Consider the following 57,476-nt stretch of genomic DNA (forward strand, 5'->3'; position numbering starts at 1 on the left):
TCAAGACTAGATGAACTGGTTAGGTTTAATTTATTCATAAATGATAGTAATAGGGCCAAAGTGATTAACGGAATGGCCAATACTATACAATCTGTTAAATCTAAATAAGTATATTTAAATTGATAAAGGAATATCACATATGCGCTTTTTAGATATTCCTTTTGATTTGTACGGATCAATTATTAAATAATTGTGTATCTATACACGAATAATTACATAGTTTATTAAAGACCTATTTCAGCTTCACCATGGTGAACCGTACCATGAGTTAGATAATAGAATAATTAATATATAGGTAAACACCACTACATCAATATATATCTGCCATCACCATCCAAGCCATGTTGAAGGTGTTGCTAACTTAATACTGAATATAGATAGAAAAGGGTACCCCAGATACTGAGGTACCCTTAATCTTTATTTAAAACACTTTCGTAGTCCAATCCTCACAATTCCAAATATCAGTCGCAATTTCACGATAGAAATCAGGTTCGTGTGATACCATCAAGATACTTCCGCGATATGCCTTTAAAGCACGCTTCAATTCTTCTTTTGCATCCACATCCAAGTGATTGGTAGGTTCGTCTAGAATTAATAAATTCGTTTCTGTGTTTAGAATTTTACACAATCTAACTTTGGCTTTTTCGCCACCAGAAAGGACTTCGACTTTACTTTCAATATGTTTCGTCGTTAGTCCACATTTTGCAAGAGCAGCACGGACTTCAGCCTGATTCATACTTGGGAACTCGCTCCAAATCTCTTCAATACAAGTGTTGTAGTTGGACTGTTTCACTTCCTGCTCGAAGTACCCGATGTGTTGATATTCCCCACGTTCCACTTTACCCGAAATCGGATTAATCAACCCAAGAATACTTTTTAAAAGAGTAGACTTCCCAATACCGTTTGCACCAACGAATGCAATTTTTTGTCCGCGTTCCATTTTTAGATTCAGAGGGCGAGAAAGTGGTTCGTTGTAACCAATAACAAGATCTTCAGTCTCGAAAATCCAACGACTAGCTGTGCGAGCTTCTTTGAAATGAAACTCTGGCTTCGGCTTCTCTTTCCCCAATTCAATAACTTCCATTTTGTCGAGCTTCTTTTGACGGGACATCGCCATATTACGAGTCGCAACACTTGCCTTGTTACGAGCAACGAAATCTTTCAAATCAGCAATTTCTTGTTGTTGACGCTTGTAAGCAGACTCTAGCTGTTGCTTCTTCATTTCATATATTTTTAAGAAGTTATCATAGTCCCCAACATAGCGATTCAACTCTTGGTTTTCCATATGATAGATCAAGTTAACCACATTGTTCAAGAATGGAATATCATGTGAAATCAAGATAAATGCATTCTCATATTCTTGTAAATAGCGCTTCAGCCATTCGATATGCTGTTCATCCAAATAGTTCGTAGGCTCGTCTAGTAATAGGATTTCAGGTTTTTCTAACAAAAGCTTAGCTAGCAAAACTTTCGTACGTTGCCCACCACTAAGATCATTTACATCTCGATCGAGTCCAACATCGTCTAATCCTAGCCCACGAGCAACTTCCTCAACTTTTGAATTAATTTGATAGAAATCATTACTATCTAACGTTTCTTGTAGCTCACCAACTTCTGCAAGTAATGCATCGATATCTGCACCTTCATCACCCATTTTTGCATAAAGTTCATTAATTTCTGCTTCAGCATCAAAAAGATATTGAAAAGCAGTACTCAACGCGTCACGCATCGTAGTACCTTTTTGAAGTACAGCATGCTGATCTAAATAACCAACACGAACTTTTCGTGACCACTCTACTTTCCCCTCATCGGGTTGCAACTTCCCAGTAACAATATTCATAAAAGTAGACTTACCCTCACCATTAGCCCCAACTAGGCCAACATGTTCGCCTTTTAATAGTCGAAAAGACACATCGTTAAAAATTGCACGATCACCGAAACCATGACTTAAATTTTGTACGTTTAATACGCTCATTTTTTTAACCCCTTATCTAATGCACATGTGGATATCTTACTAGATTTAGACTAGATTTTCTATCTTGAGTTTATCTTTTTTGTAAAATGTTTACGAATTTTTGCCTAAATTGAAGTCTGCCCCTTCGTTACTATAAGAGGGTATTGTATTATATTTACTTTTGCGTATATACATTGGCTAAGAGACTATTATACTACCGAGCAAGAAAGAAAGATATGAGTATTCCTATGTGGGAATAAATATAGAAAAAAATAGAAAAAATTGGTTGAATTCTAACTAGAATTTTTTGAAGCAATGTAAACTTATCAACATCCCATCATGTATTCGTTTAACTGACTTTATAAAGGGTATTTTATGTTGGATTATTATCATATGAAAAGTAGTTTAGGTTTAATAATATAAAAAGGAAGGGATCTTATGAAACAGCTCTATATAAAACAGAAAATATTAGTCTAAGTGATAAATTTACAGTTAAGGATGAGCAGGAGAAGGATGTTTATTACGTGGAGGGGAGTTTTATGAAAATACCAAAGACTTTCTCCATTATGAATGCAACAAGAGATGAAGTAGCGCTCATTACGAAGAAGGTATTTAGCATCTTACCAAAATTTTTTGTTGAGGTGAATGGGCGAGAGGTATTAACGATTAAGAAAGAGTTTTCATTCTTTAAGGCACGCTAAAGAATTGATGCTGCAGGTATTGAAGTCGATGGTAATTGGTAGGATATGGAATTTCAGGTATCGCAGAATGGTAATGTCATAGGGAAAGTGAGCAAGGAGTGGTTCACTTGGGGAGATAGCTACAAAGTTCAAATAATCGATGAAAAGATGGAAACCATCATGATTGCTCTTGTTGTGGCAATTGATTGTGTGAAGGCCGATCAAGCAGCTGCATCCTCCGCAGCAACGACATAACCTAGAGGTACACAATATATCAGGTGAAGAATTTTAAAATATTCTTAGCTTGAATTGGGAAGGAAATCTATTCGTCTCATTTTTGGAAGAGGTTGTTTTATTTATTGGTTGCAGCTAAACTTGCGGCTTTTAGTATTAAGGTGAATGTACCAGTAAGTGAGGTTTATTAGAAGTTCCCGTATAGCGATTTAATTCAATCTATCAGTAAAAGGCTTGTCATAAATAGTGTAATGTCATTAGAGTCTTTGGCTTCTGTTGACTTTAAAATCTAATGGAAACAAGTATCCCCCTTATATTTTGTAAGGGGGATTTTAGGCTTTTCTATGATATTTTTTATTTAATTGCTTTGCTCACTTTTAACTTCTTACCTTTGATAGTCGCATTCTCCATGGCTTGTAAAACTAGTGAGCCCTTGCCATTCAAAATATCAACATAGGACATTTGATCATGGATGGTTATAATGCCGATATCCTCTGCTGTGACTCCAGGAATTTTTGCGATCGTTCCAACAAAATCTACAGCACGGATTTTCTTCTTTTTACCACCGTTGAAATGGAGTTTTATAATATCATGGTTGATTCGGGCTGTTTTATTATTTCTTACAACCCGCCTGCCGCTAAGTTTTTCTTCGAAAGCAGCTTTTTCACCAGCCACTTCCAGATGGCTGGGAGCTTCTCTAGTAGGTATCTCAAAGCCGATGTATCTTTCAATGGCTTTAATGAATTTTCCTTCAAAAGGTGTCGAAAACGTAATGGCCTTTCCTTTGTTTCCAGCGCGGCCTGTTCTTCCGGTTCGGTGTACATAGCTCTCTTTTTCCATAGGAACGTCATAGTTGATGACAAGTTTCACATTATCTATATCAATACCTCTAGCAGCTACATCGGTGGCCACCAGATAGCGGAAGTTCCCCAATTTGAAACCTTCCATAACAGCAAACCGGTCTTCTTGTTCTAGTCCCCCATGGAGCCTCTCGCAAGGATATCCGGCTCTATCTAATTCACTATACAAAGTATCAACGTGTTCTTTGGTCCGGCAGAAAATCAGGCAACTGTCTGGATTTTCTACAACCGTGACATCTTTAAGGAGTGAGATCTTTTCTTCTTCTCTTACTTCAATTAAAGAATGTTCAATGGTATCGGCCGTTACCCCAGTTGATTCAATTTCAATCTGAATAGGATCTTTCATATATTTATGGCAAAGATTTTCAACATCTTTAGGCAGAGTTGCAGAAAAAACCATTGTTACTCGGTTTGAAGGCAGCTCTTTGATGATCGCTTCCACTTCATCAATGAATCCTCTATTAAGCATCTCATCAGCTTCATCTATGATAAGATACTTTATTTGATCCAAATATAGGGTTTCTCGTTCAATGTGGTCCATGACCCGTCCAGGCGTACCAACGACTACATGAGTTTTTTGTTTCAATTCCTCTTTTTGTTTCGTAAAAGGTTCTTTTCCATAGACGGCCACTGCTTTAATCCGTTTAAACCTTCCAATATTCGTTATATCTTCGCGGACTTGAACCGCAAGCTCCCTAGTTGGGGTAAGAATTAAGACCTGTGGATTTTTTTCCTCCCATTCAATCATATCGGAAACAGGAATACCAAAGGAGGCAGTCTTCCCACTTCCTGTTTGTGCTTTTACGACAAGATCTTGATTTTCCATTGCTAAGGGTATGACTTCTCTTTGTACTTCTGTTGGAGTTTCGTATTTTAACACAGCTAGTGCTCTTTTTATTTCTTCGCTTACATGATAGTCCGCAAAACTTCTTTTACTCATTTTTAAACCTCGTTTTTTGTTTTTTCGTCATATGTATAGAATTCTCTCCAAGAATTATTATATCCATTATCTGAATATAGTTCATTATACTTAAAAGTCTAGGGCAAAACGGCTTTTATTATTATTTTTTAAAAGTAACAGATAAGGATGCGTTATTGATCTTAGATATCTTGAGTGAAAAAATAGAACAATAACAATTCACTATGCCTGCTTGATGAATTTACTGAAAATTGGGTATTATTAAACTAACACAGGGACGGGAGGCAGGATTATTGGTACAAAAAGTGAATGTTTCTTTGAGGGAGCAGTCTTTCTACATTAATCGTATGCAAGGGGACCAACCTTCGATGACCAATCATCACATCCACCAGGATTATGAAATTTATTACTTACTTGAAGGGGAAAGGATCTATCACATAAATGGAAAAGAATACTACATAAAGAAACACCATTTGGTTTTTATTGATAAGAATCTACTCCATAAGACATTGGTTCACCGCAAGGATAACAATGTATACGACCGTATCGTCATTAATTTTAGGGACAGTTTTTTGGAGGCAAGCGCAGTTCACCTTTTAAAGCAGCTTTTTGAAAATGGCCCTCATATTCTTCACATTCCTCCATGCAAAAGAGAAGGGATCCACAGTAATCTTGCCACTCAACTCAAGGAGTATCAGCTAAGCCAAACCGATAAAGATATATATCTGAAGTCCCTCTTAACACAACTTCTGGTTGAAAGCGTCAGACTGCTGGAATCTCCGAAAACTGACAGAAATTTCAGTAATATCCAAAGTGGGAGTAAAATCGATATAGAAGCCATGATTACGTTTATTAACGGTGAGTATTCAAATGATATGTCCCTTCGTGTTTTGTCGCAGAAGTTTCATTTAAATGAACAGTATATAAGTAAATTATTTAAAAAGTATACGGGTTGCAGCTTTATCGACTATCTGAATGCGATTCGAATCAATGAAGCTAAGAGATTATTAAATGAATCCAATCTCAAAGTGAACCTGATTGCGAAGAAGGTTGGGTACTCCAATAACGTTCATTTTTGGCGTGTTTTTAAAAAGATTACAGGTCTCTCCCCAATTGAATATCGAAGCCACCATCAAGAACAGAAAAACAGCAACAGTTAACCATTTAACCTAAATGAATGATTAAAATGTAAACGTTAACATAGTGGGAATACAAAATGTGTAATCAATAGGTTGCTATAATTGAAATGTAAAGGTTTTCATAGGGTGATCTTTTAAAATAGGAGAGTGAAAACGTGAAAAAGAAACCAAAAAAGATACGTTTAACTGCAAGTATGTTCATGGCAGGTTCATTTTTCCTGTCTTCTGCTGTACCCACTGTACAGGTGCTGGCAGCTGCCGAAAGTGTACCTGATTATGGACAAATCTATGAAGCAGAGCATGCAAGCGGACAAGGTGTGATTAGTGATAATAAGCATGAAGGGTTTACGGGGAATGGATTTATTGATTACAAACCGAATGAGCCGGGGGGATATATCGAATGGACAGTAAATGTCGAAGATGCTGCTGAATATGTTCTGGCCATCCGCTATGCCAATGGAAATTCGGATAATCGCCATGCGAAGCTCACTGTTGATGGAAAAGTAATCGAGGAGCAGCTTGATTTTCATCAATCCGGAGATTTTGATGACTACATATATGTCACCAGCCAGGCAGAGCTTGCCCCTGGTGAGCATAAAATTAGGCTGACGGCAACGGCACCAAACGGCGGGGCAAACATCGATCATTTGTCTGTTTACCGGCTTGTCGATCTTACCGCAGAAGCAGAAGAGGCCGTTAGCGAGGGAATCGTTCTTGATAACAAGCATCATGGTTTTACTGGTTCTGGTTTTGCAGATTTTAATCCAAACGTCCCTGGAGGATATTTAGAGTGGAAAGTGAATGTTCCGGAGGCTGGCGAATATAATCTAGACTTCCGTTATGCACATGGCGGTGGAAGCGAGAGGCCAGGGAAGGTAACCGTTAACGGGAAGGACGTTGAAGAGCTGCGGTTCCCGCCTACAGACTGGACGAAGTGGACTAGCGAGAGCATGCATGCTGTACTTCAAAAGGGTGAAAATATCATCCGCCTGACAGCAACAGGATCAGAGGGCGGCGGAAATATTGACCATTTGCGAGTTCACAATCTGTTAAAAGCAGAAAACAGCCTGGTTCCAGTTGAAACAGAAGAAGTGGAGCTGTCTGAGCTTGTTGATGGATTGACGATGAAAAAGCTAAAACAGCTAGGTGTAATTGGTGAGGTAGAAGAGTTGCCAAACAAAGAAGTAACGTTTCTTGAGTTCCTTGGCTTGATTAATAACCATTTTGGGTTTGACAATGACGAGGTATTTAAAAATCTCGAATCGAAACAAGTTTACGGAAAGATCCCGGCTGAATCATGGGGGAACTATATTGCCGAAGTCGCAACAGACCATCACTATGTTCCCGATTTTCTCTGGGAGGAACTGAAGCCAGACCAGGTTCTTAAAAAAGAGCAAATCGCTTTAATAGTGGGTGACCTGTTGGATATGATTGCCGATGACAAAGAGGGATCCAACATGCTGGGTACTCTTGCCAGACAAGGAATCATGAACCCGAACAGTGATAAAAACTATGGAATCAAAGACAATATGACCTGGATGGAAGCCAAGAAACTGGTGGAAAGACTGATAGAGGTTAGCGATAAAGAAGCAGATCAAGTTCATATCGCTCGCGTTGATGCTTTGAGAAGCAATTTGATTGCTGTGACGTTCAATGGGACATTTGAAGATTTTAATTATAAGGACCTTGCCCTATCGGTTCCGCGGGGAATCTGGAACAGCCTGACACCTCAGTTGGATAGAGATTTGCGCATCTCCAAAGCAGCAACAGGTACTGACGCTTTCGGCAATACGGTTGTGCTTTTAGAAAGCATGGACAAACTGAGCGGAGATTCCTTTATTCTCGAAGAAGAAACTCAGGAATTTAAGGGGAATGTTGAGGAGGCCATCCAGCAGGCAAATCACATGTTGTCATGGCAAATGGATCATGGAGGCTGGTCAAAAGGGATGGATTACGAGAAAGCCTGGGACGGAAAAGCGCCAAAATCCCCATGGGTGAATAAGGACGGCGTGGAGCTGGGCACGATTGACAACGATGGAACAGTGAAAGAAATTAGCTACCTGGCAGAAGTCTACTCCGTCACGAAGGATGAACGCTATAAAGAAAGCATTAAAGAGGGTATGGAATTTTTGATGAACCTCCAATATGATACTGGCGGGTTTGCCCAGGTATATCCGAGACGTGGGAATTATTCCGATATGGTGACTTTTAATGATAATGCGATGATTCGTGTTCTGAATATGTTTGATGACATTCTTAACAAGAAATATCCATTCCATTCAGGTGTCATTGATGAAAGCGAATATGAAATGATTGAAAAGTCGATGGAGAAGGCGATCGACTATATCCTAAAAGCACAAGTAGAAACGGACGGAGTGCTGAAAGCCTGGTGCGCCCAGCATGACCAAAGCTCCTATGAACCTGTTGGGGCCCGTTCCTATGAGCATCCTTCCATATCTGGAAGTGAATCAGTTGGGATTGTAAAATTTTTAATGTCGAGGCCTAATCAGACACCTGAAATCAAGAAGGCTGTTCAATCAGCACTACAATGGTTTGAGGACAGCAAGTTGGAAGGAATCCGGTATGTTAGCGGAGGAACAGCAGACGGGGAATACTTCGTCCAGGATCCTAATGCAGTCACCTGGTACAGATTTTATGATCCGGTTACCAATGAACCGATTTTTTCCGGCCGTGATGGGGTAATTAAACGGAATATTAAAGAGATTGAGGCCGAAAGAAGAAATGGCTATTCGTGGGGCGGTTCCTATGCCAGACAGCTTCTTGATACAGCTAAAACAACCGGTTTCTTTGAAGGAAAGGTCTATGCCCGCGTTCTGGATAATCAATCTCGGGATATGCTGGGCAGAACCCTGGTAAAAGGACAGGTGGAGAAGCTGGAGGATTATTCCCAGGAACTGGAGAAGATCCCAAGTGAACTTACCGTGGCAAAGGACGGAAGCGGTGATTACGGTAACGTACAGGATGCCATTGATGCGATCCCTTCTCATAACAGCCATCCTGTAGAGATCCGCATCAAAAATGGAATGTATAAGGAAGTCATCTCTATTCCTGCGGATAAACCATATGTTTCGATTATTGGCGAAAGTGCTGAAGGAACGGTTATCGATTTTAATAACTACGCAGGTAAAGACAATGGTCTTGGTGGAACACTTGGCTTTGAAAGTGCCACAGCCATTTTAAAAGCCAGTGATTTTACAGCGGAGAACCTAACCTTTAAAAATTCCTTTGACGAAGCCTCAGTGGAATCTAATGGTGAGCAGGCTCTTGCCGCATATGTCCGCGGAGAGCGAATGGCTTTCAAAAATGTTCGTTTCCTAGGCAACCAGGATACCCTGCTGGCCCATTCCGGGAAACAGTACTACTATAATTGCTATATTGAAGGGGATGTTGATTTTATCTACGGCGGAGCACGGGCCGTTTTTGAAGAAAGCACCATCCATTCCCTGAGCCGCGGTTCCGATACCAACAACGGCTATATTACAGCGGCGAGCACTCCCGTGGATCAGCCGTTCGGGTTCCTGTTCATAAACAGCAAATTGACGAGCAATGCACCGGCAGACACCGTCTATCTGGGCCGTCCTTGGAGGGACCACGGCAATGTCGTCTTTAAAAACAGCTACCTTGGTGAGCATATCAAGACGGTTGGATGGACCGAGATGGGAGGCCGCCAGCCGGAGGATGCCAGATTGTTTGAATATAAAAATGAAGGCCCTGGTGCTGTTATTAATGAAGATCGCCGCCAGCTCAGCGATGACGAAGCTGCCAAATACACCGTCGAAAATGTACTAGATGGCTGGGTGCCAAAATTTAAGAAATAAGGAGGTAAAAGGGAGGGATGAGGTCTTATTGGCTTCATTCTTCTTTTTTTATGGATTCCTGAAACTGATCAAATAGATAATTGCGTAAAGATCGTAAACGAAACGGCAAAATTCGCACCAGGGTTTTCGCAGGTAGACAGAACTTGGAGTAAAAAGAATAGAGAATTAAAAGAGGTAAAGGAAAATATTCAAGAATTAGAGCGGAATATTGCTCATTTAAGAACTCTTCTAAAAAGGCAGCAGAAAAAGTAATGAATCTCTTAGTGTTTCTCTAGTATACTTTTGATAATAAGCATTATTTTAAATAACCTGTTTACGCTAAAGGAGAATATGTTCCTGCATCACCGAAAAGAGTGAAATTTTATACAGGTATTCCCGAAAAGGATAATTGGGTGACAGTTCCAGAGGGGACAGAAGAAATAACAATTAATATCGAAGCTCTGACACAGAAACAGTATTGTTTTGGTTAATCGAAACAGGAACTAAAACGTGGTATGAAAGACAAAATATGTAAAGCGCTTTCATTGGTATCTATCAAATTTCACATTTAAGGAATATAATATTCTGTATAAAAATAATTGTGGAGAGGGGAGCAAATGAAAAAAGGATTATTATTTGGATTCATTTTGGCTGTTCTTTTGTTACTAGTTTTTACTCTATTGAACTCAAACGAATCGTTCCAAATGGTTGGTAAAGAGGCGGGGAAGAGTGTAGTAGAAAAGGAACAGAATCTGAAGGAAAAAAAGGTTCAAAAAGTTACAACACCAAAAGTCGAAACAAGGGTTCAAAATTCTACGACTATAAATGGCGAAACTGAATCAAATGAGGAAAAAAAACTTGTTGAAGAATCTAAGGCTGAGTTTAATAGAATCACACAGGAGGCAGAAGAAAACGTAACTGCTTTACTAGGGACAGCCAAGAAGGAAGTAAAAGTGAAAAAAGAAGATAATATGGATCTATCTATTATTCCCATAAAATATGAGGCGATTCTAAAAGAAAAAGAGAAAGAAGCAGACAGCCAATTTAAAGTCTTTTTAGAAAGACTGGAGTTAGACATGCATGAAAATAACCTCCCTGCTTCAATGGATGAAGAGTATAAGCGAGAGTATAAACAAAAGAAGTTAGATCGTTTATTAAGATTAAAAGAAGAAATTAATAAGCTTGTGATGTAAAGAGATAGAACTTAATAAATTGGGAGTGGAGATTTTGAAAAACAAGTCACTAGTATTCTTGTTAATCTTTTTGTTAAGCACTAATCCACTAATGACGATGGCTGAGTCATTAGTTACAAGTAATCAAACAACAGAGTCTGATTATACGGGACCTACCCTTACTAACGTTCAACTATCTAAGACAGAGGTGAATGTAGGGGAGGAGATTGTTTTTACAGCCTCAGTGTCGGATGACATTTCTGGAGTATCAGGTGTATCTGCCATGATGTATTTAGCAGATAAATCTAAGCCGAATGGTGCCCGGTACATTGAGTTTGTCTACGAACCTGAATCATCTAATTGGATCGGGACCTATACTGTAGGAGTGAATGATGTACCTGGAGAATGGATTTTAGAGGAAATTCACATGGTTGACAACATGTATAATTCAAACTGGGCTTATATTTCGAAGTCCTTTACTATACATAATGCTGATGGAGACTTTACAGCTCCAACAGTGGATAACGTTGTCATTAATCCGGTTACAGCTAATGTTGGGGATGTTGTTAATATTTCAATGAAGGTTACCGATGATAAGTCTGATATTTCTTATGTGAATGCGTATTTGCAATCTGTTAATGGAACGAATCGTTATGTCTATTTAGAATATGACCAAGAAAAAGAGGAGTGGGTTGGTTCATATACTGTACAAAAAAACGACAGTCACGGCTTAAGTACCTTAATGGTGGATTCACAAGATACAGCAGGTAATTATGGAACAATCGATACGTCTAAAACACTTTATATCAATAATGATGATGGAGATTATACGGCACCGGTTATTGGAAATATCGAGGCTTCTACTTCTGCTATTCAAGTAGGAGAAACTGTTACGATAACCGCTGATGTAAGCGATGATAAATCAGGAGTTCGCGAAGTATCTGCTAATCTTCATTCATCTAACTACGAGCAATATGTAACAGTAAAGATGAATTACAATCAAGAACAAAACAAATGGGTAGGTACCTTCACTGCAAAGGAAACTACATTTGATGGTGATTGGTATTTCTATGTAAGCGCAACGGACAATTTTGACAATAATAGCTCAAATTACAATTCATCATCTTTTACTGTCATCAATCCTGATGGGGATTATTCAGCTCCTACAATCTCAAATTTAGAAGTTAATCCGACAAATGTAACTGTTGGTGAACAAGTCACATTGTCCGTAACGGTGGAAGATGACAAATCAGGTGTAGCCTATGTTCAAGCTACTCTGGACTACTTAGGTAATGTACCATTCAAGTATGATCCTGAAAGTGGAAAGTGGACGGCAGCAGTCACGATACCTGAATCTATGGAAGATGGAAAAGAGATCTTTATTCATAATGTAGAAGCAATCGACTTCAAGGGAAATAAAAAGTCAGAATGGTTATCACAATCATTTTATGTATCCAACCCAACCCCGCTAACATTAGAAAGCGTTGAATTTTCTTCCAATCCTGTTATGGTAGGCGATAATCTTCAAATTCAGGCGAAATTTGCTAATGATCAAAATGTAGTTAACAGTGTGACAGCAAGAATTACGGATGAATTAAATCTCAACAGATATGTAGAACTTACTTATGATTCAGGAAATGGAACATGGGTTGGAAACTATCCTGTTACTCTAAATGACAAACCTGGAGAATGGTATGTATACTTTAATGTAAAAGATGTAAAAGGAAATCGTTATTACTTTTCTGCAGAGAAGACGTTCACCATAGAAAATCCAAATGCTGATACGGAATTGCCAGTAATCCAAAACGTGACGATTACACCTGATGTAGCAACTTTTGGTGATGAGGTAACAATTGAAGTAGAAGCATCCGATATCGGGTCCGGTATTAGCTATGTCAATGCATTTTTGAATATGGATGACATTAGTAATCGATATATTTCACTTACCCTTGATCAAACAACAAAGAAATGGATAGGGAAATTCAAAGTGGAACAAAGGGATGCATCCGGTGTATGGAATGTTGAAATCATGGCAAGTGACTTTGCCGGTAATGTTCAGTCTAATTCCAGCTATCAAATGGAAATCAATAATCCAAATCAAGATACAAATGCTCCTACTGTTGAATCCTTTAGCTTTGATAGAACGATAGCACAACCTGGTGATATTGTTCAGTTTGAAGCGAAGATTAGCGAAAATCAATCAGGAATTAATAGTGTCTACGTTCAAATCAGTCAAAATAACAATTCAGAATCTAGATGGAAGAATGTAACACTTTCCTATGATGAGACTCGTGACCTATGGGTAGGATCCTATGCCATTCCAGCATATTCCTCTACTGGATTACATTCTATATCTTTATATGCTGTAGACCAAGCGGGCAATTGGGGATATGGACACTGGATGAACGAAGAGTTATTAATTTTGAATGATACACCGGATTATGACAAACCAGTTTTTGAAGAATTAAGCTTTACACCTGGAACCGTTCAATTAGGTGACTCAATTTCTATCAGAGTAAAAGCGACAGATGCAGGATCAGGTGTTGAAAGTGTCAGTGTTACATTTATGGAAGGCCAGTTATGGAATGCAAGTGAATTTGGAGGGAACTTTGAATATATCGATTTAGAATATAACCCAAGCGAAAACGTCTGGATTGGAAGTAAAACCATTACTTCAGTTGATTACACAGGAAAATGGAGATTGGAGGTATCGGCAAAAGATGGAGCGGGAAATATGGTAAATGACACATTCCCACAACCACTATATGTCGATCAAACCGAAAGTGAAACAGTGACTTCAGTAAATCTTGAGGTTAATCAGACAAGTCCGCAAATGGTAGGTACACCTATTTCTGTTAAGGCAACTTCAGAAGGAAGTAGTAACCCAGAGTATCGTTTCTATGTCCGCGATGATAAAGGAGACCTTACGACTATTCAAGAGTATAGTAGTCAAGATACCATAACATGGACACCGACTGTGCCAGGTACCTATACAATTATAGTAGAGGCAAAGGATAAATACAAAACTGGGTCCGCTAGTTTGTTTGAAGCCCGAAATGAAATAAACTATACGATAAATGTTGGTAAAGTTTCAAGCGTACAGGTTGAAGCTGATCAAGCATCCACTAATATTGTTGGAACCCCTATTACGTTTACGGCAACATCTGAAGGAAGCAATGAGCCTGTGTACCTTTTCTATGTTAAAGATGCCAAGGGGAATCTAACCACTCTTCAGGAGTATAGTGATGACAACACCTTTACATGGACACCAACTAGTAAAGGCCACTACACCGTAATTGTTCATAGTAAGGACAAGGGGTCGAAGGATATCCTTGAGGCTCAAACTGAATTGAGTTATAAGATTAAAGCTGGAAAAGAAGCAAGTGTTCAAGTTAAAGCAGACCAGCCTTCGTCAACAATTGTTGGAACACCGATTACGTTAACAGCAACATCTGAAGGAATCAATAAACCTGAGTACCGGTTCTTGGTCAAGGATGACAAGGGAGTACTTACCACTCTTCAGGAGTTTAGCAGCAATGATACAGTAACTTGGACACCAACGAGTGCAGGCAGTTACACGATTATTGTTTTTCTTGGTAAAGAAAAGGGTAAATCTGGTTCAAGTGAATCCTTTGAAGCACGTACAGAAATACTATTTAATGTACAATAATGATTTCGATATGATTTACCGTATTTTTCAAGCTATTTAGAAGCCCTATCCAATAACCAGTTGGTTAGGGCTTTTTATCATTTTTTGATAATCGTATAAGAAACAGAAGTGAGTCCAGAATAACATGGAATTTATTATCTTTCCCCTTTAAATCCCCTTAAACTGTTAGGGTGAAACGTACCATAAGTGAATTGTTAATTAATATATTAGGTAAACACACACTACACCATCTTTCTGCCATCACCTTTTAAGCCATTCGTGACTGTTATTGTATGGAGTCTTTTAAAATCCACTCCGCCGATAGGGGCTGATGGAATTAAGTTGGCTCAATCTGAGGCGATTATTCCTTTTTCTCTCTATGAATTGGTTCCTGGCTTTTTCTTTTCAATGCTAGCTATCTTTCTTTTCTCTAAAATCGGACCTTCTCCAAGTAAGGAAATGATAGAAGAGTTTGACTTAGTAAAGGCGAGTAATATTTAGATATGAAGCTTAAACTTAGTTTATGGAGGAACTTTCTATGTGCATTATCACTGCCTATTTGAACAAAGATATTACGATGTTTGAGTATGACACGGAGGAAGAGGCAAGAGAAGCTTATGAGAAAATTAAAGGCTATAAAATCATCTTAAAGATCATCGTATATTAGAGTTCATTTATTCTGTATGGTTAACATAAGACTATACTAAAATACGAATAAATAAAGATGCCTAAAATAAATACCGAGGTAAATACTTATTTTATCAATACTTACTTACCTCGGTTTTGAGCTCCTTTAGTTATTATTACCTTCTAAAAAACTAGCACTAACTCCTCTGTACACTCTCCATCTGCTCTGCAATCGCCTTCCCCATTCGTTTCGACTGCGCGGTTGCTTCTTTAATACACTCCACAAACGCTTCTTGAACCCCGTGAGCGGCAAGAATCTTTAATCCTGCTTCTGTTGTTCCCCCAGGACTTGTCACCGCATGGCGAAGATCCTGTGGTGTTTTGGTTGTGTTCGCTACCATTTGTGCGGCCCCTATTAAGGTTTGAACAATTAATTGTTGGGCCATGTCTCGCTCTAATCCTATTTCAACAGCACTTTTCTCCATTGCCTCAATCAAATAATAGATATAGGCTGGACCGCTTCCCGATAAGCCTGTCACAGCGTCTAACTGGTGTTCTTCGACAAAGGCTGTCATCCCCACTGTGTCAAAGAGCTTTTCTACATTGCTCTTTTGCTGGTCACTTACCTTGTCATTCACAGCAATGGCTGTCGCTGATTGTCCCACCGCTGCTGAAGTGTTTGGCATCGCACGAACAATGGCCAACTGCTTTTGTGCTAATAATTCTATCGAGTCCATGGACACCCCTGCTAAAACAGAAACAATAAGCATGTTGGACTGCAACAAATGCCGTACTTGTTCAATGGATGTAGCAGCATCTTTTGGCTTCATTGCTAGTAAAACGATGTCTGCTCCTTCCAAAAGCTCACGATGGTCATACGTGGTGCTGACGCCGTACTGCTTGTGAAGTGTTGCCAGTCTCTCGGCATTACTTCGATTGGTCACCCATATTTGTTCAGGGTTGATTAATTGATTTTCTACAATCCCTGCTATTAATGCCTCTGACATTGATCCTGCTCCGATAACTGCTATTTTCTCCACGTTATTTCCTCCTCGAATCCCATATTAAAAATAAAAAGACCCTTCATCCTAAAAAGGACGAAAGGTCTAAGCTTCCGTGGTACCACCTTCATTTACACTTTTCTAAAAAAAAGAAACGTGCAACTCGAATCCGTTAACGCCGGAGAACACGGTTAGGTTTGGCCTAACAGCTCATAAGGTAGGTTCGGTGGGTAAGGGACGGTAAAGCCTTTCAGCCGGTGAGCTTTACTCTCTTTTGTCTTTTGCCACGTACTGGCCTTATTCATTGCCACTTTAACGCTCTAAATGATTTACTAGTGATTATGCAAGATAACCAACCTTTCTGTCAAGAGGGGAAATCGTCTAATTTTCATACTTTTCAAAAAATGGTATATAAAAATAATGACATTCTTTAAAACGAAGGGTAAACTAAACGTATGTATTATTTTTATATAACAATAACATTTCAAGGAGTTCCTTTATGACAGAATGGCGTGATGGGATTGCAAAGATAGTGTTACCTACACCCTTTCCAGTGGGTGATGTGAATGTATACGTAGTTAAGGGAGAGCGGTTGACGTTAATTGATGTGGGTCCAAATACAGATGAAGCTTTGCAAGTGCTTCAAGAGCAGCTTTCTGCACTTGGCATTAAGCTATCAGATATCGAGCAAGTAATTCTAACACACGATCATCCGGATCATGCTGGTTTGCTTGATCAAATTTCGCCCGAATTAGATGTTTATGGGCATGCACACAATGAACGCTGGTTAAACCGAACCGAAACCTTTTACCATGAATACGAATCCTTTTATAAAGAGATGTTTTCTGAATGTGGGGTTCCAGACAAGTATTATGGTCCTTTTATCGCTGTAATGAAGAACATGCTTTTGTTTTCCTGTCATCGTTCTCTGACAGGTTTACTTTCAGAGGGACAGGTTCCGCTAGGCTTATCTGAGTGGACGGTCATTGAAACTCCAGGCCATGCTCAGAGTCAAATCGGCCTTTTTCGAAAAAAGGATGGCGTATTCATTGGTGGAGACCTCTTATTGGCGCATATTTCTGCTAATCCTTTGCTTGAGCCTCCGCTTCCTGGAGAGACGGACCGTCCCAAGCCTCAGCTTCAAGTCAATGACTCTTTACGGAAGCTTTTAACCTTCCCGATTCGTCTTTTGTATGCCGGTCACGGGGAAGAGGTAACAGACGTTGCAGGACTTGTGGAAAAAAGACTCACTCACCAAGTCGAGAGAGCCGAGCAAGTATATCAATGGCTGATTTATGAATCAATGACTCTTTTTGATATTTGCCAACGCTTATTTCCAACCGTCTATAAAAGGCAATTAGGATTAACACTTTCTGAATCCATTGCACAAATAGACTATTTACTAGACGTTAAAAAAATTCAAGCGACCAAGGTCGACGGGACGTATGTGTACAGGGCGATTACATAACAAACTGAGGCCCCATGCTTTAAGCACGGAGCCTTTATTTATCCTTTTTGCGAGATTATTTTTTTCGCTACTAGAGAGTGGAGAGTAGAATAGTTTACTAAAATCGTCCCTATTAGAATGGTTAAGGTGCCTAACGCGGTGTACCAAGTTAATGCTTCATGATAAAAGGTAATCCCTACTCCAACGGCAATGAGTGGTGAAATGTACAGCCATGTGGAAGGAAAGACAGGATCCGTTTTTGTCACCAGCCAGTAGTATAAACTATGTCCCACCATGGAGCCAATAACGATTAAATAAAGCAGGGAACCGATGGAAGCCGACTGCATGAGTAAGGATGGATCCACCTTTTCAGTGACGAAGGATAAAAGGAACAACAGCCATCCGCCATGCATCATTTGAACGGCATTTAACACGAGTGGTGAAGCGGTTATTTTGCCATTCACCTGCCTCGTATAAAGTGTTCCAGACGCGTAAAACACTTCCCCTAGGATGATGGCTAAACACCCTATGATCCATAAGGAGTTCATTTTTAGAGAAAGGCTCGGTAAAATTAACAAAATGACTCCGAACATCCCAATTAGGCATCCAATCATGGAAGAATACGTCGTTTTCTGCTTTAGGAATAGCGTAGATAGGATTAAGATCATCATTGGTCCTGTTGCTGATAAAATGGCGGCTACTCCTGAAGAAACATACTGTTCTGCCCAATAAAGGGTCGCAAATGTGCCAAAGGTTAATCCAATTCCCGTAAAAAAGAGCTCTTTCTTAAAAAGGATTTTTAAAGATACCTTTTCCTTCCACATCATAAATAAAAATAATAGAAACCCTGCACTAAAGAAGCGAAGTCCGGCCCCGAAAAATGGCGGGATCCCTGCATCAACCCCTATTTTAATCGCTAAAAACGTGGTGCCAAAAATAAAACACATGAGTACATAAAACAAAATAATCATTTCCATTCCTCCTTGCCCCTAATCTTACAACCTGAGGAATAGAACAGTTGCTGAACAATAGAACAGTTACAGGGAAATCATGGTACAATCAACGTCATAGAGGGAGGTTAGAGAATGAATAAGCAGGGTCAACGAAAATACCTTTTTGAAGAAATTTACGAGTCTATCTTACAACGTATAGAGCGATCGGACTGGAAGGCTGGGGAAAAGCTCCCATCGATTCGGGAATTATCCTTGGAGCTGAATGTTCATCGGCTGACAGTATTTAAAGCGTACCAATTGCTTAAGCAACAAGGGAAGGTATTGGTAAAAGACAAGTCAGGCTACTATGTGAAGGGTAACTCCGACTCCACCGATACGGATATGTCTTTCCAGGCGAATAAAAAAAGGTATAACCTCTCAGATATCCATCAGCAAAGTGTTGAGTATCAGTTTTCGAAAGCCTTGATTGACCCGAACTTACTGCCCAATCATTTTCTATCAGATTACGTAAAAAAGGTATTTGATTTATATCCTAAGGTGTTGTCCACATACTCTACCGTACAAGGTGATATAGAATTACGTGAGGTATTAGCTGATTATTTTACAAAGCGTTATAAAACGTACTTATCCCATGAGGATATCCTTATTACTTCGGGTTCTCAACAAGCGATTCATTTAATATCACAACTATTTCTTAGTCCTAGAGATACCGTACTAATTGAGAGGCCCACCTATAGTGCGGCCATCGATATTTTTAAAAGTCAACAGGCACAGATGCTTACTGTTGATATCCACCCAGATGGATACGATTTAGAGCAAGTTGAAATGTTGATGAAAACATACAAACCAAGACTTTTTTATGTGAATCCCACTTTTCATAATCCAACCGGCTACACGGTTCCCACAGCCCAACGAAAGAAATTAGTTGAATTGGCCGAACAATATCACTGTTTCATTGTCGAGGATGATGCCTACCACGATATCTATTTCGAACAGGTTCCACCACCACCGTTGTATACATTTGATACAGCAGGTGTGGTTCTCTATGTTCGGAGCTTTTGCAAGTATGTATCACCTGGGTTACGAGTAGCGGCTGTCGTTTTCCCGCCTAATCTTAAGGAAGGGTTGTTTACAGCGAAAGCGCTCGCCGATAATGGCTCGCCACTTCTCAATCAAAAGATCTTTCTTCATTATTTTTCTTCACCAAGACTACAACAGCATTTGGAAAAGCTTCGAATCGCCCTTCAAATTCGCAAGGAAATTATGGAGGAGGAGCTTAAGCAGACAAATTGGAGCTGGGTGAGCCCGAATGGGGGACTTAATTTATGGATCCAGCTTCCGACTGATCTACCGACAGATCAGCTTTTACCAAAAGCAATAGAACACTCGGTTTCGTTTGTTCCTGGATTGATTTTTGACCCGTTACAAGAACAATTTTCCTCCTCACTTCGTCTAAGCTATTCCTATGCGAATGAAGTGCAACTGAGAGCGGGGATAAGAAGGTTAATAGACTTGGTAAATACGTATACATGACTTTTAGTGTTTCACCAGGGTTTATGGTACATTAGTAGTAGTAAGTTACATAGATAAGTTGGTGATCGTTTTTGGATAAATTAAAAGGGAAAAATATTATTATCACTGGAGCATCTTCTGGGATTGGAGAAAAGGTGGCTCTTATGGCGGCTGAGCGTGGTGCACGGCCGATTCTTCTAGCTCGTTCGATTGACAAGCTACAAACAATCAGTGAGGAGATTAATCAAAAAACTGGTGCAAACTCCTTGTATTTTCAGTTGGATGTAGGGGATATCGACCAGGTTAAACAGGTGTTTTCACAACTAAAGCAAGAGGTTGGTCATATTGATATTCTCGTAAACAATGCGGGGTTTGGTGTATTTGACTCGTTTCACGAGGCGGATTTTACTGATATTGAAAAAATGTTTCAAGTCAACGTACTTGGTTTAATGGCTTGTACGAAAGAGGTTCTTCCTCTTATGATCGCTCAAAACTCAGGTCATATTATTAATATTGCCTCGCAAGCAGGAAAGCTTGCTACACCAAAGTCTAGTGGATATTCGGCTACAAAGCATGCGGTGTTAGGATTCACGAATAGCTTACGATTAGAGGTTGCGAAATCAAATATTCGTGTCTCAGCCGTAAACCCTGGCCCGATTGAAACCAATTTCTTTTCCATTGCTGATAAATCAGGGAACTATGTGAAAAGTGTGAATCGCTTCATGTTAAAATCGGATTATGTGGCCGAAAAAATCATCCAGTTGATGCTCACGCCTAAGCGTGAGTTAAACCTTCCAGGCTGGATGAATATGGGCAGTACCATCTATAATCTCATCCCAGGACTAGCCGAACGCTTCGTTGGCGGCTTGTTTGATAAAAAATAAAAATCACCTTCATGGGTGATTTTTTTTAATTGGTTAGGTATTCGTATACGACGTCATTAATCAGTTCATATAAAGCAACTTGAGCTTCTTTGGCTTCTTCAACCACCTGTTTGTACAATTTCTCATAGTCCTCTTCACTTGCCTCGTGGTCGTATTGCTGAAAGCATTGTCTTAACATTTTATAGATTAGTTTCTTTTCCATTTGATACACCTCTCCGAGAGCATTATACCTCATTCTCATTTGTAACAGGTAATACAGAGTAAAATTACCATTGAAACCGAACGTATATTCGCTTAAGATAGAAATATACTAAAAAAGGGAACGAATGTTCCTATTTGATGTCTGGGAGAGAGAACACGATGATTAATTACAGTGAGTTGCCCCATCAAACCATTTTATGTGTCGACATGAAAAGTTTTTATGCAAGCTGTTCAGCTGTCATAGAAGGACTGGATCCACTAGAGTGTTATTTGGCCGTAATTGGAGATAAAGAACGAGAGGGAAGTATTGTGTTAGCAGCATCCCCAAAATTAAAGAAAGAGTTTGGCATTAAAACCGGATCGAGGAAGTTTGAAATTCCAAATGATCCGAAAATTCAAGTGGTTGAGCCGAAAATGGCTACGTATTTACGAATTTCAACGGAAATCACAAAGGTGTTCCATCGATATGTGCCAAAAGAGGCGATTCATACGTATAGCGTTGATGAGAGCTTTTTAAAAATTGATGGTGCCGTTAATCTATGGGGAGATGCGTGGACCGTTGCACAAAAAATTCGAGACGATATTGAGCGAGAGTTCCAACTCCCCTGTGCGATTGGGATTGGACCCAATATGCTACTAGCGAAGCTTTGTCTTGATTTAGAAGCGAAAAAGCAAGGAATTGCTGAATGGACATATGAGGACGTCAAAACGAAGCTTTGGAAGGTTTCTCCATTACGTGACATGTGGGGAATTGGAAGAAGGGTAGAAAAAACATTAAACGGAATGGGGATTTTTACGGTTGGTCAGCTGGCTCGCTTTGATTTGAAAAAGCTTGAGAAAAAATTTGGAATTATGGGTAATCAGCTGTACCACCATGCGTGGGGAGTGGATTTATCCGAAATTGGAGCACCGATTATGGAGGGGCAAATTAGCTTTGGAAAAAGTCAAATTTTGCTTCGTGATTACAAAGAGGAAGTAGAAATCAAACGTGTCATTTTAGAAATGTGTGAAGAGGTCGCGAGAAGAGCACGAACCCATAAGAAGGCAGGTCGAACGATCAGTTTTGGTGTTGGTTACAGTCAGGATGAGTTTGGTGGAGGCTTTTACCGCTCAAGGTCGATTGAGGTACCGACAAACGTGACGATGGAGCTGTATGACGTTTGTCTACGTCTATTTGCTGAGCATTACGAAGGGAAAACGGTAAGAAAAATTTCTATTGCCCTCAGTAATATTAGTGACGATACAGACTATCAGTTGAATATTTTTGAACCCAATGCCTGGAAGGAAAGAGAGCTTGGCTATGTCGTGGACCGTATCCGCAATCGGTATGGACACGGAGCTCTTTTACGTGCGGTATCGTATACAGCAGCGGGAACAGCCAAGCATCGTGCCAAGCTAGTTGGCGGCCATAAGAGGTAAGGAGGAAGAAGAATGATTCGAGATAGAGGAAGAATCAAGTGGACATCCATGATGCTTCCTGAGCATGTTAAATTATTGCGCGATTGGGCGACGGAGGATTCTTACGAGAAAGAAAAGGAGATGGATGAACAAAAGCTTGAGGAAATGAACCACTTGTTATTAGCGGCGATGGAGGAGCATCAAGCGGTAATGGTTACGCATTATCGTTACAAGAAGCATGAATTGATTATCGGACAAATCCATTATTGGGATGAGCTTCAGCAAAGGCTTCATATCGTTGATCATTTTGGAGATGTTCACCGAATCCCCCTTACAAGCATTGTGGATGTTCAAATGAAAGAGTAGAGCGGTCTTCCAAAGGGAAAACCGCTGCTTTTAGTTACTCGGGAGTTCTTACTGCACGATCACGAGCCTGGAATTTTCCTTTATGCGCTCCATCGCAAAAGGGACGTTTGGACGATAAACCACAACGGCATAGAGAGAATGTTGGTTTTGTTTCAAATACATTGCCGTCCATATCAATCAATTCAACTTCACCAGTGACACGAAAAGAACCGTTGTCCATCACTTTAATCTGAACCTTTGACAAAAATGATCACTCCTACCAAAATGTAATAATATCAAAAAAAGCAAATTATGGGGCAATAAAAAAGGGCTATGATACAATGATTATATGAAGTGGCACAGGAAACATGATGAAAAGCTGGAGGAACAAACGATGAATATTACGATAACAGAAATAGCTGCACAAAAGATTCAGGAAAAGATAAATGGAAAGCCAGGCTTTTTGAAGCTGAAGTATGATATAGAAGGCTGTGGGTGTGTAGTAAGTGGGGTACCAACTCTTTGGTTAGTGAATGAGCTAGATGAGGATGATGATACAGCCATTGAAACGAATGAGCAGACGGTTTATATCGAAAAATCAAAAGCAGTATTTCTTGATGAAGAACTAAAAATTGATTTCTCTCAGGCTGCAAATACATTCCAATTAAAAAGCGTAGGACAATACTTAAACCCAAGAATGGCCTTTGTTGATAAAACAAAATAGAACTCATTCAACAGCAGATCTACATAAAAAAGTGGATCTGTTTTTCTTTTTATAGAAAATTAGCATTTTTTGGATACTTTTTACATTGACTGATAGTGGGGGGATAATATGCGAAGTTGGCGAGGACTATTGCTAATGGGCATTGCGATTCTACTCACATCATGTCGGGCAGCAACAATAGAAGTGGCAGTGCCTTTTGAAGTAAAAGAAACCATTGTAGAAGAAGAGCTTACGGATGGTGCAATCATCATGTATACAACCACACAAGAGCATGGGGGAGAAGAATTTGATGCGTTAAGCATTGCGTACTTGGAGGGAGATGACAGAAAAGGCTGGACGAATGAAGGAAGCAATCATTGGGAGTACAAGAAAGAAACACCACTACATCTCTATTACCGAGATATATATGATTATAGTAATCAGGGAAAAATATTAAGTAGGTTTCAGGTTACATACGGACAAGTAGAAAGTACGGATATCGTGTCTATTGAAGGATCAGAGAACGGCAATCAATACACGAACCTACCTATTATTGAAAAAGAAGGGGAAAGGTATTTTTTTGAGATGAAAAAATATCCTTATATCCGAGCGCTTGATAAAGAGAAGAACGTAATTATAGAAAAAAAGCCGAGACGATAGAAAGTGTCTCGGCTTGTTTCATTCTTTGTTTAGAAGGGGAGAGAACACAAAATCATGGAGAAATTCATCAATGACTTGTTCATAGTCCTCTTTGTTTTCGTTTAACGATTGGGCATGCACCCCTTTTTCCGCAAGAAATAATTTTTTAGGTCCTTGCTTTTTTTCAAACAGGGCTTGCGTCATGGTTGGAAGAATAAAATCATCCTTTTTACTGTGAACGAAAAGGATCGGTTTTTTAATCGCATCGATAACGGTAATAGGTGCAATGCTTTGCAAGGAGTAACGGTCCCGTACGCGGAGGAACAAATCAGCGACAGGAAGAAACATCTTTCCAGGTAATCTTAATTCACGCTTTAGGCGATACGCAAGCTGCTCCTTAAAGTCGGAAAAAGGACAATCAGCAATGTAAAAATCAGCACCATCCTCAAGCATTCCTGCATACAAAAGCATGGTTGCTGCCCCCATTGATTCCCCATGAATACCAAAAAGGAGATGTGGACCTTGGTCAGCTTTTAACCAGTCAACAACCGCTTTTAAATCAAATTTTTCATAATGACCATAACTAGTTGTTTTTCCTCCCGACTCCCCGTGGCGTCGATGATCATAAATGACGGCGTTAAACCCTCTTTCAATAAACAAGTTCATATATTTAATCGAATTAACTTTGTTTTCGGTTACTCCATGACAAATAATTACGTACTTCTTTGTATGATGGGGTTCTAACACGATTGCTTTTAAGTTGTAACCAAATGGAGAGGTGATAAGTACTTCTCGTTTTGGAATACGTTCAAAATCCTCTGGATTGTATCGACCTGCCGTCTGTTCACGGTCAACGACGAAGAGAGAATCCTTCGTTCTCATGTACATTAGTCGATTCGAAAAATAAAGGCCAAAGGTTATCAAAAATAGAAAGAATGCAAAAAGGAAACGGAGTGCTTTTCTCAGGCGAACATCCCTCCGGTAATCATGTTTTACTTAATTTTACCATTCTTGAGGAATTTAAAACAAAAAAAGCTTAGAAGAAATCTAAGCTTTTTGCAGAAGAGTATAATAGGAGCTTGTAATTGGTTTTGGGAGATGAGGAACGATTCCCTCAATGGCCTGAAAAAGAAGAGGCAATTGTATTCCCGTTTGAATGCCCATTCTCTCAAGCATGTAAACAACATCCTCAGTTGCTACATTACCAGATGCACCGGGAGCAAATGGACAACCACCAATCCCTCCTGCAGATGTATCAAATCGTGAAACTCCAGCTTGAAGAGCAGCAAAAATATTGGCCAGAGCCATTCCTCGGGTGTCATGAAAATGGGCTGTAATGAGTGTTTCTGAAAAGAGGCTAGTGAGTTTTGAAAACAATGAGTACGATTCATGTGGAGCAGCCATACCAATCGTATCGGCAACGCTTAGTTCATCAGCACCAGCTTGAACAAATTGTTGGCAAAGTTGTATGGTATCTTCTTCATTAATATGTCCTTCAAAGGGACAATAAAAAGCAGTAGATATACAGGTTCGAACGAAACACCCTAGCTCTTTAAGCTCTTTTACAATCGGAAGAAGCTCTTCTCTCGCCTGAGTAGTTGTTCGGTTTATATTCTTTTGATTAAAGCTATTACTCACTCCAATGAATATAGCAATATCTTTACAATTTGATCCTAGAGCACGCTCTATACCTGCACGGTTTGGGGCCAGGACAATGGTCCGAACTTGATTATCAAGGGAGTGTAAGGCAACCTCCTCTGCATCCCGCATTTGAGGAATCCATTTTGGTGAAACGAAAGAAGACACCTCCATTTCTTTCACCCCAGCTATCTTTAAATCAGTAATAAATTGATTTTTCGCATCAGTCGGAATAAAAACGCTTACATTTTGAAGGCCGTCACGAGGACCTACTTCAATGATTGTCACTGTCTTAGGTAAATCAATCGTCATGTTTTTTTCACCCCTTCATACGTTAATTGTAGAGTGGTTGATTTTAAATATGCAAGAATAATAGAAATTTTCATAAAATAAAAGGGGTTTTTCTTTTTACAGTAGAAATATAAAAGTGTCACTAATTTGGTAGCGCTTACACAAAAGAAGGGGTGAATGATGTGAAACCAATATATACGTCTTATTTAGAGGCGGTAAAGGACATTCATGATGGTGCAACACTTATGGTGGGAGGGTTCGGACTTTGCGGCATTCCGGAAAATTTGATTTTAGCTCTCGTTGAAAAGCAGGTCACAAACCTGACTGTCATTTCTAATAACTGTGGAGTAGATGAATGGGGGCTAGGGCTCCTACTAAAGAATAAGCAGATTAAAAAGATGATTGGATCATACGTGGGAGAAAATAAAGAGTTTGAAAGGCAAGTGTTGTCAGGAGAGCTCGAGGTAGAGTTGACACCCCAAGGGACACTAGCCGAAAAAATTCGAGCAGGTGGAGCAGGTATTCCGGCATTTTACACCCCTGCTGGAGTAGGCACTCCTATTGCTGATGGGAAAGAGACAAGAGAGTTTAATGGAAAAGAATATTTGCTAGAAGAGGCCCTGCAAGCCGACTTTAGTTTAGTTCGAGCTTGGAAGGGAGATAAAATGGGGAATCTCATTTATCATAAAACGGCTCGAAACTTTAACCCAATGATTGCTGCTGCAGGGAAAGTAACCATTGCAGAGGTAGAGCATTTATACGAAACAGGCGAGTTGAATCCGAATGAAATCCATACGCCAAGCATTTATGTGCAGGGACTAATTGTAGGGAAACAAGAAAAAAGGATTGAAAGACTAACCGTTCAAGGCTAGAAAGGGAGTGTGGACATGACAAATATTCGTGAGAGAATTGCAAAGAGAGCAGAAAAGGAAATTGAAAGTGGGTATTATGTTAATTTGGGGATAGGAATGCCAACCCTTGTGGCGAATTTTATAACAAAGGATAAAGAGGTGGTTCTACAATCTGAAAATGGCTTGCTCGGAATCGGACCTTTTCCAAAAGAAGAGCAAGTAGATGCGGATTTAATTAATGCGGGTAAAGAAACCGTTACCGCTATACCAGGAGCAGCTTATTTTGATAGTGCGGAGTCATTTGCGATGATTCGAGGCGGGCATGTCGATATTGCCATTTTAGGAGGAATGGAAGTATCTGAAAATGGCGATTTAGCTAACTGGATGATTCCAGGGAAAATGATTAAAGGTATGGGTGGAGCAATGGACCTTGTTCATGGGGCGAGAAAAATCATCGTCATCATGGAGCATACAAATAAAAAAGGGGATGCAAAAATCTTAAAAAAGTGCAGCTTACCTTTAACCGGTCAGGGAGTAGTCGATCGAATTATTACAGATAGAGCGGTGATTGATGTGACATCTGATGGGTTAAAGCTAGTGGAAGTCGCAAAGGGGTACACAGTTGAGGATATCATTGCGTCTACTGAGCCTGAATTACACATTGATGAATCAGTCAAATTAGAAGCATTTGATTGATAGATAGTACGATGAACGAACATTTGGTATAATATTCGTCATCAACATGTTGTGAGGGATTTTGTATGAAAAAGAAAAAGCAAGCTCGACCGTCTCCAAAGCGAGTCGAAGAAAAACCAGTCACTCTCGGTGACCTATTGAATGTAGACCTGGTCAAGCAATTAAAGAATACGAAAAATGTGCTAGAGGAAGAAGCTCAAGCGAAAAAGGAAGCGGAAGAAGAAAGAAAAAGAGAAGAACGTCGCCTAAAGGAAAAAAACAAGACGTTTGAAGAGCTTCTAAATGAAAGCGAGTTTGATTGGAAGAAGTTTAAGTAATTGCATGAGTAGGTCCTTCATCATGAATGAAGGACCTTATTCATTAGTGTGAAAAAAGGTCTATGAAAATCAAAAGCGGTTGAAGTGAGAGAAGAAATGAAGTTCATCAGGCTTATGAAGATCAAAAGCAGTTAAAGGAAGAAAGGAAATGAAGTTCATCGGGCTTATGAAGATCAAAACCTGTTGAAATAAGAAGAGAATGAAGTTCATTGGAACTAAGAAGATCAAAAGTGCTTAAAATGAGAAGAGAAATGACCTTCATCAGGTCTATGAAGGTCAAAACAGGTAGGAAATATAGGAGAAACGGTCTTCATCAGCCCATAACCACCACACACTGGGGATGCTCCTCTTCTAATTTATTAAATCTTACCGATGCTGCCCATACACATTCGCTTTTGATACTTCTTTAATAAAAGAAACCTCCATTTCCGTCAATGGACGAGAGCGAACGGCTTTTGCGTTGTTTTTCACTTGTTCCACCGAGCTTGCACCAGCAACGACACTCGCAACGGTAGGGTGATGAAGGACATAGCGTAAGGCAACCTCGGTTAAAGATCGATCTCCAAAATGGTTTCGCAGCTCTGATAAGAGCAATCGTAGCTCTTCCTCCGAATAATCCATATATCCCTTTTCAGTAATCTTCTGAACACCCACATCACTTAATAAACCCTTTGCGACAGGACCTCTTGCGACTACTGAAATGCCATTTTCACGAAGAACGCTAAGAGCTTCCTCTTCCGGACGGCGATCTAGAGCGCTGTATTGCATCATTACGGATGAGATATTCGACTTATTAGCGTATTCACGAATCACATTTGGCCTAATCGAGGATATACCATAGTATTTAATAAACCCCTCGCTGACAAGTTCTTCAAATGCCTCAATTGTTTCATCAATTGGATCATCCAATGTTCCACCATGTAACTGGTACAGATCAATATAATCTGTTCCAAGCCTTGCTATGCTTTGTTTTACCGCTTCTTTAATATAATTTTTGCTCGGGTCCCAGCTCCAACCGTCTTTCGTATCGCTCCAACGGTTTCCTACCTTTGTTGCAATAACAACCTGCTCTCGAACAGGCTTCAAGGCTTGTCCGACAATCGTTTCGTTTTCTCCGAAATCATATAAATCAGCCGTATCAAAATAATTGACTCCTTCTTCAAGAGCTGCATTAATGATTCGTTCTGCTGTAAGTGCATCTGTGCCCAGCGTCATACATCCAAGTCCTAGCTCTGTGACAAACAAATCCGACTTACCGAGACGTCTCTTTTCCATGGAATTAAGCACCTTCTTCTTTAAATTTGACTACTTACTCAAGCCTTTACATTTATTTTACAGAATTTTTCCCCTTGACGCGAAGAACAAGCATTACTTTTTCTTCCTTTCGTTTTCCACCCAGTCCTTTACGAGAGTGTAGTCTTTAGAATACTGAAGAAGTTTATGCCGAATCTCCCAGGCTTTCCCGACAAGAACGATTCCTTTTCCATGTAAGTATATTTTCATTACTTTCCTCCAAATTAAGGTATGATAAAATGTATGAAGAAACTAACTGAATATAGAACAGGAGTGGAGACAATTGAGTTCATCCTTTGAAGAAAAAACAATAAAGTCAGAAAAGATTTTCTCAGGGAAAATCATCTCATTACAGGTAGACGATGTGGAGCTTCCAAATGGGAAGCACTCAAAGCGCGAACTTATTAAACATCCAGGTGCAGTGGCTGTTATTGCCATTACAAATGAAGGAAAAATTGTCATGGTAGAGCAATACAGAAAGGCCTTAGAAAGGGATATTGTGGAAATCCCTGCAGGAAAACTTGAAAAGGGAGAAGAACCAGCCCTTTGTGCTAAGCGTGAGCTTGAAGAAGAAACCGGTTATGTGTGCCAAAGCCTAGATTTGCTGATTTCCTTTTACACATCACCAGGCTTCGCAGATGAAATTGTTCATTTATATGTGGCACGTGGATTAGAGAAAAAAGAAGATGCGGCACCGCCAGACGAGGATGAATTTGTTACATTAGTAGAGCTAACGCTCGAAGAAGCACTTCAGTACATAGAAGAGAGAAAAATATATGATGCAAAAACAGCCTATGCCGTTCAATACTTACAACTTCAAGAGGCACTAACGAAATGAACTCGTACTTCGCCGACCTTCACATCCATATTGGGAGAACATGGAATGGGAAGGCAGTGAAAATAACGGGGGCCAAATCATTAACGTTTACAAATATTATTCAACATGCGAGAACGATAAAAGGGCTGGATATTATAGGAATCATTGATTGCCATTCACCTGAGGTGATTCAAGAGATGGAATCATTGATCCGTGAAGGGGAATTAATAGAGGCCCCAAGAGGCGGGTTGTTATACGGGGACATGCTTATTCTGATGGGTTCTGAACTTGAAATCTATGACGATAACTGCAAGGGCCCCATTCATATACTAGCCTTTTTGCCTGATATGACTCGGTTAAAGGAATTTTCCCAGTGGCTTTCTAATCATTTGAAAAATATCAACCTCAGCTCACAGCGAGTGTATGTAACGGGCCTGGAGTTGCAGAAAAAGGTGAAGGAGCTAGGGGGATTATTTATTCCAGCTCATGTATTTACACCTTTTAAAAGCTTGTTTGGAAAGGGAGTAGAACAGTCACTCACCGAAGTATTTGACCCAGATTTAATAGACGGAATTGAGCTTGGATTAAGCGCGAATACGCAAATGGCAGACCAAATAAGTGAGCTTCATCGGTATTCGTATGTTACGAATTCGGATGCCCACTCATTAGGGAAAATTGCGAGAGAATATCAGCAGATAAAAATGAAGGAATTGTCTTTTACTAGCTTTCAGGAGGCTTTATACAACCAAGAGGGTCAGTATGTAGAGGCCAATTATGGGCTTGATCCCTTGCTTGGAAAGTATCACGAAACCGTATGCGCGAACTGCAATGAAAAAGTGCTTGTATCCAATCATTCATGTGAAGCTTGCGGACATACAAAATTCATTAAAGGCGTCGCAACAAGAATACGTGAACTTCAGACTGCTAAAGAGGGAAAAAGGGGGCGTCCTCCTTATATTCATCAAGTTCCGTTAGATTTTATTCCAGGACTTGGACCAAAGCTTTTTCAAAAATTGCTTGATCATTTTGGAACGGAAATGGCTATTCTCCACCATGTGCCGGAAGAGGCTATACAAGAGGTTGTACCAAAACGTGTGGCAGATTTAATTATTTCAGCTAGAAAAGGAGAACTTCACTTTCATGCTGGCGGTGGAGGAAAATATGGGAAAATTATTGAATAGAAGAGACAGGAGCTACTGTCTCTTCTTTTTATTTGAGCTTTGAAAAAATACATGTATCCCTGAGCGTTTTTCCATCAGCACTTTGACTATTTTTTTTCAAGGTGGCTTCTAGAGTGAATCCGAGTTTTTCAGGAATAGACCGGCTAGCGGTGTTATCGGGGTCACAGCGAATTTCCACACGAGTTGCTTTCAAATCTTGAAAGACAAAATCCATTAAAGCAGTGGTTGCTTCCGTGATATAACCGTTTCTGGTAAAGCGGGTATCACACCAATATCCAATCTCAAAGCAGCCTGCATTCCAGTTCATTCGATGTAGACCTGTTGATCCGATAAACTGATGATCCTCTTTTCTAAAAATATGAAGACGAATATCCTCTTTTAATATAAATTGTGCATAGGATTTTCTAACCCCTTCTTCAACTTCCTCGAGCGTTTGATTACTGTGAGCGAATGGGAGCCATTGCTGTAATTCTTCTAAGGATGCTTGAATGGCTTCATAAACAAGGTGACCGTCTCCAGGCATGCAAGGTCGGATATAAAGACGCTCTGATTCTATTTTTTCAGGAAAATCTATTAAGATAGGTTTCATTATCTTTCCCTCCAAAAAATGAGATTTCGAGTATTATAACTGGAAAGTAATGGTTAAGACAAGAGATTTTTAGAATCTATCTAGTCATACCTTTACTAGAGTTGGCATACATTTTATTAACTGAGTTGTAAGGGGAGGAAAAGCAATTGAAGAATAGAAAATACCAGAACGTCGTAGCAATGCATTTCCGCGAGCACTCCTCGATTTATTTATTTGTCGTGGTGTTATTTCTAATGGGAGTCATCTTTGGAGCGATAATCGTCAATAGTTTAAGCTTTACCCAGAAGGAAGACCTATTTTATTATTTAACACAATTTTTCGGACAAGTATCAGACGGAAAAGTAGCGGCATCAAAAGATTTGTTTTACCAAAGCTTCTTTCATAATAGTAAGTTTGTGGGCCTCATGTGGGTACTGGGTGTGTCAATCATCGGCTTGCCAATCACACTCATACTTTTGTTTATGAAAGGAATGGTTGTGGGATTTACGGTCGGGTTTTTAGTAAATCAAATGGGATGGGAAGGGTTTGTTCTATCATTTGTGTCCGTACTTCCTCAAAATCTATTAATTATCCCAGTTTTTATTATAGGTGCGACGCTGTCAGTAGCATTCTCACTAAAGATGATTCGAAGACAGTTTATGAAAAAACAAGGTCAACCAATCATGCCACTACTAGGTGGATACGTTGCAGCCTTTTTAGTAGCTCTTGTATTTATTGCCATTGCTGCTGCAATTGAAGCGTATATTTCACCATTATTAATGGAATCAATTGTTGAGTCAATCCACTCTTAATTATAATTATTTTTATATAGTAATAGTTATTTTGCCTTATTTGTAATTATTTTATTTTGAAAGTCTATTCCCATCTGTTATAATGGGTATTGACAGTGGCGAGGGAGGACTTTCGTGATGGAAAATCGAATTGATAGAATAAAAAAACAGTTACATTCGTCCAGTTACAAGTTAACACCTCAGCGCGAAGCAACCGTTCGAGTGTTATTAGAGCATGAAGAGGATCATTTAAGTGCGGAAGATGTATACCTCCTTGTAAAAGAAAAATCGCCTGAGATTGGATTGGCAACTGTTTATCGAACATTGGAATTACTAACTGAATTAAAAATTGTTGATAAAATAAACTTTGGAGATGGAGTCTCAAGATACGACTTAAGACAAGAAGGTGCTGCACACTTCCATCATCATTTGGTATGTATTGAATGTGGCGCGGTTGATGAAATACAAGAAGATCTACTTGAAGAAGTCGAAGAGCAGGTCGAGCGTCGTTGGAACTTTAAAATCAAAGACCATCGCTTAACCTTTCATGGAATTTGTCATCGCTGCCATGACAAAGTAGAGGAAGAATAACAAAACCAGCAAAACCTTTTCAAATAGGAAAGGTTTTTTATTTTTGCTTTTTTTGATGATATGATCTCAATTCAGTCCGAATGGAAGTCTGATTTGGACAGGAGCAGCCTTCTCTACAAAAACCGCCTGTATTTTAAGAAGAAACACGGAACCAAGGTATAATTCTTGTCCAAACTGGCATACCCTTTATTAGTGGGCTCTTTAAGAATAAGAGCCAAAACTTTATTATTGGACTTGGGGGACATCAAAAATGAAAACGTGGTTCCAGCTCGTTTTTCAAACCTTAAAGGTATTTATCCTTTTTACCGGATGCACAATCCTCTTTTATTATGGTATTATGTGGGTAAATGAAGAGTATCAAGATTATCATCGATATGATGAACCAAACGGGACAGCGGTAAAAGTATCTGCGAGTGTAGGTGACCAAAAGTCTACATGGTTTGATCGCATCGTTCTTTTTTACTTAAATGGGGAGTAATGTTGGATGGAAGATGAGTTAAAGGATTTTATGCATTTTCTAATCGTCGAAAAGGCATTAGCTAAAAATACGATTGTTTCATACGAAAGAGATTTAAAATCATATCTAAAATTTTTAAAGACAGTAGAAAATATTCAGTCGATTAATGATATTGCGCGAATCCAAATAGTACACTTTTTAGGTCATTTAAAAGAACATGGAAAATCGTCAAGAACGATTGCTAGAAATATAGCCTCGATTCGAGCTTTTCATCAGTTCTTATTACGTGAAAAAGTAGCAGAGCAAGATCCTTCTGTACATATTGAGACACCTCAGCTTGAACGAACGCTTCCAAAGGTGTTGAATCTACAAGAGGTGGAAAGGCTATTAGAGGCACCAAAATTAACAAACCACTACGGATTACGCGACAAAGCGATGCTTGAACTTTTATATGCTACGGGAATACGTGTGAGTGAATTAATAGGATTAAATCTTGATGATGCCCATTTAACGATGGGATTTGTTCGTTGTATCGGAAAGGGAAATAAGGAGCGAATTATTCCGTTAGGACGAGCAGCAGCAACAGCCATCCAAGAGTATTTAGACAAGGGGCGCCCGCAATTCATGAAAAATCAACGGGAAGAATCTTTGTTTGTTAACCATCACGGTAGAAGATTAACTAGACAGGGGTTCTGGAAAATCTTAAAGGGATTAACTAATACAGCTCGTATTGAAAAGGAACTAACTCCTCATACACTTAGACATTCCTTTGCCACACATCTTCTTGAAAACGGAGCAGATTTAAGGGCCGTTCAAGAAATGCTTGGACATTCGGATATATCTACTACGCAAATATACACCCATGTTACGAAAACGCGTTTAAAGGACGTGTATAGTCAATTCCACCCAAGAGCCTAATAGATTCAGAGAGAGAAAAAATGTTCAAAAAGCTGCCATGGAAGAGAGCAGCTTTTCGTTGTGTTTTATATGAAACTTCTTGTACAATAGAGATGTCAGACTTCTGACGTTTTAGTTATTGAAGTGACAGATTAATATTTGGGAAAAGCTATTGATGAAGTTGTAAACGGTTAATTTTAAGGAGGAGAATAAATGCCTTATCAATATAAACGGATTTTTTTAGTTGTGATGGATTCTGTAGGGATCGGTGAAGCGAAGGATGCTGAAATGTTCGGAGATAAAGGTTCGAATACATTAGGTCATATTGCAGAAAAAATGAATGGGTTACATATGCCGAATATGGCAAAGCTTGGCCTTAGTAATATTGAGCCAGTAGGAGGAGTTGAAAAAGCAGATTCCCCTCTTGCTTTTTATACAAAGATGCAGGAAGCGTCAAATGGTAAAGATACAATGACAGGTCATTGGGAGATCATGGGGCTTCATATAAAGACTCCATTTAAAGTATTTCCGGATGGGTTCCCAGATGAGCTGTTAGCTGAACTAGAAGAAAAGACAGGAAGAAAAATTATCGGAAATAAGCCTGCAAGTGGAACGGAAATTCTCGATGAATTGGGCGAAGAACATATGAAGACGGGGGCATTAATCGTCTATACGTCAGCTGATTCCGTTTTGCAAATTGCCGCACATGAAGACATTGTTCCGATTGAAGAGCAATATAAAATTTGTAAAATAGCTAGAGAGCTTACCCTAGATGAAAAATACATGGTCGGTCGAATTATTGCCAGACCATTTGTAGGAGAACCAGGGAATTTTAAGAGAACAGCGAACCGTCATGATTATGCACTAAAACCATTTGATAGAACCGTGATGAATGAATTAAAGGATAGCAAGTATGATGTAATTGCCATTGGGAAAATATCAGATATTTACGATGGCGAAGGGGTAACAGAATCATTACGAACGGTGTCTAATATGGATGGAATGGATAAGCTTGTACAAACGCTTGATATGGATTTTACAGGCTTAAGCTTTTTAAATCTAGTTGATTTTGATGCGTTATTTGGACATCGAAGAGATCCAATTGGCTATGGAAAAGCACTAGAAGAGTTCGATGCACGCTTACCAGAAGTATTTGAAAAATTAAAAGATGACGATTTGTTAATTATTACGGCTGATCATGGAAACGACCCGGTTCACCCTGGAACCGACCATACACGTGAATACGTTCCTTTATTAGTGTATTCACCTGTCATGAAAGGCGGAAAAGAACTGCCTATTCGTGAGACATTTGCGGATATTGGTGCTACGGTGGCTGATAACTTCGAAGTGAATCTACCAAAGTACGGAAAAAGCTTTTTAAACGAATTAAATTAAAAGGAGTTTTGTAAGATGGACATATTAAACATAAATAATTCAGCATCTTTTTTAAAGGGGAAATATGAAAAAACGCCAAAAATTGGTCTTATCCTTGGTTCAGGGTTAGGTGTACTTGCTGATGAAATCATGGAACCTACAAAAATTCCATATGATGAGATTCCAGATTTCCCTGTTTCAACGGTAGAAGGACATGCGGGACAGCTTGTATTCGGGAAACTAGAGGGAGTCGAAGTTGTTGCAATGCAAGGAAGATTCCATTATTACGAAGGCTATAGCTTTGATAAAGTAACATTTCCTATTCGTGTAATGAAAGAACTAGGGGTAGAAATGCTAATTGTTACGAATGCTGCCGGCGGTGTTAATGAATCGTTTAAGCCGGGCGACTTAATGTTAATCACCGATCATATTAATAATATGGGTTCGAATCCGTTAATTGGACCAAATGATTCAAGATTAGGTGTACGCTTTCCTGATATGTCTGAGGCCTATGCAAAGGATTTACGTGGAAAAGCTAAACAGGTGGCAAATGGATTAGGTCTTACTCTTCAAGAGGGGGTTTACGTTGGAAACACTGGACCTACTTATGAGACACCAGCAGAAGTTCGTATGTTACGTGTGATGGGTGGGGACGCTGTTGGAATGTCTACTGTTCCAGAAGTTATCGTAGCAAGACATGCGAATCTTAAAGTACTAGGCATCTCATGTATTTCAAATATGGCAGCAGGAATTTTAGACCAACCGTTAAATCATGAGGAAGTAATCGAAACAACAGAAAAAGTAAAACATGACTTTTTAAGATTAGTTAAAGCAGTGGTTAAGGAAATCGGAGCATAAAAAAATATTCCTTATAAAGCGGTGAGATAAATGAGAATGGTAGATATTATTGAGAAAAAACGTGATGGCAAGGAACTAACAACGGAAGAAATTCAATTTTGTATAAAAGGGTACACAGATGGAAGCATTCCAGATTATCAAATGAGTGCCCTTACGATGGCAATTGTGTTTCAAGGGATGTCTGAGGCTGAAAGAGCTACTTTGACAATGTCTATGGTTGAGTCAGGTGACCAAATTGATCTATCTGATATCCATGGAATCAAGGTGGATAAACACTCGACAGGAGGAGTGGGAGATACAACCACTCTTGTTTTAGGGCCATTGGTAGCATCTGTAGGTGTACCAGTTGCCAAAATGTCCGGTCGAGGTCTTGGGCATACGGGTGGTACCATTGATAAGCTTGAATCAGTGGAAGGTTTTCATGTTGAATTAGAAAATGAAGAGTTTGTCCGATTAGTGAACCAAAATAAACTAGCTGTAATTGGTCAAAGCGGAAACTTAACACCAGCTGATAAAAAGCTTTACGCATTAAGAGACGTGACAGGTACAGTAGAGAGCATTCCATTAATCGCTAGCTCCATCATGAGTAAGAAAATTGCAGCTGGTGCAGATGCTATTGTGCTAGATGTGAAAACAGGCGCTGGGGCTTTCATGAAAACCCTTGACGATTCGCGTGAACTAGCAAAAGCTATGGTGCGTATTGGAAACAATGTTGGACGGAGAACAATGGCTGTTATCTCTGATATGAGCCAGCCCCTTGGATTTGCCATTGGAAATGCATTAGAGGTCAAAGAAGCCATTGACACGTTAAAAGGGGAAGGCCCAGAGGATTTAACAGAACTTTGTTTAACCCTTGGTAGTTATATGGTACTTTTAGCTGAAAAGGCTACTAGTGTTGAAGAAGCCCGCGAGATGCTTGCGAAAGCAATAAAGGATGGCTCAGCACTTGAAACACTGAAAGTATTTCTTCGTTCCCAAGGAGGAGATGAATCTGTTGTTGACGATCCATCAAGACTCCCTCAAGCTAGCTTTAAGATTGAAGTAGAAGCGAAGGAAGAAGGATATATCGCGGAAATTATTGCGGATGAAATTGGAACAGCTGCCATGCATTTAGGAGCTGGTAGAGCAACGAAGGAATCAGAAATCGATTTAGCTGTTGGACTTGTATTAAAAAAGAAAATTGGAGATCAAGTTCAAGTAGGAGATTCAATCGTTACGATTTATAGTAATTATGAGAATGTAGATGAGGTAAAAGAAAAGATTTATAGCAGTATCACCATAACGAAAGAAAAAGTTTCTGCGCCAATACTAATCCATGAAGTAATAACTGAATAGATCATTAAAACCTTCCTAAAATTAGGAAGGTTTTTTATTTTTTCCTTTGATTGGTTCTTTTTGTATATTTTCGCTTTTCTTGGTGAAAAATGGATGTATAAAGAATGGAGGGCTATGTGCTATGAGGAAGATTCTATCATTATTAATCGTTTTTACTTTTTTAACATCTATTGCAACCCCAACTTTCGCTGAAGAGAAAACAACGGGTGTTGAGCTTGTTGATAATGCAAAGTCAGCCGTATTAACTGAAAGAGATACAGGAACAGTTCTTTATAACAAAAACAGTGATGAAATGCTTCCGCCTGCAAGTATGACAAAAATCATGACGATGCTATTAATTATGGAGGCTATTGACTTAGGGAAGATAAAGTGGGATGAAAAAATCCGAACAAGTGAATATGCTGCTTCTATGGGAGGTTCACAAATCTTCCTAGAGCCTGGGGAAGAAATGACAACAGAAGAGATGCTTAAAGGAATTGCAATCGGATCTGCAAATGATGCTTCCGTTGCTATGGCGGAAAGGATCGCAGGTTCCGAAGAAGCTTTTGTCGAGATGATGAATACAAAGGTTAATGACCTAGGCTTAAAAAATACTGTATTTAAAAATGTTACCGGTTTACCGGAGGACGGACATTTTAGTACAGCTCATGACATGGCTGTCATGGCAAAAGAGCTATTAAAATATGAAGGAATAACAAAATTCACGGGTACATACGAAGCGTACTTACGAGAACAAAGTGATAAGAAGTTTTGGCTTGTTAATACCAATCGTCTCGTTCGTTTTTACCCTGGAGTCGATGGATTGAAGACTGGTTTTACAAATGAGGCCAAATACTGCCTAACAGCAACTGCAGAGAAAAATGGAATGCGTGTAATTGCCGTCGTCTTTGGTGCTCCAACCTCAAAAGATCGAAATGCTCAAGTGTCAAAAATGCTTGACTACGCATTTGCACAATATGAAACACATCCAATGTACGAGAGAAGCTTTTCTGTTGGTGAAGTAAAGGTTAGCAAAGGAAGTGAGAATAAGGTTGAAGCACTTACGAGCGAACCGATTTCCTTGTTAACAAAAAAAGGTGAAAAGGTCGATGATGTAAAGAAGGAAATCACATATAAAAAAGATTTGAAAGCTCCAATAGAAAAAGGGCAGACCATTGGAACATTAAAGCTTGTGAAAAATGGGAAGACATTGGTTTCTAGTCCGCTTGTAGCAAAAACATCTGTAAAGGAAGCAAATTGGTGGACGCTTTATAAAAAAACGTTTGGTATGTTTACTAAAACTAGTAAATAATTCTGTCGAATGTTTCTGTATTCATACTTTTTTTAGCGAATGAACACTAGTTTTGTCTATAAGAAGGAAATCCTCATGTAAATATCGAAAAAGACTCTCTATACCACATAAGGAGGCTATGGATAGTGAGTCTACACATTGATATGGAAACAAAGAACGATGTCTTATTGTTACGACTTAGCGGCGAATTGGACCACCATTCTGCAGATGTACTTCGTGCAGAAGCAACCAAAGCCATTGAAACACATGATATACGTCATATTATTCTTAACCTAGAGCAGTTGGAATTTATGGATAGTTCGGGTTTAGGTGTGATTCTTGGTAGATATAAGCAAATTAAACAGCATCATGGTGAAATGGTTGTTTGTGCAATTTCACCTCCTATTCAAAGACTTTTTGATATGTCAGGCTTATTTAAAATTATCCGTTTGGAGCCGACAGAAGAATTTGCTCTTCGAGTATTGGGGGTAGCGTAAACAATGAAAAATGAAATGCAGCTTCAATTTACAGCTTTAAGTCAAAATGAATCTTTTGCACGTGTCACGGTAGCGGCCTTTGTGGCGCAGCTAGATCCTACTATGGATGAATTAACAGAAATTAAAACCGTTGTTTCGGAGGCAGTGACAAATGCCATTATTCACGGATACAACAATGATCCTTCAGGTATAGTTTTTATCTCAGTAAAGATTGAAGAAAGTTTTATTGAGTTGGAGATTAAAGATGAGGGCTCTGGAATTCTTGACATAGAAGAAGCAAGACAACCATTGTATACAACGAAACCAGAGTTAGAGAGATCAGGAATGGGCTTTACGATAATGGAGAATTTCATGGATGAAATCGATGTCCATTCAGAGCTAGGAATAGGTACCACAATTCGATTAAGAAAGCATTTAGCAAAGAGCCAAATGCTATGCAATTAAGGGAGTATTGCTTATGGATGTGGAGGTAAAGACTGATAGCAAACAAACGTATTTAAAGGATCATGAAGTGAAGGATCTAATCAAGAGAAGTCAAGATGGAGATCAAGAAGCTCGGGATACAATTGTTCAAAAAAATATGCGTCTTGTTTGGTCAGTTGTTCAACGCTTTCTCAATCGGGGCTATGAACCAGATGATTTATTCCAGATTGGATGCATAGGGCTACTGAAATCCGTCGACAAATTTGACTTGTCTTACGATGTGAAATTTTCAACCTACGCAGTACCGATGATCATTGGAGAAATCCAACGTTTCATACGTGATGATGGATCTGTCAAAGTAAGTCGTTCCTTAAAAGAAATGGGCAATAAAATAAGAAGAGCTAAGGATGAATTATCCAAAACCTTAGGCAGAATACCGACTGTAAATGAAATAGCTGAACATTTAGAGCTATCTCCAGAGGATATCATTCTAGCTCAGGAGGCAAGTCGTCAACCTTCATCTATCCACGAAACCGTTTATGAAAATGATGGAGATCCCATTACTCTCCTCGATCAAATCGATGATGGAAACGAAGGGAAATGGTTTGATAAAATTGCGCTAAAGGAAGCCATTCGTGAATTAGATGAACGAGAAAGATTGATCGTTTATTTGCGGTACTATAAGGACCAAACACAGTCAGAGGTGGCAGAACGACTGGGAATATCGCAGGTCCAAGTATCAAGATTAGAAAAGAAAATATTGCAGCAGATGAAAGATCGAATGGATTTATAATCCTTCGATCTTTTTTTGTATTTATTTCCTTTACCTCCACTTATTGGTGAACATGAACCGAGGTGGTCCAAAGCATACTATTTATACGAGGAAATCACTGTGTGGGAGTGAACGAAGTGGAAAATACGATTTACATTCGAATGCGACATCGTCTCCAAGTTCGACCTCACGATTCCATAAAGCTTCAGGATGTTGCACAACTTATCGCTGAAGATTCACTGTTAGAAAAGGTGAAAAATTCTATTGTTTATAAGGTGTCAGAGAAAGATCAAAATATTATCATCTTGGATGTTATGAAGGTAATCCCTATCTTAACAAATGGTGTTGGTCAAATAAATATTGAAATTATAGGTCCAACACAAACGATTATTGAGGTAGTGTATAAAAAAATAGGGGTATCTATCCCACTTTTTATACTCATTTGGCTTCTATTGTTTTTCGGTGCGGCACTTGCCATCATGAACTTCCATGAGGATGTTAGTATGCAAGCTGTTCATCAACGGATATTTAAAATTATTACAGGCAAACAAAGTGTAAAACCACTCATTCTGCAAATCCCTTACTCATTAGGCTTAGGATTAGGTATGATCTTGTTTTTTAACCATGTGTTTAAAAAACGCTTAAATGAAGAACCTAGTCCGTTAGAGGTAGAGATGTTCAATTATCAGCAAGACCTAGATCGCTATGTGATCATTAATGAAAACGAAGAAAGTATGAAGCGTCTTCATGATCATTAATATCGTTTTTACCATATTTATAGGGCTTGCAGGAGGGATTGCAGTTGGTTCAGGATTTGTCGCTTTTCTCACCGTTTTAGGAATTATCCCAAGACTTACTCAATTAACAAAAACAATGAAAATGATTCACTGGTACGAATGGTCAGTTGTTTTCGGTGCAGTTGCAGGAACAATTGCCTCCTTAAGAGACCCTATTCTTTATTTACCTTCCTTATTACTTATCCCGTTAGGTCTAGCGGCAGGAGTATTTGTAGGTTTACTTGCAGCTGCGTTAACAGAAGTATTAAACGTTTTTCCCATCCTGGCAAAAAGGGTGAGGATAGAGGACAAAATCATGATATTGATGATGGCCTTTGTATTTGGTAAAATTTTTGGTTCTTTGTTTCATTGGATGTACTTCGTAAATGAGTAAATAAGTTATGAAAGGAACTTTCCTATGGATAGACGGCGCCGCGTGATTCTTGTTACAGATGGAGATGAATACGCAAGAAAAGCAGTCGAGCATGTTGCAAAGGAAATTGGTGGAAGATGTATTTCGATGTCTTATGGAAACCCCACAACGATCACGGGGGAAGAAATGGTGAGGCTCATTAAAAAGACACCAAAGGATCCAGTTCTTGTTATGTTCGATGATAGCGGATACGTAGGAGAGGGAGCCGGAGAGCAAGCAATGAAGTACGTAGCAACACATGAGGATATTAAAGTTCTTGGTGTATTAGCAGTAGCATCAAAAACAAGAAAAGCGGAGTGGACAAAGATTGATGTCTGTGTGGATCGCTACGGAGAGTTAACCCCTTATGGAGTAGATAAATTTGGAGAAGCGGATTTAGAGCTAGGACGAATGAATGGAGACACCGTCTATTGTGTCGATGAACTTCACGCCCCTATTGTGGTTGGTATAGGCGATATTGGAAAAATGGCTAGAAAAGATGATGTTAAGATTGGATCTCCTATTACTCGTAAAGCAATTGAAATCATCCTAGAAAGGAGTGGATTTTATGACTAAGAAATCAGCTAATCCTGTTCCTATTCCTTCCTCCCTTGAAGAGCTAGAGAACTATATGAAAACACATGTTGGTTTAGAAGAGACCTTTGATTTAGGAGTAAGGAAGTTTAAAATCCTTAAAAAAGAAGTTCATGTTTACTATTTAAACGGGTTGGTAGATACAGGATTTCTAATGGAAAATACGGAACAGCTTATTCGAATGAATGACCAAGAAAAACCAAGCTCAAGTACCGATTATTTTTCATTAATAGAAAATCATCTAGTACATCAGTCTGTATCAAAGCTAACCATTCTCGGAGAACTAATTGATCGATTATTATCCGGTACGGTTATTATCGTTGTCGAAGGGTATGCCCAAGCTATCGCACTTGACGCACGAACCTATCCAGGTAGAACACCACAAGAACCGGATACCGAAAAAGTCATACGAGGTTCACGAGACGGGTTTGTTGAAAACTTTATCGTAAATACGGCCTTAACAAGAAGAAGAATAAGGGATGAGCGATTACGATTCGAAAAGTTAACCGTTGGTGAGCGATCCAAGACAGATGTTGCCATTGCTTACCTGAAAGATGTTGCCAATCCCGACCTTATTAATGTAATTAAAAAGGAAATTGAAGCAATTGAGATTGATGGACTAACCATGTCAGATAAAGCAATTGAAGAATTTCTTGTCAAACAAGGGTATAATCCATATCCATTAGTCCGATATACAGAGAGAGCAGATATTGCAGCTACGCATATACTAGAGGGACATGTATTAATTTATGTGGACACGTCACCAAGTGTCATTATTACCCCAACTACATATTTTCAACATTTACATCATGCAGAAGAATATCGAGAATCTCCGATGGTTGGGACATTTATTAGATGGGCACGTTTATTAGGTGTTTTGGCTTCCTTATTTCTGTTGCCATTATGGTTTTTATTTGTTTTAGATCCAGGTTTTCTTCCGGAAGCGATTGAATTTATCGGTCCAAATAAGAAGACGAATATTCCAACCGTAGTCCAAATATATCTAGCAGACCTTGGAATTCTGTTATTAAGATTGGCAGCTATTCATACACCAACACCACTAGCCACCTCGATGGGATTAATAGCCGCCGTATTAATTGGGCAAATTGCTATTGATGTTGGATTGTTCGTACCGGAAGTTATTTTATATGTAGCAGTTGCAGCGGTTGGAACATTTACGACCCCGAGTTATGAGCTTGGAATTGCTAACACAATTGCTAAACTCTTTCTATTGACTGCGGTTGCGATATTTAAACTGCCTGGTTTAGTTATAGGGATAACGGTTTATATTTTATTCTTGGCGAGTATTCGTTCATTAAATAGTCCATATTTATGGCCGTTCCTTCCGTTTCATCCAAAAGCATTTTTAGAGATACTATTCCGTCGAGCTGTTCCGGGTACGAAGTTAAGACCAAGCATTGTTCAGCCAAGAGACCGTTACAGACAAAGAACAAATTAAAGGTAAATGGTAGGGAATATTGCGAATTTAATGTATCTATGGTAAAGTAATGTTTAATTTAAAACTGGTTTAATTAACACATAGGCAGCCTAGCTGTCTATTTGTGTATCCATAGAAGTGAGGGGAAGAAATGTTTTTTCATGGTTCATCAAAAATAAATGAAAGAGGCCATTTAGAGATAGGCGGCGTCGATACGACAGACCTCGTAAAAGAGTTCGGAACACCTGTATATGTTTATGATGTGTCATTGATTCGCGAGCGAGCAAGAGGGTTCAAACAAACCTTCGATCAACTAGGTATAAAAGCTCAAGTTGCTTATGCGAGCAAAGCATTCTCCACGATTGCCATGATCCAACTAGCAGAAGAAGAAGGACTTTCGTTGGACGTTGTTTCTGGGGGAGAGCTTTATACGGCAATTGCGGCGGAATTCCCAGTAGATCGAATTCATTTCCATGGAAACAACAAGAGTCGTGAAGAACTTGAAATGGCATTAAACTATCAAATTGGGTGTATTGTTGTTGATAATTTTTACGAATTAGAGCTATTAGATACAATCTGTTCGGAGAGGAAGCAATCTGTTTCTATCTTACTTCGTGTGACACCAGGGATTGAAGCTCATACTCATGATTATATTCTAACTGGCCAGGAAGACTCGAAATTTGGCTTTGATTTACAAAATGGACAAGCGGCAGAGGCACTACAAAAGGCTATGAACTCAGAGTACTTAGACCTTCTTGGAGTACATTGTCACATCGGTTCACAAATATTCGAAACAACAGGATTTCTGTTAGCTGCGAGAAAAATATTTTCAAAGCTTCATGAGTGGAAAGAAGCGTATTCATTTGAATCTAAGGTATTAAATTTAGGTGGTGGCTTCGGAATTCGTTATACGAGTGAAGATGAGCCTATTCCTGCTTCACAATATGTAAAAGAAATCATAGAAGAAGTGAAGCAGCAGGCCAAAGAGTTCTCCATGTCTATGCCAGAAATATGGATTGAGCCAGGTCGTTCACTAGTGGGTGATGCTGGTACAACGCTTTATAAAGTTGGTTCAAAAAAGGATGTTCCCAATGTACGAAAATATTTAGCGGTAGATGGTGGGATGAGTGATAATATACGTCCTGCATTATATGAGGCTAAATATGAAGCAATCATAGCGAATAAACCTCTTCAGCCAGTTGAAGAAACGGTTTCTATCGCGGGAAAATGCTGTGAATCTGGAGATATGCTTATTTGGGATCTACCGTTACCAAAGACGGATAGTGACGATATCCTTGCTGTATTTTGCACGGGGGCCTATGGTTATTCTATGGCTAACAACTATAATCGTATCCCAAGACCACCAGTTGTCTTCGTTGAGAATGGGAAAGCGGTATTAGTTGTTCGTAGAGAGACGTTTGAAGATATTGTTAAGCAAGATTTACCATTTGTTCAGCGAGTTAAGAGCTAACATACAGAGCTGTCGCAGTTGTGACAGCTTTTTACATTCCTTAGATCTTTGGGAGGTAGTCGTGAAAAGAAATAATGCGCTTTTATTTATTTTTATTTTACTTATTTCGCTTATTTGGGGCGCGTACTATTGTTTTCTATCACCGGGCTTATAAAGAAAAAAGACTCATTTTATGAGACAAAAGTTGTTGAAATTGAAAATACATTGAAGAAATGTAGAGAATCTTGTATGATAATATCGTATTGAGGAATATACAGTGAAACAAATAGAAATAATTGACATATAATACAAACGTATTTAAAGGAAATTTATCTCCTTAAAAGCTCAGGATATGATGAGGGATCACTTATGTTAATTCGCTACAAAAAAGCTTTTGAAAAAATTGCGATGGGCTTACTGTCATTTATGCCTAATGAAAAAGACCTAAAAAAGCTACAACAAACCATGAAACAGTATGACCAATCTGATGAATGGCAATTGTTTCTTTGGAAAGAAGAAGATATTATCGGTTTAATTGGGGTAACGACAGTGTCAGAGGACCTGCTAGAAATTCAACATATTTCAGTGAATCCTTCGCATCGGCACCAAGGAATTGGAAAAACGATGATAAAGGCATTAAAAGAGTTTTTCCCTGGAAAAGAGATACGAGCCAATGAAGAAACATCAGCTTTCTTCGAAAAATGCGATTCTCTTTTATAATAGAAAAAGGAAACAGCGACATTAGTCACTGCTTCCTTTTTTTTGTTTTAATGACTGTAATCTACTCTCAATAACATCTGAACGATCTCGCATGGAATGTCGATGAACAATTTCCTTGTTCTTTAGATTGCTTTCCAATCCCCAAATAAGTCCAGCTTTTTCAGCTTGATGCTGGCACTTCCTTAATAAGGACTCATCAGTTATAGGAAGATTCATGCTTTTATAAGGAAGTTTCTGCTCGATTTCACCCTTCTTCATGGTAATGGCTTCTAGTAGCATATCCTCATCAACACCGTATTTTTTTATGGATTCTTTATGTTTTGATAAAATCGATAAAGCCTTTTGGATCGTACGCAAAGCTCCAACAAAATTTTCTCGACGGTGATGGTATTGGCTGACAGCAAGCTGAATCCACCCAACTAAAATAGATTCCTTATTCCGCGCATCTACATCCTTCCAGTGTTCTTCTAGAATCTCATGACACTCAAAATAATCTCTGTCACTATGAAAATGTACTAAATAATTGATGAATTCTGTTGTAAACATAGATACGCTCCTTTTCTTTTCTTAATTTTACCATCTTTTCTACATTTACGCTTTTTGCGTAACTAAAGTACATGAGAAAAGGACAAAGTTTAAGAAAGAATCTTGGATTAACACAATCTTTCCTCTATACTAGGTATAGTTATTTTAAGAAATTAGGAAAGAAGCTTTGGTGGGATTATGCACTATAATGTAAAGATCGATGCGTTTGAGGGACCGCTGGACTTATTATTACACCTCATTAATCGACTAGAAATTGATATTTATGATATTCCGGTATCGCAAATTACGGAACAGTATTTACTATATATACACACGATGAAGGAGCTACAGCTAGATGTAGCCAGTGAGTATTTGGTAATGGCAGCTACATTGCTAGCCATAAAAAGTAAGATGCTACTTCCAAAACATGAGGAAGAGCTTGAAGATGATATGGAATTTGGCTATGAGGAAGACCCGAGAGAAGAATTAATTGAAAAACTAATGGAATACAAGAAATATAAAGAAGCAGCGGGTGATTTAAAGGCTTTGGAGCAGGAAAGAGGATTAATGTTCACAAAGCCCCCTAGCGACCTTTCGGATTATTCGAAAGAGGAGGAAATAGATAGACGACATTTGGATGTGTCCTTGTACGATATGCTAGGGGCATTTCAAAAGCTCCTGCGAAGAAAAAGGCTTCAAAAACCGTTAGCTACTAAAATTACTAGACAAGAAATTCCTATTGAAAAACGAATGGAAGAAATCATGGGTAAGCTACGGGAAGTGAAGGGGAGAATGAGTTTTTATGATTTGTTCCCCATTCAAGAGAAGGATCATATTGTCGTAACTTTTCTCTCTATTTTAGAGCTAATGAAAAGGAAAGAAGTATTTGTAGAGCAAGAAAGCAATTTTTCAGAGATTTTTGTCATAGCGAAGGGTGTTTAAAATTGTCATTGGATATAGTTAATTGGACTGGAATAGTAGAAAGTCTCTTATTCGCTGCAGGTGATGAGGGCTTAACAAATAAGCAAATTGCTACTGTGCTTGAAATAGAGGAGGTCGAGGCAGAACGAATTGTCAGAGACCTAATGGACGAGCTTTCTAGCAACATCAACCGCGGAATAACTGTCGTTCAGCTAGCAGGTACTTACCAGCTGGCAACAAAGAAGGAAAACTCCATCTACTTAAAAAGATTGGTTGAATCACCAAGCACTTCAACTCTTTCTCAGGCTGCGTTAGAAACACTGGCTATCATCGCTTATAAACAGCCAATCACTCGTGCGGAAATAGAGGAAATACGGGGAGTAAAGACGGAACGACCATTACATACATTGGTCGGAAAAGTACTAGTAAAAGAGGTTGGGCGAGCAGAAGGAACGGGAAGGGCTATCCTTTATGGAACAACAAAAGAATTCCTGGACTACTTTGGCCTAAGAAGTATAGAGGAGTTGCCACCATTACCAGAAAAAGTGGATGATGAGTTTGTCCAAGAGGAAGCGGACTTGTTTTTTGAAAAGTTTCAAGAAAATCTGGAATGATAAGTTTACTAACGCATATATTCCTTATTTGTGATAAAATATAATTAATTTTCAGGAAAATGCTTCTAGTTAGAGGCATTTTTAACACAATTGCACCTGCCTCATAAAATGGGGTAAGAAAGGGATGTATGAACGTGTTAATTAAAAGCTGTGTAGGGTACGAGCTGGAAAAAGAAAAATCAAATACTTCGGAGGATTTTTTTAACCGGAGTGAAGTGACTTTTATGGAAGATAATTCAGAGAAAACGTTAGCTATTCTCTATGTTCGTTTTTTTGAGGAGAAGTTACAGGAATTCACTCCATTTACAGCGAATCCTATCCATCAAGAGAATGGACTTGAAATTAATTTAAGGGATATTGTTGCTCTCGTATTATTAATAAAAAATCCAGGTTTTAGACACCGTAAAAGAGTGTATATCAATAATGAGAAAGAATTTGCATCTTACTTTCAAGACATTGATTTTGAAAAGATCATTGACACTGTAAAGAAGGTGAAAAATAATCAAGCTTGCCAGCTTCCTTCTCTCTTGGAATTTTTGCAAGCATAATATTAGTTATCCAATAAAGCCAAACATTCAGAGTTTATTACAAAGGGCAGGGGTGTAGACAGTGGGTAATTCAATGGTGAAAGTTCAAGTGATGGACGTGAAGTCTTTTTTAACAAATACAGTAACAGGTTTAGAGTCTTTCCTAAACAGTACGACAATTGATGGACTGTTGTTAGAAAAACAAGGCGATAAAGAATACTATAAACGTATTGTAGGTAATTTAAGAAAACTGCTTGTATATTGTGAAGAGGGACTAGATGCTTGTGCTGTGATTTTACAGTCTGAGTCTTTTCCAAAAGGAGCAGCTGAAAAGACGCTTTATAGTATTTACCATAAATGTATTGAAGAATTTTTCTCACCAAAGAATGATGTATGGTATGAAGATAGCCGTTCAGCATATACGGGAAAAAACTCAATCAAATTCCAAGGGGATGTTCCTGATAGCATTCTTCAGTTGCTAAAAGGCTTTGAAGGAGAATTCCAGAAGATTCGTGAAGAGCTAGAGTACTATGAAACAGATTATCGAACAAAAATGACTCAATCCAAATAACGACCAATAAGGTCGTTATTTTTTTATACTTTTTTCTTTTGGTGTCAACCAGGCTATTGCTTCATATGCTTTAAGGTAAAACCAATTGGTCCCGAGGTGATAAAATGAATCAGTTCGAAAAGTATGTGAAGGACGTCATCAATTACAACGAAGAGCTTAAAAGATTCCTAGAGCAAGAGCATGTCCCTGAAGAGGATGGATTATGGAGTAAACTGGATCATTTTAGTGAGATTATGGAATATATTTCAAGGAACGGAGATTTATCTCAGGAAGAATTTACGACTGTTCAGGAAAAGGTAGAGGAATTGCATGATGAAATGGAAGCTTATTTTACGAAAAGGCAACAGGTAGGCTCTATTTATTTACATGAACCTTCGGTCAAAGCTGGAGAGCATGTTTTACCAAAACTACCTTACAGTTATGATGCGCTGGAACCATATATTTCAGAAAAAATTATGGAGTTACACCACAGTAAGCATCACCAATCCTATGTAGACGGGTTGAATAAAGCAGAGATAAAGCTTAAGGAAGCACGAGAAAAGAATGATTTTTCTTTAGTGAAACATTGGTCTAGAGAGCTAGCCTTTCACGGATCTGGCCATTACTTACACAGCCTCTTTTGGGAAACAATGAAGCCGAATGGTGGAGGGCAACCGACAGGGAAACTTCTTCAAGAAATGAATGAATATTTTGGGAGTTTTAATGCCTTTAAAAAGCATTTTACAGAAGCAGCAAAAGCTGTAGAAGGAAGTGGTTGGGCGATCTTAGTATGGTCATTAAGGTCACGTCATTTAGAAATCCTTCAATCTGAAAAACATATGAATCTGACCCAATGGGACACGATTCCGCTGTTACCATTAGATGTGTGGGAACACGCATACTATTTGCAATATAACAATAATCGAGCAGATTACGTCTCCAATTGGTGGAATGTAGTCAATTGGAGAAAAGTTGAAGAAAGACTATCACAAGCCTCACAAATTAAATGGAAGCTTTTATAGATACAAGAGTCCACCACTTTTATGCGGGTGGACTCTTTTTGTCATATTCATTTTTATCAAGCATAAACTTGTACAAACATAACTAGGAGACGAGGGTTGAGAATGGCTAGAAATAAAAAGGTATTCATGCTTATTATAATCACCTTTTTGATTCTTTTTCATATTCCAGTGAGTGCTAACACCAATATAAAGGTAAGTTCACAATATGCTGTACTGATTGAACAAAGCTCAGGGAGAGTATTATTTGAAAAGGGTGCACATGAAAAAAGAAGAATTGCCAGTATCACCAAGATCATGACAGCGATACTGGCCATTGAGTCAGGAAAGCTTAATGAGACAGTAAAAGTGAGCAAAAATGCCACAAGGGCCGAAGGTTCATCCTTATATTTGAAGGAGAACGAAGAAGTTAAGCTAGAAGATTTAGTCTACGGCTTAATGCTTCGCTCAGGAAATGATGCTGCAGTGGCGATCGCTGAGTATATTGGGGGGAGTGTGGAGGGGTTTGCATTCTTAATGAATCAGAAAGCAGATGAGATTGGCATGTTACATTCTCATTTTACCAATCCGCATGGTTTAGATGATTCGAATGATCATTACTCAACAGCGTATGACATGGCTATTTTAACAAGATATGCAATGATGAATGAAACTTATAAAGTTATTGCTGGAACGGAAGTACACAGGGCTCCTAATCCCACTGAAAGCTGGGATCGGGTATGGCGCAATAAGAATCGATTGCTGACAGAGCTATACGAATATTGTACGGGTGGTAAGACAGGGTTTACAAAGTTAGCCAAACGTACACTAGTATCAACTGCTACAAAGGATGGAATGGACCTAATTGCTGTTACATTAAACGGTCCAGACGATTGGAATGATCATATTAATATGTTTGAAACAGCTTTTAAGACGTTTGAAATGGTACAAGTTGTTGAAAAGGGAATGATTACTGGAATTCAATCAGATCAGTATAAAAATAAGGCGATTGTAAAACACGACTTTCAGTACCCTGTATTAGAGACAGAAAAAGATGAATTTGAGCTTGAGTATAAATTAAAACAACTAAAGGGTGAAAGAAATATTCCTGAAGTAATTGGGGAAGTAATCATTACCTTTAATGACAAACTGATTAAAACAATGCCAATCTATTATTCCACTGAAAAAGAAGAAACAACCTTTTTTGAATCGTTTAAGAAAGTATTTACTACGATGATAGGCGTGAACGCTAATGGTTAATATTATTTGGGTGTGCTTAACCGTTATTGGAATATTATTTGCGATGGTTAACGGGACGATGTCTGAAGTAAATGAGGCAATTTTTAGTGGAGCCAAAGAAGCGGTTACTTTATGTATTGGTCTAATAAGTATACTTGTTTTCTGGCTCGGAATGATGAAGATAGCGGAAGAAGCTGGATTACTAAATAAATTATCAAATTTATTTAAGCCAATTATAACAAGATTATTTCCGGAAATACCCCACAATCATCCAGCAATGGGGTATATCCTATCGAATATGATGGCCAATATGTTCGGACTTGGTAACGCGGCCACTCCTCTTGGCATTAAGGCCATGGAAGAAATGAAAAAAATTAATGGAGGTAAGAGTGAAGCAAGTCGCTCCATGATAACATTTCTGGCCATTAATACTTCAAGTATTACGCTCATTCCAACCACAGTTATCGCAATAAGGATGAATTATAATTCAGCCTCTCCTACGGATATTGTCGGTCCAACCCTGATTGCAACCATATGTTCCTCCATAGGTGCAATCCTCATTGATCGTTTTTTCTACTACCGAAGAAGCCGTAAAGGATGATGTATAAATGGGTATCGTTACAGCTATTTCATTATGGTTTATTCCTGTATTGATCGCTGTTATTCTACTATACGGAACGTATAAACAGGTTCCTACATATGAAAGCTTTGTTGAAGGTGGGAAAGAGGGAATTAAGATTGCCGTCTCTATCATTCCTTTTTTAGTTGGAATGCTCGTAGCCATTTCCGTTTTTCGTGCATCGGGTGCTTTGGAGTATTTTATGGGGTTTTTAAAACCCACACTAGAAGCAGTCGGTGTACCGCCTGAAATTGCTCCGCTAGCCATAATTCGTCCCATCTCCGGAACGGCTGCATTAGGGATGACGAGTGATTTGATGGCACAGCATGGACCTGACTCGTATATCGGAAGATTAGCAGCCACCTTACAAGGGAGTACGGATACTACCTTCTATGTGTTAACCGTATATTTTGGTGCCGTTGGAATCAAAAAGATGGGAGATGCATTGAAAGTGGGGCTTCTTGCTGATTTAGTAGGAATAATCGCTGCCATTGTTGTAGTTACAATCGTATTTGGGTATTAAAATAAAAGAAGGTACTCTCCAGTTATATGGGGAGTATCTTTTTTTACTATTCTTATTTTGTACAGGTTACTTTGAAATAACGAAAATATATGTCATAATGCTAGAGGAGTAAACCGTTACAGGAAACACATACAATGAGGTGACATAGATGGAAAGATTACAGAAGGTAATTGCACACGCAGGGATTGCGTCAAGAAGAAAAGCAGAACAATTAATTGAAGAAGGACATGTTCGAGTGAATGGGAAAGTTGTAAAGGAGCTAGGAATAAAGGTTTCTTCATCAGATAAAGTGGAAGTCGATGGGATTCCTCTTGAAAGAGAAGAGCCAGTTTACTTTATGCTTTATAAACCTAGAGGGGTCATTTCAAGTGTTAATGATGATAAAGGTAGAAAAGTGGTTACAGACTTCTTCCCAATGATTGAACAGCGAATCTATCCAGTTGGAAGGTTAGATTATGATACGTCTGGTCTTTTGATATTAACTAACGATGGAGAATTTGCCAATACACTTATGCACCCTAGTAATCAAATTGATAAAGTGTATGTCGCCAAGGTTAAGGGGATTCCTACAAGAGAAGCTTTGAAGACTCTTGAAAGAGGGGTGCGCTTAGAGGATGGAAAAACAGCCCCAGCTAGGGTGAAGATGCAAACGGTCGACAAGAAAAAGCAAACGGCCATTGTTGAAATTACTATCCATGAAGGAAGAAATAGACAGGTTAGAAGGATGTTTGAAGCAGTAGGGAATCCTGTCTTAAAATTAAAACGGGAGCGTTATGGCTTTCTTACTCTTCAAGGATTAAAAGTGGGCGATGCGAGAGAGCTTTCTCCGCATGAGGTAAAACAATTACGTACACTTGCACTTAAAAAATAGAAAAAAGTTCATAGAAGTGTCACAGTCTTTTGAGAGCGATAACAATATGAGTATGTTGAAAAATGATATAATAAAGCAAATTGTGCAATTTTGACTGACTGTGAATGGGGGAGGAACCAAATGAAAAAGCAGAGGCTTATCATTAGAACGGTCATATTACTGCTTCTTGGCGCTGCGGTTGCCTATACACTTTACGCCAATTTTACAAAGGACGAGGTACAAAAGGTCGAGGTCGGAAAAAAAGCACCTGACTTTGTGCTTACTGACCTTAATGGGGAAAAACATCAGCTTTCTGACTATGAAGGAGAAGGTGTTCTGTTAAATTTCTGGGCAACTTGGTGCAAGCCGTGTGAGAAAGAAATGCCATTCCTAAATAGCCAGTATCAAGCATATAAAGATCAAGGGGTACATGTAATTGCAGTGAATGTTGGGGAATCACAAGTTGCGGTATCCGACTTTTCCAAACGATATGATTTACAATTTCCAATTGTTCTAGACAAAGACACCCAAGTGATGACTGCATATGGAGTAGATCCACTTCCAATCACGTTTTTAATTGATAAACAAGGGAATGTGGTAGAAATACATAAGGGGCAGATCATTGCTGAGGCTGACGTTACAGAGATGATGGAGAAGATAAAACCATAGGGTATGAGGAGATTTTGCAATGAATCAAGTTAAATGCGAGTGTGGTCATGTTAATCCACATGGCACCATCCTCTGTGAGGCATGTGGGAAAATCATTGAGGATGGGACTCAAATCACAGCAGAAGCGGTAATAGACATGCGCTATGAAGGAAGTGCAAGAAGGTCACAAACATATAATAAGTCAATGATTGATAAGATTTGGAACTTTTTCTCATCGGTAAAAGTAGGGGTTTGGCTAATTATCGTGACACTTATTGCTTCTTCCTTAGGAACTATTCTACCGCAAGAAATGTATATTCCTAATATTATGCCTGTTGCAGAATACTATGAGGATCAATATGGCTGGTTTGGTAGATTGTATTATGATCTTGGCTTTCATAATTTATATAGTTCATGGTGGTACTTGCTATTAGTTGCATCAATCGGAGTGTCGCTCGTTATCTGCAGTCTGGACCGTGTGATTCCATTGTATAGGGCACTGAACAAACAACGAGTCATACGACATGAAAGCTTTTTACAAAGACAGAGAATGTTTGGAACTACAAGCGGTTCTGTAAATGAAAAATCTTATGAATTAGCGATACAACAATTAAAGAAGAAACGCTATCACATACGAGAAGACAATGGGAATATTTTAGCTGAAAAAGGCCGTTTTTCTAGGTGGGGCCCTTATGTTAATCACGTTGGCTTAATTATTTTTCTCATTGGTAGTATGCTCAGATTTGTCCCAGGAATGTACATTGATGAAGTACTTTGGGTACGAGAAGGGGAAACAAAAGTGATTCCGGAGACGGATGGGCAATATTATTTGAAGAATGTTGACTTCAAGCTTGAGGTATATGATAAGGAAAAAGACAATGAGGCGTTTGGGGATGCACTAGATAAAACAGGAATGGTTGCTAAGAACTATCAATCTGATGTGATTCTTTATAAAACAAAGGGGAATACAGTTGCAGGTGAGGAACCAGAGTTAGAGGAAGTAGATTCGAGTAGTATTCGAGTGAATGAACCGTTAAAGTTTGAAAAATTTGCTCTTTATCAGGTGAATTATAAACTTGATGAATTGTCTAAAATGTCTTTCTTACTAACAAATAAGAGCACTAGTGAAACATTTGGTGATATTACAGTTAACCTTTACGATCCTGAAAAAGTATATGAGCTTGGTAACGGTTATTCTGTGCAGCTGATGAGTTATTTTCCTGACTTTGAATTTGGTGATGATGGGAATCCAACTACGAAGTCCAAAGTTCCAAACAATCCAGCTTTCGTATTTAAAATGTTTTCACCAGAGAAACCTGAAGGGGAAGTTAGTTTTGTTGCTATTCAGCAAACGATTGAACCTTTAGGTGATAATGAATATAAGATGGCTTTTAATGGAATTGAAACAAAAGATGTTACCGGACTCACCGTTCGTAAAGATTTAACTCTTTGGATCATTGGATTGGGTGGGTTGATCTTCATGATTGGTGTTGTTCAGGGCGCTTATTGGAACCATCGTCGCATATGGATTCAGCGTAAAGGAGATGAGGTTTGGGTAGCTGCACATACGAATAAGAACTGGTTTGGTCTAAAAAAAGAAATACAATTGGTCTTGGCGGGTACAGAGATAAATGAACCATCCGATCAATTGAAGGATAACCAGGTGGACGAGGGGGAAACGGATTGATCACTTTAAGTGAAAATCTATTATATATTGCGTTTGTACTTTATTTGCTTTCTATTCCGTTTTTTGGAGGAGCAATTAAGCAAAAGAAAAATTTAGGACATCAGCAAAATAGTAGTAAGTCGGCGAACATTGGAATTGTCATTTCCATCCTAGGATTTGCTGCACAGCTCGGTTTCTTTTTTACAAGATGGTCAATTGCCGGACATGCTCCGGTAAGTAATCTATTTGAATTTACAACCTTTTTTGGAATGTGTTTAGTTGGTGCTTTTATCATCATTTATTTTATTTACAAGACGCCTTTATTAGGATTATTTACAATGCCAATTGCGTTATTAGTGATTGCTTTTGCAAGCATGTTCCCAACGGATATCTCCCCACTAATTCCAGCTTTACAAAGTGATTGGCTTCATATTCATGTAACAACTGTAGCATTAGGTGAAGCGATTCTAGCTGTTAGCTTTGGAGCGGCATTAATTTATTTGGTAAAAGTGATTGATCAAACAAAAAATAGTAAAAGTACAACTTGGTTAGAAGTAGTGATGTATGGTTTAATCGCTACATTGGGATTTGTCATCGTTGTATCAGCATTTTCGTTTGCTGATTATAAGGCAGAATTTAATTGGATTGATAAAAATGACAATGAAGCAAAGGTTGAGTATCATTTGCCTGCTATAGTTGGTCCAAATCAAGGAGAGCTTTTAACAGCAGAAAGAATGGAACCACTTGTATCAGTACCAGGAATTATCAATGCGAAAAAGCTTAATACGGTCATTTGGTCCTTTGGTGCTGGCCTCATTTTATATGCTATCTTACGCTTGATTTTGCGGAAAAGAATTGGGGCAGCATTGAAACCACTTACAAAAAATATTAATCTAGACCTAGTAGATGAAATCAGTTACCGTTCGGTTTTAATCGGTTTTCCAGTGTTTACATTAGGAGGACTTGTTTTTGCCATGATCTGGGCACAAATTGCTTGGACGCGTTTTTGGGGCTGGGATCCTAAAGAGGTTTGGGCACTTATTACCTGGTTATTTTATGCAGCATTTTTACATCTACGCTTATCTAAAGGGTGGCATGGAGAAAAGTCCGCGTGGCTAGCTGTTATTGGGTTCATCATTATTATGTTTAATTTAGTTGCTGTTAATCTTGTTATTGCAGGACTTCATTCTTACGCAGGATCCTAAATGAAGATTTCCATAGCCCTTCACTTTTTGTGGGGGCTGTTTTCTAAACACACTTTCGTAAATAAATGCTAGGGGGATTGTCCAATGGAAAAAGAAGTTAAGATACTAATTGTAGATGACGAAGAAAGAATTCGCCGATTATTAAAAAT

Annotated in this window: 61 protein-coding genes and 1 pseudogene (2 of these 62 running past the window's edge); 50 read left to right on the forward strand and 12 right to left on the reverse strand. The window is 38.9% G+C overall.

The features are described from left to right. On the forward strand, positions 1-108 hold the end of the coding sequence (locus tag BKO01S_RS00540; RefSeq protein WP_066047311.1) for a hypothetical protein. It extends 1,119 nt beyond the left edge of the window; only the last 108 of its 1,227 coding nucleotides appear in the window; its start codon lies beyond the left edge, outside the window; its stop codon occupies positions 106-108. A gap of 313 nt (positions 109-421) precedes the next feature. Here the strand turns inward: BKO01S_RS00540 and BKO01S_RS00545 are convergent, their stop codons facing one another. Further along, positions 422-1,975, reverse strand: a complete 1,554-nt coding sequence (locus BKO01S_RS00545) for an ABC-F family ATP-binding cassette domain-containing protein (RefSeq protein ID WP_066047314.1) — start codon at positions 1,973-1,975, stop codon at positions 422-424. Positions 1,976-2,392: 417 nt separating this feature from the next. Between BKO01S_RS00545 and BKO01S_RS24750 the strand changes: the two are divergent. Continuing rightward, a pseudogene (locus BKO01S_RS24750) lies at positions 2,393-2,889 on the forward strand (LURP-one-related/scramblase family protein). Positions 2,890-3,222: 333 nt separating this feature from the next. Here BKO01S_RS24750 and BKO01S_RS00555 read toward each other — a convergent pair. Further along, positions 3,223-4,668, reverse strand: a complete 1,446-nt coding sequence (locus tag BKO01S_RS00555) for a DEAD/DEAH box helicase (protein ID WP_066047318.1) — start codon at positions 4,666-4,668, stop codon at positions 3,223-3,225. A 272-nt stretch (positions 4,669-4,940) separates the two neighbouring features. Between BKO01S_RS00555 and BKO01S_RS00560 the strand changes: the two genes are divergently transcribed. The 6 genes from BKO01S_RS00560 to BKO01S_RS24940 all read left to right on the forward strand — a co-directional run bounded on the left by BKO01S_RS00560 (position 4,941) and on the right by BKO01S_RS24940 (position 15,092). Beyond that, positions 4,941-5,807: an AraC family transcriptional regulator gene (locus BKO01S_RS00560; RefSeq protein ID WP_066047321.1), complete on the forward strand. Its 867-nt coding sequence runs from the start codon at positions 4,941-4,943 to the stop codon at positions 5,805-5,807. A gap of 134 nt (positions 5,808-5,941) precedes the next feature. Further along, entirely contained in the window at positions 5,942-9,625 is a 3,684-nt protein-coding gene (gene pelA / locus BKO01S_RS23730; protein ID WP_084361894.1) for a pectate lyase, read from the forward strand. Between the two features lie 596 nt (positions 9,626-10,221). Beyond that, a complete protein-coding gene (locus BKO01S_RS00570) occupies positions 10,222-10,797 on the forward strand; it encodes a hypothetical protein (protein ID WP_066047324.1) in 576 nt (191 codons plus the stop codon). A gap of 34 nt (positions 10,798-10,831) precedes the next feature. Further along, positions 10,832-14,446: a triple tyrosine motif-containing protein gene (locus BKO01S_RS00575; protein ID WP_066047328.1), complete on the forward strand. Its 3,615-nt coding sequence runs from the start codon at positions 10,832-10,834 to the stop codon at positions 14,444-14,446. 321 nt (positions 14,447-14,767) lie between these two features. Beyond that, on the forward strand, positions 14,768-14,926 hold the full coding sequence (locus BKO01S_RS24200; protein ID WP_157077251.1) for a hypothetical protein: 159 nt from the start codon (positions 14,768-14,770) through the stop codon (positions 14,924-14,926). A 37-nt stretch (positions 14,927-14,963) separates the two neighbouring features. Further along, on the forward strand, positions 14,964-15,092 hold the full coding sequence (locus tag BKO01S_RS24940; RefSeq protein WP_269748488.1) for a hypothetical protein: 129 nt from the start codon (positions 14,964-14,966) through the stop codon (positions 15,090-15,092). Between the two features lie 157 nt (positions 15,093-15,249). Here the strand turns inward: BKO01S_RS24940 and proC are convergent, their stop codons facing one another. Beyond that, the gene (proC, locus tag BKO01S_RS00580; protein ID WP_066047332.1) at positions 15,250-16,092 is read right to left on the reverse strand and encodes a pyrroline-5-carboxylate reductase; all 843 of its coding nucleotides are present in this window, start codon (positions 16,090-16,092) and stop codon (positions 15,250-15,252) included. A 460-nt stretch (positions 16,093-16,552) separates the two neighbouring features. On the opposite strand from proC, the gene BKO01S_RS00585 reads away from it, so the two are divergent. Further along, positions 16,553-17,521: an MBL fold metallo-hydrolase gene (locus BKO01S_RS00585; RefSeq protein ID WP_066047335.1), complete on the forward strand. Its 969-nt coding sequence runs from the start codon at positions 16,553-16,555 to the stop codon at positions 17,519-17,521. Positions 17,522-17,559: 38 nt separating this feature from the next. On the opposite strand, the gene BKO01S_RS00590 is transcribed toward BKO01S_RS00585, so the two are convergent. Then, complete coding sequence (locus BKO01S_RS00590; RefSeq protein ID WP_066047338.1) at positions 17,560-18,471, reverse strand: DMT family transporter; 912 nt, start codon at positions 18,469-18,471, stop codon at positions 17,560-17,562. 114 nt (positions 18,472-18,585) lie between these two features. On the opposite strand from BKO01S_RS00590, the gene BKO01S_RS00595 reads away from it, so the two are divergent. Together BKO01S_RS00595 and BKO01S_RS00600 are read left to right on the forward strand one after the other, a co-directional pair. Then, the gene (locus BKO01S_RS00595; protein ID WP_066047341.1) at positions 18,586-19,986 is read left to right on the forward strand and encodes an aminotransferase-like domain-containing protein; all 1,401 of its coding nucleotides are present in this window, start codon (positions 18,586-18,588) and stop codon (positions 19,984-19,986) included. A 71-nt stretch (positions 19,987-20,057) separates the two neighbouring features. Then, a complete protein-coding gene (locus BKO01S_RS00600) occupies positions 20,058-20,849 on the forward strand; it encodes an SDR family NAD(P)-dependent oxidoreductase (protein ID WP_066047344.1) in 792 nt (263 codons plus the stop codon). A gap of 25 nt (positions 20,850-20,874) precedes the next feature. Here BKO01S_RS00600 and BKO01S_RS23735 read toward each other — a convergent pair whose 3' ends face one another. Beyond that, entirely contained in the window at positions 20,875-21,051 is a 177-nt protein-coding gene (locus tag BKO01S_RS23735; RefSeq protein WP_084361895.1) for a YqzH family protein, read from the reverse strand. A 158-nt stretch (positions 21,052-21,209) separates the two neighbouring features. On the opposite strand from BKO01S_RS23735, the gene BKO01S_RS00605 reads away from it, so the two are divergent. Together BKO01S_RS00605 and BKO01S_RS00610 are read left to right on the forward strand one after the other, a co-directional pair. Beyond that, positions 21,210-22,469: a Y-family DNA polymerase gene (locus tag BKO01S_RS00605; protein ID WP_066047347.1), complete on the forward strand. Its 1,260-nt coding sequence runs from the start codon at positions 21,210-21,212 to the stop codon at positions 22,467-22,469. A 12-nt stretch (positions 22,470-22,481) separates the two neighbouring features. Then, complete coding sequence (locus BKO01S_RS00610; RefSeq protein WP_066047350.1) at positions 22,482-22,814, forward strand: YolD-like family protein; 333 nt, start codon at positions 22,482-22,484, stop codon at positions 22,812-22,814. Between the two features lie 34 nt (positions 22,815-22,848). Here the strand turns inward: BKO01S_RS00610 and BKO01S_RS00615 are convergent, their stop codons facing one another. After that, entirely contained in the window at positions 22,849-23,058 is a 210-nt protein-coding gene (locus BKO01S_RS00615; RefSeq protein WP_066047353.1) for a CDGSH iron-sulfur domain-containing protein, read from the reverse strand. 129 nt (positions 23,059-23,187) lie between these two features. Between BKO01S_RS00615 and BKO01S_RS00620 the strand changes: the two genes are divergently transcribed. Then, positions 23,188-23,517, forward strand: a complete 330-nt coding sequence (locus tag BKO01S_RS00620; RefSeq protein WP_066047357.1) for an iron-sulfur cluster biosynthesis family protein — start codon at positions 23,188-23,190, stop codon at positions 23,515-23,517. A gap of 108 nt (positions 23,518-23,625) precedes the next feature. After that, on the forward strand, positions 23,626-24,156 hold the full coding sequence (locus tag BKO01S_RS00625; RefSeq protein WP_066047361.1) for a hypothetical protein: 531 nt from the start codon (positions 23,626-23,628) through the stop codon (positions 24,154-24,156). An 18-nt stretch (positions 24,157-24,174) separates the two neighbouring features. Here the strand turns inward: BKO01S_RS00625 and BKO01S_RS00630 are convergent, their stop codons facing one another. Beyond that, positions 24,175-25,101, reverse strand: a complete 927-nt coding sequence (locus tag BKO01S_RS00630; protein ID WP_066047364.1) for an alpha/beta hydrolase — start codon at positions 25,099-25,101, stop codon at positions 24,175-24,177. 81 nt (positions 25,102-25,182) lie between these two features. Next, positions 25,183-26,085, reverse strand: coding sequence for a hydroxymethylglutaryl-CoA lyase (locus tag BKO01S_RS00635; protein WP_066047367.1), 903 nt, complete (start codon positions 26,083-26,085; stop codon positions 25,183-25,185). Positions 26,086-26,246: 161 nt separating this feature from the next. Between BKO01S_RS00635 and BKO01S_RS00640 the strand changes: the two genes are divergently transcribed. From BKO01S_RS00640 to BKO01S_RS00650, 3 genes are all read left to right on the forward strand, one after another. After that, on the forward strand, positions 26,247-26,936 hold the full coding sequence (locus tag BKO01S_RS00640; RefSeq protein ID WP_066047370.1) for a CoA transferase subunit A: 690 nt from the start codon (positions 26,247-26,249) through the stop codon (positions 26,934-26,936). A 15-nt stretch (positions 26,937-26,951) separates the two neighbouring features. Then, positions 26,952-27,611 (forward strand): CoA transferase subunit B, encoded by a 660-nt coding sequence (locus BKO01S_RS00645; RefSeq protein ID WP_066047373.1) that lies wholly within the window; start codon positions 26,952-26,954, stop codon positions 27,609-27,611. Positions 27,612-27,676: 65 nt separating this feature from the next. Then, positions 27,677-27,928: a YqkE family protein gene (locus BKO01S_RS00650; RefSeq protein WP_066047376.1), complete on the forward strand. Its 252-nt coding sequence runs from the start codon at positions 27,677-27,679 to the stop codon at positions 27,926-27,928. A 366-nt stretch (positions 27,929-28,294) separates the two neighbouring features. Here BKO01S_RS00650 and BKO01S_RS00655 read toward each other — a convergent pair whose 3' ends face one another. Beyond that, positions 28,295-29,203 carry an aldo/keto reductase gene (locus tag BKO01S_RS00655; protein WP_066047378.1) on the reverse strand — a complete coding sequence of 303 codons (909 nt, stop codon included), beginning with the start codon at positions 29,201-29,203 and terminating at the stop codon, positions 28,295-28,297. 93 nt (positions 29,204-29,296) lie between these two features. Continuing rightward, entirely contained in the window at positions 29,297-29,431 is a 135-nt protein-coding gene (mciZ, locus tag BKO01S_RS23740; protein WP_084361896.1) for a Z-ring formation inhibitor MciZ, read from the reverse strand. Between the two features lie 73 nt (positions 29,432-29,504). On the opposite strand from mciZ, the gene BKO01S_RS00660 reads away from it, so the two are divergent. Both BKO01S_RS00660 and BKO01S_RS00665 read left to right on the forward strand, forming a co-directional pair. Beyond that, complete coding sequence (locus tag BKO01S_RS00660) at positions 29,505-30,059, forward strand: NUDIX hydrolase (RefSeq protein WP_066047381.1); 555 nt, start codon at positions 29,505-29,507, stop codon at positions 30,057-30,059. Beyond that, complete coding sequence (locus tag BKO01S_RS00665; protein ID WP_066047384.1) at positions 30,056-31,219, forward strand: endonuclease Q family protein; 1,164 nt, start codon at positions 30,056-30,058, stop codon at positions 31,217-31,219. The genes BKO01S_RS00660 and BKO01S_RS00665 overlap by 4 nt, the downstream gene beginning before the upstream one ends. A 28-nt stretch (positions 31,220-31,247) precedes the next feature. Here the strand turns inward: BKO01S_RS00665 and BKO01S_RS00670 are convergent, their stop codons facing one another. Continuing rightward, positions 31,248-31,808 carry a GNAT family N-acetyltransferase gene (locus BKO01S_RS00670; RefSeq protein ID WP_066047387.1) on the reverse strand — a complete coding sequence of 187 codons (561 nt, stop codon included), beginning with the start codon at positions 31,806-31,808 and terminating at the stop codon, positions 31,248-31,250. A gap of 146 nt (positions 31,809-31,954) precedes the next feature. Here BKO01S_RS00670 and spoIIM point away from each other — a divergent pair, with 146 nt between their 5' ends. From spoIIM to BKO01S_RS00755, 17 genes are all read left to right on the forward strand, one after another. Continuing rightward, positions 31,955-32,599, forward strand: coding sequence for a stage II sporulation protein M (gene spoIIM / locus BKO01S_RS00675; RefSeq protein ID WP_066047390.1), 645 nt, complete (start codon positions 31,955-31,957; stop codon positions 32,597-32,599). A 117-nt stretch (positions 32,600-32,716) separates the two neighbouring features. Continuing rightward, entirely contained in the window at positions 32,717-33,169 is a 453-nt protein-coding gene (gene fur, locus BKO01S_RS00680) for a ferric iron uptake transcriptional regulator (protein WP_066047393.1), read from the forward strand. A gap of 250 nt (positions 33,170-33,419) precedes the next feature. After that, the gene (locus tag BKO01S_RS00685; RefSeq protein ID WP_066047397.1) at positions 33,420-33,647 is read left to right on the forward strand and encodes a YqzK family protein; all 228 of its coding nucleotides are present in this window, start codon (positions 33,420-33,422) and stop codon (positions 33,645-33,647) included. A 6-nt stretch (positions 33,648-33,653) separates the two neighbouring features. Next, positions 33,654-34,544, forward strand: a complete 891-nt coding sequence (xerD, locus tag BKO01S_RS00690) for a site-specific tyrosine recombinase XerD (RefSeq protein ID WP_066047399.1) — start codon at positions 33,654-33,656, stop codon at positions 34,542-34,544. 192 nt (positions 34,545-34,736) lie between these two features. Then, positions 34,737-35,918: a phosphopentomutase gene (gene deoB / locus BKO01S_RS00695; protein ID WP_066047401.1), complete on the forward strand. Its 1,182-nt coding sequence runs from the start codon at positions 34,737-34,739 to the stop codon at positions 35,916-35,918. Positions 35,919-35,933: 15 nt separating this feature from the next. Continuing rightward, complete coding sequence (locus BKO01S_RS00700; protein ID WP_066047404.1) at positions 35,934-36,755, forward strand: purine-nucleoside phosphorylase; 822 nt, start codon at positions 35,934-35,936, stop codon at positions 36,753-36,755. Positions 36,756-36,785: 30 nt separating this feature from the next. After that, on the forward strand, positions 36,786-38,090 hold the full coding sequence (locus tag BKO01S_RS00705; RefSeq protein ID WP_066047407.1) for a pyrimidine-nucleoside phosphorylase: 1,305 nt from the start codon (positions 36,786-36,788) through the stop codon (positions 38,088-38,090). Positions 38,091-38,211: 121 nt separating this feature from the next. After that, on the forward strand, positions 38,212-39,381 hold the full coding sequence (locus BKO01S_RS00710; RefSeq protein WP_066047410.1) for a D-alanyl-D-alanine carboxypeptidase family protein: 1,170 nt from the start codon (positions 38,212-38,214) through the stop codon (positions 39,379-39,381). 125 nt (positions 39,382-39,506) lie between these two features. Beyond that, positions 39,507-39,857, forward strand: a complete 351-nt coding sequence (spoIIAA, locus tag BKO01S_RS00715; protein ID WP_066047413.1) for an anti-sigma F factor antagonist — start codon at positions 39,507-39,509, stop codon at positions 39,855-39,857. A 3-nt stretch (positions 39,858-39,860) separates the two neighbouring features. Further along, on the forward strand, positions 39,861-40,301 hold the full coding sequence (spoIIAB, locus tag BKO01S_RS00720) for an anti-sigma F factor (protein WP_066047416.1): 441 nt from the start codon (positions 39,861-39,863) through the stop codon (positions 40,299-40,301). A gap of 13 nt (positions 40,302-40,314) precedes the next feature. Then, a complete protein-coding gene (sigF, locus tag BKO01S_RS00725; protein ID WP_066047419.1) occupies positions 40,315-41,073 on the forward strand; it encodes an RNA polymerase sporulation sigma factor SigF in 759 nt (252 codons plus the stop codon). A gap of 116 nt (positions 41,074-41,189) precedes the next feature. Further along, complete coding sequence (locus BKO01S_RS00730) at positions 41,190-41,810, forward strand: stage V sporulation protein AA (RefSeq protein WP_066049443.1); 621 nt, start codon at positions 41,190-41,192, stop codon at positions 41,808-41,810. Continuing rightward, positions 41,800-42,222 carry a stage V sporulation protein AB gene (locus tag BKO01S_RS00735; RefSeq protein ID WP_066047421.1) on the forward strand — a complete coding sequence of 141 codons (423 nt, stop codon included), beginning with the start codon at positions 41,800-41,802 and terminating at the stop codon, positions 42,220-42,222. The genes BKO01S_RS00730 and BKO01S_RS00735 overlap by 11 nt, the downstream gene beginning before the upstream one ends. Positions 42,223-42,246: 24 nt before the next feature. After that, a complete protein-coding gene (gene spoVAEA, locus BKO01S_RS00740) occupies positions 42,247-42,816 on the forward strand; it encodes a stage V sporulation protein SpoVABEA (protein WP_066047424.1) in 570 nt (189 codons plus the stop codon). Further along, the gene (locus tag BKO01S_RS00745) at positions 42,809-44,293 is read left to right on the forward strand and encodes a spore germination protein (protein ID WP_066047425.1); all 1,485 of its coding nucleotides are present in this window, start codon (positions 42,809-42,811) and stop codon (positions 44,291-44,293) included. Before spoVAEA ends, BKO01S_RS00745 begins: the two co-directional genes overlap by 8 nt. A 130-nt stretch (positions 44,294-44,423) precedes the next feature. Beyond that, the gene (gene lysA, locus BKO01S_RS00750; protein WP_066047428.1) at positions 44,424-45,743 is read left to right on the forward strand and encodes a diaminopimelate decarboxylase; all 1,320 of its coding nucleotides are present in this window, start codon (positions 44,424-44,426) and stop codon (positions 45,741-45,743) included. A gap of 348 nt (positions 45,744-46,091) precedes the next feature. Beyond that, the gene (locus BKO01S_RS00755) at positions 46,092-46,442 is read left to right on the forward strand and encodes a GNAT family N-acetyltransferase (RefSeq protein ID WP_066047431.1); all 351 of its coding nucleotides are present in this window, start codon (positions 46,092-46,094) and stop codon (positions 46,440-46,442) included. A 21-nt stretch (positions 46,443-46,463) separates the two neighbouring features. On the opposite strand, the gene BKO01S_RS00760 is transcribed toward BKO01S_RS00755, so the two are convergent. Further along, positions 46,464-46,988, reverse strand: coding sequence for a DUF309 domain-containing protein (locus BKO01S_RS00760; protein ID WP_066047434.1), 525 nt, complete (start codon positions 46,986-46,988; stop codon positions 46,464-46,466). Between the two features lie 177 nt (positions 46,989-47,165). Between BKO01S_RS00760 and BKO01S_RS00765 the strand changes: the two genes are divergently transcribed. The 13 genes from BKO01S_RS00765 to BKO01S_RS00825 form a co-directional block, all read left to right on the forward strand. Then, positions 47,166-47,909 (forward strand): segregation/condensation protein A, encoded by a 744-nt coding sequence (locus tag BKO01S_RS00765; RefSeq protein WP_066047437.1) that lies wholly within the window; start codon positions 47,166-47,168, stop codon positions 47,907-47,909. 8 nt (positions 47,910-47,917) lie between these two features. After that, on the forward strand, positions 47,918-48,502 hold the full coding sequence (scpB, locus tag BKO01S_RS00770; protein ID WP_066049446.1) for an SMC-Scp complex subunit ScpB: 585 nt from the start codon (positions 47,918-47,920) through the stop codon (positions 48,500-48,502). Positions 48,503-48,630: 128 nt separating this feature from the next. Next, positions 48,631-49,050 carry a hypothetical protein gene (locus BKO01S_RS00775; RefSeq protein WP_066047440.1) on the forward strand — a complete coding sequence of 140 codons (420 nt, stop codon included), beginning with the start codon at positions 48,631-48,633 and terminating at the stop codon, positions 49,048-49,050. A gap of 61 nt (positions 49,051-49,111) precedes the next feature. Continuing rightward, on the forward strand, positions 49,112-49,600 hold the full coding sequence (locus tag BKO01S_RS00780) for a YpuI family protein (protein ID WP_066047443.1): 489 nt from the start codon (positions 49,112-49,114) through the stop codon (positions 49,598-49,600). Positions 49,601-49,704: 104 nt separating this feature from the next. After that, the gene (locus BKO01S_RS00785) at positions 49,705-50,601 is read left to right on the forward strand and encodes a superoxide dismutase (protein ID WP_066047446.1); all 897 of its coding nucleotides are present in this window, start codon (positions 49,705-49,707) and stop codon (positions 50,599-50,601) included. Positions 50,602-50,703: 102 nt separating this feature from the next. Further along, complete coding sequence (locus BKO01S_RS00790) at positions 50,704-51,837, forward strand: D-alanyl-D-alanine carboxypeptidase family protein (protein ID WP_066047449.1); 1,134 nt, start codon at positions 50,704-50,706, stop codon at positions 51,835-51,837. Further along, positions 51,830-52,417, forward strand: a complete 588-nt coding sequence (locus BKO01S_RS00795; protein ID WP_066047452.1) for a nucleoside recognition domain-containing protein — start codon at positions 51,830-51,832, stop codon at positions 52,415-52,417. Before BKO01S_RS00790 ends, BKO01S_RS00795 begins: the two co-directional genes overlap by 8 nt. A gap of 7 nt (positions 52,418-52,424) precedes the next feature. Beyond that, positions 52,425-52,958, forward strand: a complete 534-nt coding sequence (locus BKO01S_RS00800) for a spore maturation protein (protein WP_066047455.1) — start codon at positions 52,425-52,427, stop codon at positions 52,956-52,958. A gap of 148 nt (positions 52,959-53,106) precedes the next feature. Then, positions 53,107-53,829, forward strand: a complete 723-nt coding sequence (gene rluB, locus BKO01S_RS00805; RefSeq protein WP_066047458.1) for a 23S rRNA pseudouridine(2605) synthase RluB — start codon at positions 53,107-53,109, stop codon at positions 53,827-53,829. Between the two features lie 120 nt (positions 53,830-53,949). Next, the gene (resA, locus tag BKO01S_RS00810; RefSeq protein WP_066047462.1) at positions 53,950-54,477 is read left to right on the forward strand and encodes a thiol-disulfide oxidoreductase ResA; all 528 of its coding nucleotides are present in this window, start codon (positions 53,950-53,952) and stop codon (positions 54,475-54,477) included. 19 nt (positions 54,478-54,496) lie between these two features. Beyond that, positions 54,497-56,143, forward strand: coding sequence for a cytochrome c biogenesis protein ResB (gene resB / locus BKO01S_RS00815; protein WP_066047466.1), 1,647 nt, complete (start codon positions 54,497-54,499; stop codon positions 56,141-56,143). Further along, positions 56,140-57,327 (forward strand): c-type cytochrome biogenesis protein CcsB, encoded by a 1,188-nt coding sequence (gene ccsB / locus BKO01S_RS00820; RefSeq protein ID WP_066047469.1) that lies wholly within the window; start codon positions 56,140-56,142, stop codon positions 57,325-57,327. Before resB ends, ccsB begins: the two co-directional genes overlap by 4 nt. Positions 57,328-57,411: 84 nt before the next feature. Continuing rightward, a protein-coding gene (locus BKO01S_RS00825; RefSeq protein ID WP_066047472.1) for a response regulator transcription factor crosses the window boundary here: on the forward strand, positions 57,412-57,476 show its beginning. The gene runs 652 nt beyond the window's last position; only the first 65 of its 717 coding nucleotides appear in the window; the start codon lies at positions 57,412-57,414; its stop codon lies beyond the right edge, outside the window.

Source organism: Robertmurraya korlensis NBRC 107688, assembly GCF_001591645.1.
Classification (GTDB): Bacteria; Bacillota; Bacilli; order Bacillales; family Cytobacillaceae; genus Robertmurraya_A.

What these genes read in the sequence shown, in the direction of transcription:
- BKO01S_RS00705 (WP_066047407.1), top strand. Translation starts at nt 36,786, where the DNA reads ATGAGAATGGTAGATATTATTGAGAAAAAACGTGATGGCAAGGAACTA.
- spoIIAB (WP_066047416.1), top strand. Translation starts at nt 39,861, where the DNA reads ATGAAAAATGAAATGCAGCTTCAATTTACAGCTTTAAGTCAAAATGAA.
- BKO01S_RS00765 (WP_066047437.1), top strand. Translation starts at nt 47,166, where the DNA reads ATGCACTATAATGTAAAGATCGATGCGTTTGAGGGACCGCTGGACTTA.
- fur (WP_066047393.1), top strand. Translation starts at nt 32,717, where the DNA reads ATGGAAAATCGAATTGATAGAATAAAAAAACAGTTACATTCGTCCAGT.
- resB (WP_066047466.1), top strand. Translation starts at nt 54,497, where the DNA reads ATGAATCAAGTTAAATGCGAGTGTGGTCATGTTAATCCACATGGCACC.
- resA (WP_066047462.1), top strand. Translation starts at nt 53,950, where the DNA reads ATGAAAAAGCAGAGGCTTATCATTAGAACGGTCATATTACTGCTTCTT.
- BKO01S_RS00790 (WP_066047449.1), top strand. Translation starts at nt 50,704, where the DNA reads ATGGCTAGAAATAAAAAGGTATTCATGCTTATTATAATCACCTTTTTG.
- BKO01S_RS00595 (WP_066047341.1), top strand. Translation starts at nt 18,586, where the DNA reads ATGAATAAGCAGGGTCAACGAAAATACCTTTTTGAAGAAATTTACGAG.
- BKO01S_RS00685 (WP_066047397.1), top strand. Translation starts at nt 33,420, where the DNA reads ATGAAAACGTGGTTCCAGCTCGTTTTTCAAACCTTAAAGGTATTTATC.
- BKO01S_RS00635 (WP_066047367.1), bottom strand. Translation starts at nt 26,085, where the DNA reads ATGACGATTGATTTACCTAAGACAGTGACAATCATTGAAGTAGGTCCT.
- BKO01S_RS00795 (WP_066047452.1), top strand. Translation starts at nt 51,830, where the DNA reads ATGGTTAATATTATTTGGGTGTGCTTAACCGTTATTGGAATATTATTT.
- BKO01S_RS00670 (WP_066047387.1), bottom strand. Translation starts at nt 31,808, where the DNA reads ATGAAACCTATCTTAATAGATTTTCCTGAAAAAATAGAATCAGAGCGT.
- BKO01S_RS00620 (WP_066047357.1), top strand. Translation starts at nt 23,188, where the DNA reads ATGAATATTACGATAACAGAAATAGCTGCACAAAAGATTCAGGAAAAG.
- BKO01S_RS00610 (WP_066047350.1), top strand. Translation starts at nt 22,482, where the DNA reads ATGATTCGAGATAGAGGAAGAATCAAGTGGACATCCATGATGCTTCCT.
- BKO01S_RS00760 (WP_066047434.1), bottom strand. Translation starts at nt 46,988, where the DNA reads ATGTTTACAACAGAATTCATCAATTATTTAGTACATTTTCATAGTGAC.
- BKO01S_RS00735 (WP_066047421.1), top strand. Translation starts at nt 41,800, where the DNA reads ATGATCATTAATATCGTTTTTACCATATTTATAGGGCTTGCAGGAGGG.
- BKO01S_RS00710 (WP_066047410.1), top strand. Translation starts at nt 38,212, where the DNA reads ATGAGGAAGATTCTATCATTATTAATCGTTTTTACTTTTTTAACATCT.
- mciZ (WP_084361896.1), bottom strand. Translation starts at nt 29,431, where the DNA reads ATGAAAATATACTTACATGGAAAAGGAATCGTTCTTGTCGGGAAAGCC.
- BKO01S_RS00755 (WP_066047431.1), top strand. Translation starts at nt 46,092, where the DNA reads ATGTTAATTCGCTACAAAAAAGCTTTTGAAAAAATTGCGATGGGCTTA.
- BKO01S_RS00800 (WP_066047455.1), top strand. Translation starts at nt 52,425, where the DNA reads ATGGGTATCGTTACAGCTATTTCATTATGGTTTATTCCTGTATTGATC.
- spoVAEA (WP_066047424.1), top strand. Translation starts at nt 42,247, where the DNA reads ATGGATAGACGGCGCCGCGTGATTCTTGTTACAGATGGAGATGAATAC.
- BKO01S_RS00645 (WP_066047373.1), top strand. Translation starts at nt 26,952, where the DNA reads ATGACAAATATTCGTGAGAGAATTGCAAAGAGAGCAGAAAAGGAAATT.
- BKO01S_RS00655 (WP_066047378.1), bottom strand. Translation starts at nt 29,203, where the DNA reads ATGGAAAAGAGACGTCTCGGTAAGTCGGATTTGTTTGTCACAGAGCTA.
- BKO01S_RS00625 (WP_066047361.1), top strand. Translation starts at nt 23,626, where the DNA reads ATGCGAAGTTGGCGAGGACTATTGCTAATGGGCATTGCGATTCTACTC.
- BKO01S_RS00555 (WP_066047318.1), bottom strand. Translation starts at nt 4,668, where the DNA reads ATGAGTAAAAGAAGTTTTGCGGACTATCATGTAAGCGAAGAAATAAAA.
- rluB (WP_066047458.1), top strand. Translation starts at nt 53,107, where the DNA reads ATGGAAAGATTACAGAAGGTAATTGCACACGCAGGGATTGCGTCAAGA.
- sigF (WP_066047419.1), top strand. Translation starts at nt 40,315, where the DNA reads ATGGATGTGGAGGTAAAGACTGATAGCAAACAAACGTATTTAAAGGAT.
- BKO01S_RS24940 (WP_269748488.1), top strand. Translation starts at nt 14,964, where the DNA reads ATGTGCATTATCACTGCCTATTTGAACAAAGATATTACGATGTTTGAG.
- BKO01S_RS00785 (WP_066047446.1), top strand. Translation starts at nt 49,705, where the DNA reads ATGAATCAGTTCGAAAAGTATGTGAAGGACGTCATCAATTACAACGAA.
- BKO01S_RS00590 (WP_066047338.1), bottom strand. Translation starts at nt 18,471, where the DNA reads ATGATTATTTTGTTTTATGTACTCATGTGTTTTATTTTTGGCACCACG.
- BKO01S_RS23735 (WP_084361895.1), bottom strand. Translation starts at nt 21,051, where the DNA reads ATGGAAAAGAAACTAATCTATAAAATGTTAAGACAATGCTTTCAGCAA.
- BKO01S_RS00570 (WP_066047324.1), top strand. Translation starts at nt 10,222, where the DNA reads ATGAAAAAAGGATTATTATTTGGATTCATTTTGGCTGTTCTTTTGTTA.
- BKO01S_RS00605 (WP_066047347.1), top strand. Translation starts at nt 21,210, where the DNA reads ATGATTAATTACAGTGAGTTGCCCCATCAAACCATTTTATGTGTCGAC.
- lysA (WP_066047428.1), top strand. Translation starts at nt 44,424, where the DNA reads ATGTTTTTTCATGGTTCATCAAAAATAAATGAAAGAGGCCATTTAGAG.
- BKO01S_RS00585 (WP_066047335.1), top strand. Translation starts at nt 16,553, where the DNA reads ATGACAGAATGGCGTGATGGGATTGCAAAGATAGTGTTACCTACACCC.
- deoB (WP_066047401.1), top strand. Translation starts at nt 34,737, where the DNA reads ATGCCTTATCAATATAAACGGATTTTTTTAGTTGTGATGGATTCTGTA.
- BKO01S_RS00665 (WP_066047384.1), top strand. Translation starts at nt 30,056, where the DNA reads ATGAACTCGTACTTCGCCGACCTTCACATCCATATTGGGAGAACATGG.
- BKO01S_RS00745 (WP_066047425.1), top strand. Translation starts at nt 42,809, where the DNA reads ATGACTAAGAAATCAGCTAATCCTGTTCCTATTCCTTCCTCCCTTGAA.
- BKO01S_RS00545 (WP_066047314.1), bottom strand. Translation starts at nt 1,975, where the DNA reads ATGAGCGTATTAAACGTACAAAATTTAAGTCATGGTTTCGGTGATCGT.
- BKO01S_RS00650 (WP_066047376.1), top strand. Translation starts at nt 27,677, where the DNA reads ATGAAAAAGAAAAAGCAAGCTCGACCGTCTCCAAAGCGAGTCGAAGAA.
- BKO01S_RS00775 (WP_066047440.1), top strand. Translation starts at nt 48,631, where the DNA reads ATGAACGTGTTAATTAAAAGCTGTGTAGGGTACGAGCTGGAAAAAGAA.
- BKO01S_RS00700 (WP_066047404.1), top strand. Translation starts at nt 35,934, where the DNA reads ATGGACATATTAAACATAAATAATTCAGCATCTTTTTTAAAGGGGAAA.
- xerD (WP_066047399.1), top strand. Translation starts at nt 33,654, where the DNA reads ATGGAAGATGAGTTAAAGGATTTTATGCATTTTCTAATCGTCGAAAAG.